The organism is Dapis hubbardiae BLCC-M172, from assembly GCF_050016015.1.
Taxonomy (GTDB): domain Bacteria; phylum Cyanobacteriota; class Cyanobacteriia; order Cyanobacteriales; family Microcoleaceae; genus Trichodesmium.
The window spans coordinates 1-44,715 of sequence record NZ_JBNHEQ010000131.1 but is presented as its reverse complement, the minus strand read 5'-3'; the positions used below and the strand labels follow the sequence as shown (position 1 = coordinate 44,715).

At 41.9% G+C, this 44,715-nt stretch carries 23 protein-coding genes and 2 pseudogenes; 15 read left to right on the top strand and 10 right to left on the bottom strand.

Features of this window, described 5'->3' with window-relative positions; all coding sequences use genetic code 11:
- Positions 1-1,035 precede the first annotated feature (1,035 nt).
- Together ACP6PK_RS11920 and ACP6PK_RS11915 are read left to right on the top strand one after the other, a co-directional pair.
- Complete coding sequence (locus ACP6PK_RS11920) at positions 1,036-1,218, top strand: hypothetical protein (protein ID WP_426559779.1); 183 nt, start codon at positions 1,036-1,038, stop codon at positions 1,216-1,218.
- Between the two features lie 12 nt (positions 1,219-1,230).
- Positions 1,231-1,536 (top strand): annotated as a pseudogene (locus tag ACP6PK_RS11915) (helix-turn-helix domain-containing protein); the annotation flags it as partial.
- A gap of 518 nt (positions 1,537-2,054) precedes the next feature.
- Here ACP6PK_RS11915 and ACP6PK_RS11910 read toward each other — a convergent pair.
- The 8 genes from ACP6PK_RS11910 to ACP6PK_RS11875 all read right to left on the bottom strand — a co-directional run bounded on the left by ACP6PK_RS11910 (position 2,055) and on the right by ACP6PK_RS11875 (position 9,940).
- Positions 2,055-2,693 carry an LON peptidase substrate-binding domain-containing protein gene (locus tag ACP6PK_RS11910; protein ID WP_426559778.1) on the bottom strand — a complete coding sequence of 213 codons (639 nt, stop codon included), beginning with the start codon at positions 2,691-2,693 and terminating at the stop codon, positions 2,055-2,057.
- Positions 2,694-2,913: 220 nt separating this feature from the next.
- On the bottom strand, positions 2,914-3,231 hold the full coding sequence (gene rpsJ / locus ACP6PK_RS11905; protein ID WP_426541825.1) for a 30S ribosomal protein S10: 318 nt from the start codon (positions 3,229-3,231) through the stop codon (positions 2,914-2,916).
- A 166-nt stretch (positions 3,232-3,397) separates the two neighbouring features.
- On the bottom strand, positions 3,398-4,627 hold the full coding sequence (gene tuf, locus ACP6PK_RS11900; protein ID WP_426559777.1) for an elongation factor Tu: 1,230 nt from the start codon (positions 4,625-4,627) through the stop codon (positions 3,398-3,400).
- A gap of 382 nt (positions 4,628-5,009) precedes the next feature.
- Entirely contained in the window at positions 5,010-7,085 is a 2,076-nt protein-coding gene (gene fusA, locus ACP6PK_RS11895) for an elongation factor G (protein ID WP_426559776.1), read from the bottom strand.
- Between the two features lie 342 nt (positions 7,086-7,427).
- Positions 7,428-7,898, bottom strand: a complete 471-nt coding sequence (gene rpsG, locus ACP6PK_RS11890) for a 30S ribosomal protein S7 (protein WP_293094683.1) — start codon at positions 7,896-7,898, stop codon at positions 7,428-7,430.
- A 390-nt stretch (positions 7,899-8,288) separates the two neighbouring features.
- Entirely contained in the window at positions 8,289-8,663 is a 375-nt protein-coding gene (gene rpsL / locus ACP6PK_RS11885) for a 30S ribosomal protein S12 (RefSeq protein WP_094676223.1), read from the bottom strand.
- A gap of 513 nt (positions 8,664-9,176) precedes the next feature.
- A complete protein-coding gene (locus ACP6PK_RS11880) occupies positions 9,177-9,500 on the bottom strand; it encodes a HesB/IscA family protein (RefSeq protein WP_426559775.1) in 324 nt (107 codons plus the stop codon).
- 29 nt (positions 9,501-9,529) lie between these two features.
- Positions 9,530-9,940, bottom strand: a complete 411-nt coding sequence (locus ACP6PK_RS11875) for a phosphomannose isomerase type II C-terminal cupin domain (protein ID WP_426559774.1) — start codon at positions 9,938-9,940, stop codon at positions 9,530-9,532.
- A gap of 1,528 nt (positions 9,941-11,468) precedes the next feature.
- On the opposite strand from ACP6PK_RS11875, the gene gltB reads away from it, so the two are divergent.
- The 6 genes and pseudogenes from gltB (at position 11,469) to ACP6PK_RS11845 (ending at position 28,657) form a co-directional block, all read left to right on the top strand.
- Positions 11,469-16,133: a glutamate synthase large subunit gene (gene gltB, locus ACP6PK_RS11870; RefSeq protein ID WP_426559773.1), complete on the top strand. Its 4,665-nt coding sequence runs from the start codon at positions 11,469-11,471 to the stop codon at positions 16,131-16,133.
- A gap of 445 nt (positions 16,134-16,578) precedes the next feature.
- Complete coding sequence (locus ACP6PK_RS11865) at positions 16,579-17,223, top strand: class I SAM-dependent DNA methyltransferase (RefSeq protein WP_094678852.1); 645 nt, start codon at positions 16,579-16,581, stop codon at positions 17,221-17,223.
- 6 nt (positions 17,224-17,229) lie between these two features.
- Positions 17,230-24,915 (top strand): amino acid adenylation domain-containing protein, encoded by a 7,686-nt coding sequence (locus ACP6PK_RS11860; RefSeq protein ID WP_426559772.1) that lies wholly within the window; start codon positions 17,230-17,232, stop codon positions 24,913-24,915.
- Positions 24,852-26,123, top strand: coding sequence for a condensation domain-containing protein (locus tag ACP6PK_RS11855; protein ID WP_426559780.1), 1,272 nt, complete (start codon positions 24,852-24,854; stop codon positions 26,121-26,123). Before ACP6PK_RS11860 ends, ACP6PK_RS11855 begins: the two co-directional genes overlap by 64 nt.
- A gap of 470 nt (positions 26,124-26,593) precedes the next feature.
- Positions 26,594-26,849: pseudogene (locus tag ACP6PK_RS11850) on the top strand (homocysteine S-methyltransferase family protein); the annotation flags it as partial.
- 716 nt (positions 26,850-27,565) lie between these two features.
- The gene (locus ACP6PK_RS11845; protein ID WP_094678858.1) at positions 27,566-28,657 is read left to right on the top strand and encodes a glycerol dehydrogenase; all 1,092 of its coding nucleotides are present in this window, start codon (positions 27,566-27,568) and stop codon (positions 28,655-28,657) included.
- A gap of 418 nt (positions 28,658-29,075) precedes the next feature.
- Here the strand turns inward: ACP6PK_RS11845 and ACP6PK_RS11840 are convergent, their stop codons facing one another.
- Positions 29,076-30,668: an amidase gene (locus ACP6PK_RS11840; RefSeq protein WP_094678191.1), complete on the bottom strand. Its 1,593-nt coding sequence runs from the start codon at positions 30,666-30,668 to the stop codon at positions 29,076-29,078.
- Between the two features lie 687 nt (positions 30,669-31,355).
- Between ACP6PK_RS11840 and ACP6PK_RS11835 the strand changes: the two genes are divergently transcribed.
- The 6 genes from ACP6PK_RS11835 to hisI all read left to right on the top strand — a co-directional run bounded on the left by ACP6PK_RS11835 (position 31,356) and on the right by hisI (position 38,894).
- On the top strand, positions 31,356-31,520 hold the full coding sequence (locus ACP6PK_RS11835; RefSeq protein WP_426559771.1) for a hypothetical protein: 165 nt from the start codon (positions 31,356-31,358) through the stop codon (positions 31,518-31,520).
- A 163-nt stretch (positions 31,521-31,683) separates the two neighbouring features.
- The gene (metH, locus tag ACP6PK_RS11830) at positions 31,684-35,346 is read left to right on the top strand and encodes a methionine synthase (protein WP_426559770.1); all 3,663 of its coding nucleotides are present in this window, start codon (positions 31,684-31,686) and stop codon (positions 35,344-35,346) included.
- 345 nt (positions 35,347-35,691) lie between these two features.
- Positions 35,692-36,162, top strand: a complete 471-nt coding sequence (locus ACP6PK_RS11825) for a hypothetical protein (protein ID WP_426559769.1) — start codon at positions 35,692-35,694, stop codon at positions 36,160-36,162.
- 290 nt (positions 36,163-36,452) lie between these two features.
- Complete coding sequence (locus tag ACP6PK_RS11820) at positions 36,453-37,610, top strand: alpha-hydroxy acid oxidase (RefSeq protein WP_426559768.1); 1,158 nt, start codon at positions 36,453-36,455, stop codon at positions 37,608-37,610.
- Positions 37,611-37,924: 314 nt separating this feature from the next.
- Positions 37,925-38,245, top strand: a complete 321-nt coding sequence (locus ACP6PK_RS11815) for a hypothetical protein (RefSeq protein ID WP_426559767.1) — start codon at positions 37,925-37,927, stop codon at positions 38,243-38,245.
- Between the two features lie 163 nt (positions 38,246-38,408).
- The gene (hisI, locus tag ACP6PK_RS11810; RefSeq protein ID WP_094678183.1) at positions 38,409-38,894 is read left to right on the top strand and encodes a phosphoribosyl-AMP cyclohydrolase; all 486 of its coding nucleotides are present in this window, start codon (positions 38,409-38,411) and stop codon (positions 38,892-38,894) included.
- Between the two features lie 674 nt (positions 38,895-39,568).
- Here the strand turns inward: hisI and ACP6PK_RS11805 are convergent.
- The gene (locus tag ACP6PK_RS11805; RefSeq protein WP_426559766.1) at positions 39,569-42,592 is read right to left on the bottom strand and encodes a DUF4347 domain-containing protein; all 3,024 of its coding nucleotides are present in this window, start codon (positions 42,590-42,592) and stop codon (positions 39,569-39,571) included.
- 527 nt (positions 42,593-43,119) lie between these two features.
- Here ACP6PK_RS11805 and ACP6PK_RS11800 point away from each other — a divergent pair.
- A complete protein-coding gene (locus tag ACP6PK_RS11800; RefSeq protein ID WP_426559765.1) occupies positions 43,120-44,670 on the top strand; it encodes a phytoene desaturase family protein in 1,551 nt (516 codons plus the stop codon).
- Positions 44,671-44,715 lie beyond the last annotated feature (45 nt).

Here is a 44,715-nt window from a genome sequence, read left to right as displayed (position 1 = left end):
CTATTCCCTATTCCCTATTCCCTATTCCCTATTCCCTATTCCCTATTCCCTATTACCTGTTACCTGTTACCTCAAACTTAAAATTTTGTACCTCATAACAACGAGAAGCGCTGTATGATAGTAACTGAGCAATTGCAGAACAATTGCTAGGAATTTTTTAAGAAGAAAAAGACAATTTAGGTAGTAGGAATTGACATCTCCAGGGGTTGAAACACCCTGGATTCCGTGCTTAACCCACTGCAAATGGGACGGGACGTTTAAAGTGCGGAAGTAAATTCCGCACGCAGCCCCTCATAAATCCACATTTGCTTCAAGCCTGTCAACAGACTTCTAAACTCCTCGGCGTAGACAAAAATCTAGCTGTGAGGTTACTTTTTTTAGTTAGCTTTCACGAGTGGTTTTACTCACGCTGGTTGGAGCAATAAATCGCTGCTTTACCTGCCTGCTTGCTTTTCTAAGGGAATGCTGCGCAAGCCGTCGTAGGAAATTAGTTCCCCGTCTCCTGTCCGCCGGAATTTCACCGTACTAGCGCTCTTGTCATGGCGACAAACCTTGTTCTTACTTGCTATCTCTTAGTATACCAGACTTTTACGCCGCTTTATTACCCGCGCGTCGTTATTCAACCATCCGTTAAAACAGGCTGGCTAACTTTCTCCCGACATTTTTCAGGTTTATGATTCACTTCCTACTACCTAAATTTTGATCTACCATTCTATTAAGCACCTACACAGAATTGATTACCTACTCTAATTATCTGTAAGCCTTGCAGTAAAAAGGTTTCAAATTTGGAAAATGTGTAATTAATTTTGTGTCCCTGCTTATTTCCAATGTTTGTTTAGTGGAATTTATTATTAGAAATAATGGGCGTTGGTGATTTTGCCTATGATTTATCTTAAAATGGCGATTGGCTAACTCCTAATTGAAAAGCATTTTATATTTTACAAACTTGGATTTCATAGCTTGAATAACCAACGCCAAATAATAGAGTTGTTGGGAAATAAGGTAGAATGAGCAAAGAATAAATTGGCCAGAAGAATGCTAAACGTTGAACGAGCCCTAAAACAAGACAGGTTACTAAGAGCATTAACAGGATTAAATCGTAAAGCATTTGAATCCTTGTTGAAGTCTTTTCACCAAATATATCAGCACACATTACTGGAGAAACCTCGTCAACGCTCTGTTGGAGGAGGCCGTAAGGCTCGTTTACGCACTCCTTAGGACAAATTATTCTATATTCTCTTCTACTTTAAATGTTACCCAACCTTTGATTTGGCTAGTATATTGTTTGATATAGACCGCAGCCAGGCACATCATTGGGCTCATCGTTTACAGCCTATATTAGAAACAGCCTTGGGAGAAAAAAAGGCACTACCAGAACGCAAAATCAATAGTGTCCAAGCATTTATAGAGCGTTTCCCTGGAGTAGAACGAGTGGTAATGGATGGCACAGAACGGCCAGTAAAACGGCCTACTAACTCAGAAACACAAAAACTGAATTATTCGGGAAAAAAAAGCGTCATACCCGTAAACATCTAGCCGCAGTAAACCAAAACAAACAAGTGCTGGTATTAAGCCAAGCAAGAGAAGGAAAGTTACATGACAAGAAATTCCGTATAGGAAGAAAAGTTGATAGGAAATATACCTGCGGAGATACCAATTGAAGTAGATACTGGCTTCCAAGGTATTCAACACCAGTATAAAAATATCCGCATACCTCATAAAAAACCAAAGGGGGGAGAATTAACTCAACAGCCGCATACCGAAAATCGGACATTGAGTCAATAAGCGAGTGATATGTGAAAACGCATATCAAGGGTGTTAAGCGCTATGGGGCTGTCAATCTAGATTTACCGTAATCATAAGCATGATTTTGATGACAAATTAATGTTAACAGCAACTGGACTATGGAACTTGTACCTGATAGCAGCATAAATAATAAAATCACGCTCCCAAAATTAATTAGTTTAAGTTTTCATTTTTCACTCTAAGTTATTTCCCAACAACTCTAATATTCCATAAACATAATGTTTTGAACTTACAAAACTACTAACTTATTATTTTAAAGTATCTTTAAGAACAGTTCTCGCGGCAAGATGATTGCGGGTAGAGCTGAGAATTTCTACTTCTCTTTCTAGTCTAGCAGCAGTATCTTGCATCTCCAAAAGAGCTTGCTGTTCAGTTGCCACACCATAAAGATTGCTAGCTACCCAATACGATAATTCTTTTGGTAAATTAGGAACATCTTCCGGTAGCTCTATTCTCTGATCCATCAGTTTTCCAGAAAGATGAACCACATCTCTAAGTAATAACTCAACTTGATTTGCTAACTCTCCAAGCTCGTTTTCTGAAGGGTCATCTTCTATCCATTCAACTAAACCAACTAAATAAGGTTTTTCTCTCACTGTATCTAAAACTCTAAATCTTTGCTCACCTATAGTTAAAACCTTCATTCGATCGTCAGGTAAGCGTTGATAATCCTCAATTTTAGCGCAGCATCCAGTTGCCACAACTTGATCTTGAGCAGAATCCCACATTAAAACTCCAAATTTCTTATCGCTTTCTAGAATTGTGTTCATCATAATTCTATAGCGAAATTCAAAGATATGTAGTGGTAGAGGTCTACCTGGAAATAATACTACTTCTGGTAGTGGAAATAGGGGAAGTTCTCGAACAGCTACAGAAGAGGATGACATTTTCCTAGTATTAATAGATTTTTGGTACTTATTCTTCTTATACTTTAGCGGATTTTTCTATACTTGGATATCTATATACTTATATTTTTGAGAATTTTGACATAAAAATTGGGCATTGCTAAATAAATGTATGATTTCAGAAGTATACATTAGACAATAACTTCAGGCCATGGGCATGATTAAGAATTCTCAAAACTTACTTGCTCATGGCTTAATTTCTCTATAGCTTCACCTCAATATCTACACCTGCTGGTAAATCAAGTTTCATCAAAGCATCAATTGTTTTTGAGGAAGGTTGATAGATATCTATAATTCTACGATGAGTCCTTGTTTCAAAATGTTCTCGTGAATCTTTATCAACGTGGGGCGATCGCAACAGACAGTAAATGCGTCGTTTTGTGGGCAAAGGTATTGGCCCAATTGCTGTAGCTCCGGTTCTATTTGCTGTATCTACAATTTTGTCACAAGATGTATCCAGTAAACGGCGGTCAAATGCCTTCAGACGAATACGAATTTTTTGCTGTTGAATTGTGGCCATTTATCTTTAATTTTCTAGGTTCAGATTTTTAAGTTTTCAATTATCAATTGCTAGTTTTATTGACTGGCAACAGACTATAAAAATTAACTTTCATTAATAAGTAGCAGAAAAGCAAATACCAATTATAGATGAGCTTTTCTGCCACTTAATCTCTCAGGAAGTTGTTCTACTCTACAATCTTAGAAACAACACCAGCACCAATAGTCCTACCACCTTCACGAATTGCAAAACGCATACCTTGTTCTATAGCAACTGGGTTGATTAGTAGAACTGTCATTTTGATCCGGTCACCAGGCATTACCATTTCTGCTGCACTACCATCATCAGCAGTAAAAGACTCAATAGCACCAGTCACATCTGTTGTCCGGATGTAGAATTGAGGACGATAATTTGGGAAGAAAGGTGTATGACGGCCTCCCTCCTCTTTTTTCAGAACATATACCTCTGATTCAAATTTCTTGTGAGGAGTAATAGAACCTGGTTTAGCTAAAACCATACCACGTTGGATATCAGCTTTCTGCATACCACGCAGTAGTAATCCTACATTATCACCAGCCATTCCTTCATCCAGAATTTTCTGGAACATTTCCACACCTGTAACAGTTGTACTACGAGTATCTTTAATTCCCACCAATTCAACTGTTTCGCCCACTTTGACTTTACCACGTTCAATCCGGCCTGTAGCCACAGTACCACGACCAGTAATAGAGAATACATCTTCTACCGCCATTAGGAAAGGCTTATCAACATCACGTTCTGGTGTAGGAATATACCCATCCACTTCATCCATCAGAGCCAGAATTTTATCCACCCACTCATTTTCACCCTTTGCTATATTTGGACTAGCTGTTAGTGCTTCTACTGCTTGTAATGCCGAACCTGCAACTATAGGGATATTATCACCATCAAAATCATAGTCACTCAATAGTTCTCGAACTTCCAATTCTACCAATTCTAATAGTTCTTCGTCATCTACCATATCTTGCTTATTGAGGAAAACTACTATATTAGGAACCCCTACCTGTTTTGCTAACAGAATATGCTCGCGAGTTTGGGGCATTGGGCCATCAGCAGCCGAAACCACCAAAACTGCGCCGTCCATTTGAGCAGCACCTGTAATCATATTTTTTACATAGTCGGCGTGGCCAGGGCAATCAACGTGTGCATAGTGACGCCCTTCTGTTTCATACTCTACATGAGCCGTATTAATTGTGATACCCCGTGCTTTCTCTTCTGGAGCTGCATCAATATCCGCATAATTCCTTGCCTTAGCCTTTCCTTGTGCTGCTAGACTCATTGTAATTGCAGCAGTCAAGGTTGTTTTACCATGGTCAACGTGGCCAATAGTTCCAATATTGACGTGAGGCTTATTTCTTTCAAATTTTGCGCGTGCCATTAATTACTTGTTCCTTTTTTCCGTTGTTAATTCCGCTTCGCTCAAATTACGAAACGGATGCACTGATTAATAATAGATAAATTTTCAAAACTCTGCCTATCCCCTCACCAATGGATAATTGATAATTAATCCCCAGAGGTTTAAAGCCTCTCCTTTTAAGGAGAAAAAAGAAATAAGATATCCTTATATTTATCCTATGGTTTTAATCAGAGGTAATTATCGATTATCAATTAATGAACTAATCTTTATTAGCTTTTGTTTTAGACAATTGCCTACTTTTTGGGTAAATTGCAAGTTTTTATCTAGTTATCAGTGACTTTATTTTCACATTATCCAACCCAAAGCTAGTATTTTAACTTAAAAAACACAATTTCCCAAACTACTAAGCATATCCTCTGCTTTTAGCAATGATAGTCTCAGCTACGTTACGGGGCACTTCCTCATAATTACTAAATTCCATCGAAAAAATACCACGACCTTGAGTTTTTGACCTCATATCAGTAGCATAACCAAACATTTCTGCTAAAGGAACCTTTGCCGTTACTTTAGCCATACCTGTTTCCATACCTTGACCCTCTATTTGTCCTCTTCGAGAATTCAGGTCTCCAATAATATTACCGATAAAATCTTCAGGTACTTCTACCTCTACTTTCATCATAGGCTCTAATAACACAGGTGAAGCCTTAGTAACACCTTCTTTAATTGCCATAGAACCAGCAATTTTAAAAGCCATTTCTGAAGAATCCACATCATGGTAAGATCCATCTACCAGAGTAGCCTTAACATCTATTAATGGATAACCAGCTAAGATTCCTGCTTCACAAGCTTCTTTCATTCCTTGCTCTGCTGGACTAATAAACTCTTTAGGAATTGTACCTCCAACAATTTTGGAGACAAACTCAAAGCCACTACCAAGCTCTCCAGGCGCTAATTCCACGACAACATGGCCATACTGACCTTTGCCACCGCTTTGCCGGATAAATTTACCCTCGGCCTGAACCTCTCCGCGAATAGTTTCTCGGTAAGCTACCTGTGGTTGACCCACATTAGCTTCCACCTTATATTCTCGAAGCATCCTATCTACCAATATTTCCAAATGCAGTTCGCCCATACCAGCAATCACCGTTTGATTGGTTTCTGGATCGACACTCACCCGGAATGTAGGGTCTTCATCAGAAAGAGCCTGAAGAGCCTGAGACAATTTTTCCATATCTTGTTTGGTTTTCGGTTCCACAGCCACAGATATAACTGGCTCAGGAACATAAAGAGACTCTAAGATAATTGGATGGTCTTTATCACAAACTGTATCTCCTGTCAAGGTATGTTTCATACCTACAACTGCCCCCAGATCTCCTGCCTGCAGTTCATCTACATCTATTTTTTCATCAGCTTTGAGAACAATTAGACGAGAAATTCTTTCTTTCTTACCTTTAGTAGAATTTAAAATATAACTACCTTTAGCAAGAACTCCAGAATATACCCGGAGAAAAGTGAGACGACCATAAGGATCTGACATAATTTTGAATGCCAGAGATGCTAGGGGTGCATCATCATCTGCTGGCCTCACATCTAATTCCCCATTTGGCAATGTACCTTGAATGGGTGGAACTTCTTTAGGGGCAGGTAAATAATCTACTACTGCATCTAATAAAAGCTGAACACCTTTGTTTTTGAAAGCAGAACCACATAGCATAGGTACAATTGTACCTGCAATAGTACCTTGACGGAGAGCTTTACTAATTTCCTCTGCTGTAAGTTCTTCACCTTCAAGATACTTTTCTGTCAAAGCATCATCAGTTTCTGCCACTGACTCAACTAACTTGAGACGATATTCTTGAGCTAACTCTTCTACTTCTGCTGGAATCTCAGTTTCTTGAATATCTGTGCCCAGGTCATTGGTATAAATAAAAGCCTTCATTCTCACCAAATCTACAATTCCCCTAAATTCATTTTCACTACCAATAGGAATTTGAATAGGAACTGCATTAGCGTGGAGGCGATCGCGAATTTGCTCATATACCTTAAAGAAATTAGCCCCTGTCCTGTCCATTTTGTTAACAAAGGCCATACGAGGCACTTTGTAACGGTCAGCTTGTCGCCAAACCGTTTCTGATTGAGGCTGTACTCCGCCAACAGAACAAAAAACAGCTATTATACCATCCAGAACCCTCATAGAGCGTTCCACTTCTATTGTGAAATCCACATGGCCTGGAGTATCAATAATATTAATTTGATGGTCTAACCACTTGGTACTAATAGCAGCCGCAGTAATAGTAATTCCACGTTCTCGCTCTTGAGCCATCCAGTCGGTAACTGCGGTGCCATCGTGAACCTCTCCCATTTTATGTACAATGCCAGAATAAAATAGGATTCTCTCTGTTGTTGTTGTTTTACCAGCATCAATATGAGCTGCAATGCCAATATTTCGCACCCGCTCCAGTGGCATAGTTCTTCCCACAGTTACCTCCTTTCCTTAATTGATAATTGATAATGGATAATTGATAATTAGAAGGTATCTATAAAATAAATTTAAGGCATCTCAAAGTTTAGGTTTTCCTCGTTTAGAGCGAATCACAGCAGCTCACTATTAAGCTGAACCATTAATTTGCATCTCACCCACCCTACACCAGGATTTAATATTTTATTTTATAGATACTTTACTTAGGGTTTGCTGATTAAATCTCAACCCTTTACCTGCCCTTTACCCATAGGTCTTGAAGCCCTTTTTGTCAGGGTTAGGAGCGTAATGAATAATAAATAATCAATAAAAACTATCTCTAATTATCCATTATCCATTGAATTAGTAACGATAGTGAGCAAAGGCTTTATTAGCTTCTGCCATTCTGTGAGTTTCTTCTCGCTTGCGAATAGCACTACCCGTTTCGTTAGCTGCATCCATCAATTCATTGGCCAATTTCATAGCCATTGTTTTTCCACCTCTGGATCTAGAATATTGCACTAACCAACGCAAAGCCAGGGTAGTTCCCCTATCAGAGCGTACTTCCATTGGTACTTGGTAAGTAGCACCACCTACACGACGGGCCTTAACCTCTACTAAGGGAGTTACATTCCGGACTGCCTTTTCAAATAGTTCTAGTGGATCTGAATCTGTCCTTTCTTCAATGGCTTTAAAGGCATCGTACACGATATTAAAAGCTACAGACTTTTTACCGTGACGCATTATGCGCCGGACAATCATACTCACTAACCGACTATTATATTTTGGGTCTGGAGGAACGGGACGTCTTTGAACAACTCTACGACGAGACATAATATTATGACAACCAATAAATTGTAAAATGAATAATCGACTTTTGACACTCTCGCCGCTCTTGCTTTCACGCAATTCGGGAGATTCTTGCTTCTACTCCTCTTAACTAGACAATAGTTATTACCAATGGATAATGATAATTGATAATTAAGCCCGAAAGGTTTAAAGCCTTCTATTTCAATAGAAAAAAGTGCTAGAAGATTTCCTGATCTTAAATTCCGTTAGGGTTTTAACCACCAGGTAATTATCCATTATCAATTAATTAATAACTATGTCGCCGTCAGACCGAATCCACAAGCATTTTAGTTTAGGGTCTACTGACTGTCTGGTAGCAGACGGCTCTAAATTCTCTATTTGTTACTAATTTCTTGAATTTTGAATTTTAATAATTTAGCCTTTAGGCTTTTTCGCCCCATATTTAGAACGACTTTGTTTACGGTCTTTGACTCCCGCGGTATCTAAAGTTCCACGAATAATGTGATATCTCACACCAGGTAAATCCTTAACCCTACCACCCCTAATCATAACTACAGAGTGTTCCTGTAGGTTATGACCAATACCAGGGATATAAGCGGTCACTTCAAAACCAGAAGTTAGACGTACCCTAGCTACCTTGCGGAGAGCTGAGTTAGGCTTTTTTGGTGTAGTAGTATACACTCTTGTGCATACTCCACGACGTTGAGGGCAACTTTTCAGTGCCGGGGATTTAGTTTTCTTCTCTGTTTCTTGACGAGCTGAACGAATCAGTTGTTGAATTGTGGGCATTAGTTACAGTTATTCTTGATAATTTTTTTTATACTCTCGCTACAAAAGTAGAATAATTCGAGGTAGAGTTTACTTAATAAATTTTTTCCCCATACTCTCATAGCAGTATCTGCAAATTTAGGCAAGCTACTCTTAAGATTATCTTCAGTTTTTTAACCGAATATATTCTATTTAGTTTCAATGGAAAGTTACACTAGATTCCAGCTTGGTGAGGTACACCCATAACAGAAAAGATACCTGAACTACAAATATTTAATTTTTAATATTTGTACGTCATATACGATCTAATCTTCTGTATATTTGCCTAATAGCTAATATTGAGATAATTAATCAAATAATTAATTTGATTAGGAATAATTTACCGTTGCACCAAATAAATCTGTGGTGCAACGGTCTACTTTTGAGGAAGTTTTGGAAAATTAAGGAACATTTTTTTTGGCTTTATTCCTAGTTATTCCAAATAACTTTACAAACAATCTTTTATATTAAGTTATTTAGATGCTTTTGTCAACATCAAACAGAAAAAGAATTACCACAACCACAAACAACTTTAGCGTTAGGATTGTTAAATCGGAACCCTCCACCCATAAGATCCTCAGAATAATCCAAGGTTAATCCATTCAGATAGTTCAGTTGTTGAGAATCAACTACAACTTTAATTTGGCCATGGTCATAAACTTGATCGTTACTAGCTTCTTGTGTATCAAATTCCATGATGTAACATAAACTACAGCAACCACCAGGTTTAACTTTTAGACGAAATAAAGCATTTGGTTGATTTTGTTTGGACTGAAGACGAATAATTTCTTGGACTGCTGCTTCACTCAAGTTAATCATTGAGAAAATTTTTGGGCTTACGAGTTTAATTAAGACTTTGCTCGAGCATAATCATCTTGAAAACGAACAATGTCATCCTCTCCAAGATACTCTCCATTTTGTACCTCAATCAATATTAGAGGAATAACTCCTGGATTCTCCAAGCGATGAGAAGTACACTGAGGCACATAAGTAGATTGATTATTTTCTAGAATTTCCTCTTTGTCCCCACAGGTAACCTTAGCAGTTCCTGAAACAACAACCCAATGTTCACTACGGTGGTAGTGCATTTGTAGGCTGAGTCGATGTCCTGGTTTTACTTCTATACGCTTAATTTTGTATCCAGTTCCTTCTTCTAAAGTAGTAAATGACCCCCAAGGACGTTCTGTAGTAGTAGTTCCTTGTAAGTCAGAAGGTATAGCTAAATTAGTAGCTTGAGGTGCTTCTTTAAGTTGTACCATTGTTTGACGCTCTCCAAAAGAAAACAATAATGTTAAATTGGTCTCCTTAACCCACGGACTATTAACTATCTAGTATAAAGATAGGTATTATTATTGGTCCGATAAAATTATATACTGATACACAAATATTTTATTTATGGGTTTGAGTTAAATTAGATACCATATCAACCATAGCAAAGTTACCCCTATTACTGTCACCCCCCATTAAAGCTTTTTCCATATCTCTATCAAATCTTCATATACCCAATCCATGAATCTATGTAGAAAATACTAGAAAAAATCAAAAATCATTTATAGTTGCTAGATTTCCGATAAATATTATTGAGAGCTTCAAAATATCGTGGACAGAATATCAACTCTGGTATCAGAACTAACTCCATGCTTAGTAGATTTTACCGAATTATTAATTATTAATTGTTAATTAAATAATTGTGGTTTAAAGCCTCCCCTTGGATAGGGGAAAAAAAGTGCTCTTGAATTTCCCAATCTTCAATTCCCGTAAGGTTTTAACGGCTAGGTAATTATCAATTATCCATTATCAATTATCAATTAATGAATGTCACCCTGGAGAAGGCCCCTCTGCCAGTAGTGAGATTTAACTGAAAAAATTAAAAAATATATAAGCCCAGTTGATAGAAGAAACACTGGACTATAATTAAATAAAACAATTCCAACTACACATAAAATAATTGGCATTATGTGAGGTTGAGACTAAAAGTAGTTGAAAAAGATTGCACTTATAGATTTAATTTGAATCAAAAAACAATAAATTAAAGTGTCCCTCGTGTTTTGTCATAAATCTTGAGTAGAGCGTAGGGTATTTTTTGTATCACAATTATTTTCTGGCAATCATTAAGATAATTTATGAAGTAGTAAAAACAATAGTTTTGCAGGTTTTCTTGGGGAAGTTGTATGGAAGGTCTGTGCTTCTACATAGCCTGCTATTTTTGTCAAGTATTCTCTATATATTTATATATTTTGAAAGACAATGAGGAAAGTAGGAATAAGCATTCAGCGGTCAGCTATTAGCTATCAGTTATTGATGAGAAGAGGAGTTCAATAATTAATAATTAATAATTATTAATTATTAAGGTTTGCTCAAAAAGTCTTTTAGTAGGGAGAAGGAGTCAGGAGTCAGGAGGAATTGGGAATTTAGATGAGGTAGGAAGAAGAATTATCCCTTGGTTTTTCTGCAAGATCGTCAACCCAAAATCCTAACTTTTTGCAGCTCTAGAGAACGAAAACCTTGTACTTTTTCAAGACCTAAAAATGCCGAAACCTTTCTCTATAAAGACTTTGATATTTAATCGACAAACCCTAATTATCTATTATTAATTGCTCATAGCTTACTGCTGACCGCTGATAGCTGAGTCCTTAAAGTATCAACCTTCAAACAACATTAAAATTTCAGTCTATTGTTCAAATTGTTATGTACTTTTTTAAGCAAGTAACAAAACAATTTAGATGAAAACTTCTATATAAAGGGTGACACCCTCTTTAAAGTTATGATGTTATGGGTAAATTAAACATGAATCAATCTCACACAAGTCTAACAGCAAACAAAGAAACTTTTCAGGGCCAAAGATGGCTAGTAGAAGAACGAGATGCCTGTGGAGTAGGTTTTATTGCTCATCCGTCAGGGAAAAAAAGCCACGAAATTATATCGAAAGCTTTACCCGCTCTAACTTGCTTAGAGCATCGTGGTGGTTGTAGTGCAGACCAAGATTCAGGGGATGGGGCAGGTTTAATGACTCAAATTCCTTGGGAGTTGCTGTCTGAAAACTTAGAATTAAACCCTACTAATTGTGGGGTAGGAATGATATTTTTGCCTCAAACAGAAAAGAAAGCAGCAATAGCACGCCAGGCAATTGAAAAAACAATAACTACAGAAGGTCTGACCGTGGTTGGTTGGCGAGTTGTACCAGTTAAACCAGAAGTATTAGGAGTACAGGCACGAGCAAACCAACCACAGATTGAACAAATTATTGTCAGTTCAGACAAATTGCAAGGGGATGACTTAGAGCGATCGCTCTATTTATTGCGTCGTAATATTGGTTGTGCTTTAGAAGACGAAGGTTTTATTTGGGGGATAGATGCTTATATTTGCTCCTTCTCTTGTCGCACTATTGTATATAAAGGTATGGTGCGCTCCGCAGTGCTAGGAGAATTTTACACAGACCTGAAAAATCCAGCTTATAAGAGTTCTTTTGCTGTTTACCACCGACGCTTCAGCACTAATACGATGCCTCGATGGCCTCTTGCCCAACCGATGCGTTTGCTTGGTCACAATGGAGAAATTAATACTCTGTTGGGAAATATTAATTGGATGAAAGCGCGGGAAGCTAGTCTAAGTTCCTCTATTTGGGGGTCACGACTAGATGAGTTAAAACCTTTTGTTGATGCTAAAAGTAGTGATTCAGCAAATCTAGATAACGTGATGGAATTAATTACCCGTTCCGGACGTTCCCCACTAGAAACATTGATGATCATGGTGCCGGAAGCATACAGAAATCAACCAGACCTAGTAAACCATCCAGAAATAGTCGATTTCTACGAATATTATAGCGGTTTGCAAGAATCTTGGGATGGTCCGGCATTATTGGCATTTAGCGACGGTAAACAAGTAGGAGCAGCTCTAGACCGAAATGGTTTGCGACCAGCACGTTACTGTATTACCAATGACGACCTAATTATCGTAGCATCTGAAGCAGGAGTAGTTGAGATACCAGAAACAGAAATAGTTGAGAAAGGTCGTCTCGGTCCTGGACAAATGATTGCTGTAGACTTAAGCACTAACGAAATTCTCAAAAATTGGGAAATTAAAAAACGTATTAGTTCCCAACTACCCTATGGAGAATGGTTAAAACACAGAAAGCAGATAGCAAAGCAACCATTTACCACCAACACTCAACTAGAATCACAAACCCTACTCCAACTACAAACAGCTTTTGGCTATAGTTTGGAAGACCTGGATATGGTGATTAGTGATATGGCAAATTTGGGTAAAGAACCAACATTTTGCATGGGTGATGACATTCCCCTAGCTGTGCTTTCTCAACGTCCTCATTTGCTATACGACTACTTGAAACAAAGGTTCGCTCAAGTGACAAACCCTCCCATCGACCCTCTGCGGGAAGGAATGGTAATGTCACTGAATATGCTTCTCGGTAAGCGTGGCAACTTATTAGAAATTAGTGCGGAAAATGCACGGTTATTAAAAGTAGAATCACCCGTATTAAACGAGGCAGAATTACAAGAAATTCGGGACTCAGAATTTGCCACAGAAACTCTTTCTACTCTATTTGCCGTAGCTAATGGACCAGAAGGACTGCAAACAGCGGTAAATAATTTGTGTCAACAGGCAGCAACAGCAGTTCAGAATGGTAAGGAAATTATTATTCTATCTGACAAATGTGATGGTGGAATAAGTTCAGAATTTGCTTATATTCCGCCTCTGCTAGCTGTGGGTGCCGTTCACCATCACCTGATTAAACACCAGTTACGGATGAAAGCATCTTTGGTGGTAGAAACAGCTCAGTGTTGGAGTACCCATCATTTCGCTTGTTTAATTGGTTATGGAGCTAGTGCAGTCTATCCTTATTTAGCATTAGAGTCCGTCCGTGCTTGGTGGTCTAGCTCCACAGTTCAAAACCAAATGGAACGGGGTAAAATCACAAAAATCACCATCGAAGAAGCTCAGAAACATTATCGTAAAGCAATAGAAGCAGGACTATTGAAAATTCTCTCGAAAATGGGAATTTCCTTACTGTCTTCTTATCAGGGAGCGCAGATTTTTGAAGCTATTGGTATTGGTGGAGATTTATTAGAACTAGCTTTCCGAGGAACTACTTCTCGAATAGGTGGTTTAACTGTGGCAGAATTAGCGCAAGAGGTGATTTCTTTCCACAGTCGAGCATTCCCAGAACTAAATATTAAAAAGCTAGAAAATTATGGGTTTGTGCAATATCGCCCCAGTGGGGAATATCACATGAACAGTCCCGAAATGGCGAAAGCACTCCATAAAGCAGTTGCTACCTTTAATAATGCCAGTGGCACAGGCATCTTGCCTGTGACAAATGGCAATGGGAAACACCCAGAAACAACAGAGTATGACCACTACGAAGTTTACAAGAAATCTTTGCAAGAGCGACCAGTAACAGCTTTGCGAGATTTGTTAGATTTTAATAGCTATTCTCCTTCCATACCTCTAGAAGAAGTCGAACCCGCAGCAGAAATAATGAAACGTTTCTGTACTGGTGGAATGTCTCTCGGTTCATTGTCACGGGAAGCACATGAAACTTTGGCGATCGCTATGAACCGGATAGGAGGTAAGTCTAATTCTGGTGAAGGTGGCGAAGACCCCACAAGGTTTAAGGTATTGGATGATGTTAATGGTCAAGGTTTGTCTACTTTGTTACCTCATCTCAAGGGATTACAAAATGGTGACACCGCTTCTTCTGCTATTAAACAGGTTGCTTCGGGTCGGTTTGGGGTGACTCCAGAATATCTGATGAATGCCAAACAGATAGAAATTAAAGTTGCTCAAGGTGCAAAACCAGGTGAAGGCGGTCAGTTGCCTGGTAAAAAAGTCAGCAACTACATTGCTACACTCCGTCGTTCTAAAGCAGGAGTTACCTTGATTTCACCCCCTCCTCACCATGACATTTATTCTATTGAGGATTTGGCACAGTTAATTTTTGACCTCCACCAAATTAATCCTAATGCTGGTGTTTCTGTGAAGTTGGTAGCAGAAATTGGTATCGGTACTATTGCTGCTGGTGTAGCTAAAGCTAATGCAGACGTCATTCAGATATCCGGTCACGATGGCGGTACTGGTGCTTCTCCTCTCAGTTCAATTAAACACGCTGGTAGTCCTTGGGAATTAGGTTTGACTGAAGTACATCGGGTATTGATGGAAAATCAACTACGCGATCGCGTTACTCTGCGGGTAGACGGTGGTCTGAAAACTGGTTGGGATGTAATCATGGCAGCATTAATGGGAGCCGAAGAATTTGGCTTTGGTTCCATTGCGATGATTGCTGAAGGTTGTATCATGGCAAGAATTTGTCATACTAATAGTTGCCCAGTTGGTGTGGCAACTCAGCAGGAGAAGTTGCGTCAGAAATTTACAGGCGTACCAGAAAACGTAGTCAATTTCTTCTGGTTTGTTGCTGAGGAAGTACGCACTATTTTGGCACGGTTGGGTTATCGTTCCCTCAGTGAAATATTAGGTCGTGCAGACTTGTTGAAAGCACGAGAGAATGTACAGTTAACTAAAACAGAAAGTTTGAATTTAGACTGCTTGATCAAGTTGCCAGATACTCGCACTAACAGAGATTGGTTAAACCATCAAACAGTTCATAGCAACGGTCCTGTTTTAGATGATGTGCTGTTAGAAGACCGAGAAATTCAAACAGCAATTCGCAACCAGGGCAGTGTTTCCAAGACAATAAAAGTAGTTAATACTGACCGGACTGTAGGAGCAAGGTTGGCGGGAGCGATAGCCTCTCGTTATGGGAATACTGGTTTTGAGGGGTTGATTAATCTCACATTTAATGGTAGTGCTGGTCAGAGTTTTGGTGCTTTTAATTTACCAGGAATGACTTTAACATTACAAGGTGAAGCCAATGATTATGTTGGCAAGGGAATGCACGGTGGAGAAATTATTATTAAGCCACCTGTAGAAGCAGGTTACAACCCGGCGGAAAATGTGATTGTTGGCAATACCTGTTTATATGGTGCCACTGGTGGTATTCTGTTTGCTAATGGTCAAGCAGGGGAACGTTTTGCTGTCCGAAATTCTATGGGTAAGGCAGTTATTGAAGGTGCTGGCGACCATGCTTGTGAGTATATGACTGGTGGCGTTATTGTTTGCTTAGGTAAAGCAGGTCGTAATGTTGGTGCTGGTATGACTGGAGGAATTGGTTATTTCTTGGATGAGGATGGTGATTTTCCTGTGAGGGTGAATAATGAAATCGTTTCTATTCAGCGGGTGTCTACACCAGCAGGTGAAGCGCAGTTGCAAGAGTTGATTTCATTGCACGCTGAAAAGACTGGTAGTGAGAAAGCTAAGGCTATTTTGGCTAATTGGTCTGAATATTTGCCGAAGTTTTATCAAGTTGTGCCTCCTTCTGAAGCTGATAGTCCGGTAGCAAGTGTTGATGCTGAAAAGCAGGTTGCGGTTAAGGTTTAGGAATTTAGAATTCAGAAACATTTGCAGATGATTAAATAATTTTGGGGGCGATCACTCTCCATCGCCCCTTTTCAGTTATCAGTTATCAGGTCTCTGTCAAAAGGTGAAAAATTAAGATTGCGTCAAATTTTAGGGGGAGGCTGGACATTAGTAGCGATCGCTGAAGTTTTACCATCATTCTCTGATATGGCTTTAGAGCTGCATATTATATCATGTCTGGTAGCATCGGTCTTATAATATAAGAAAGAAGAAAGAAGAAAGAAGAAGGAAGAAGGCTGAAATTTCCTGAAGACATAACCCTCTCGTTTACACAAACCATACCAACGGACATGATATTATTGCTGAAGCTAATAACAATTGAGCACAAAAAGATACATGAATCATGATGTGAATTTCAAGGTATTTGTGATATATTAATTTTTCAAAATTAACAATTGATCAAACTATGAGTCAAGATCCTCAGAGTATTAGTTCTAATTGGGCACATACCCCTCCTGTTAATGCCTCGAAAGTCGAGGCAGATTATGACTTTTTAGCCGATGATTACGACGATCTAATTAAGGAATGGGGTTACGATGGCCCTCGCATTGGTGCTGAGTTAGCCAAGCAGTTTTTCTCCCTTGAAGACTCAATTCTAGATGCTGGTTGTGGTAGTGGCCTGACTGGAGAATCTCTGTACAATCGGGGGTTTACTAATATTACAGGGGTTGACATCTCCCAAAAATTACTGGATAAGGCGACTCAACGCCAGGTATATCGCGAACTGGTGAAAGCCAACCTGCAACAACAACTTTCATGGCCAGACAACACCTTCGATGCGACCTACTCTATTGGAGTTCTGACCTATTTTCCAGATAATTTCCCTTTGCTGGAATTTTGCCGTGTAACTCGCCCCGGGGGATGGGTACTCTTTTCACAACGGGTCGATTTATTTGAAGAAGGAGGCCACGGAAGAGCATATAATTCTATGGAATCTCAAGGATTATGGCAGCAAAAATACATTTCTCAGCCAACGGCTTACCTTCCTGGACATTCAGAATATGCCCAGAACATTCTTGTCTATTATCTTGCTTATCAAGTTACTAAATAACTCTTTATGTATAAATCTGCATCTACCTTGAATGAAACTAATATTCCTTGTCTTTCTGGCTCATTTCTCCCTGAGAAAAATAATAGCACTTCACAACTAATCGATCGCCAAGCCGAACTTACACCCCAGGCTATAGCTTTATGCCAGGGTGAGGCTCGATTAACCTATTCTGAATTGAGAGTCCGCTCGAATCAACTGGCCCATTTTTTGCAATCTAGAGGATTGGGGCGGGGTAAATTTGTGGGGATTTGCATAGATCGCAGTTTGGAAATGGCGATCGGATTGCTGGGTATTATGAAGTCTGGAGCGACTTATGTTCCTCTCGACCCAAGTTTTCCCACAGAACGTTTGAAGTTTATGGTAAATGATGCTGGGATTCAGTATATTTTATCAACTACAAAATTGACTTCTGAGATTTCACCACTTAATGTGGAAGTTATAGAGTTAGATAAATTATTAAATGAACAACTAGCGACACTGCCAACTGAGTCGCCAGAGGTAACGTTTTTACCAGAAGCTCCGGTTTATCTGATCTATACTTCTGGCTCCACAGGAAATCCCAAGGGAGTCACTATTCCCCATAGCGCTTTGGTGAATTTTTTACTGTCCATGCAGATTTCACCAGGGATTAAAGCTAGCGATCGCCTACTTGCCGTTACTACTATTTCTTTTGATATATCTGGTTTAGAACTTTATCTTCCCTTGATTACTGGTGCGAGTATTCGCTTACTAACGCGCCAGGAAGCTCGGAATGGTAAAATTCTGAATCAACTCACTGAAAGTGGTGAGATTACAATTATGCAGGCAACACCGACAACCTGGCAAATGATGCTCAATGTCGGTTGGCAAGGAAATCCTAACCTGAAAGTCTTGGTTGGAGGAGAAGCATTTCCACCAGCGTTAGCTAAACGAATGCTTGACAAATGTGGGGAAATCTGGAATATGTATGGTCCAACTGAAACCACTATTTGGTCAAGCCTCGCTAGGATTACAGACGCCCAAATTTCAATTGGCAGCCCCATTCACAACACTCGCATCTACATTCTCGATAATAACGAGATTGGTATTGGAGGCAAAGGTTTAGCCTTGGGTTATAAAGACCGCCCTCAGTTGAATGCGGAAAAATTTGTGGATTCCGAAATTGCTGGGGAGCGCATTTATCGCACTGGTGATATGGGTCGCATTGATGAGTCTGGAAAATTACATTTCCTGGGTCGCATCGATCATCAAGTGAAGGTGAATGGATTTCGCATTGAAACTGGTGAAATAGAAGCTCACATTGAGGAATATGAAGGGGTACAACAATCCCTAGTTACGGTGAAATCCTATAGCTCAGATGACTCTAGGTTGGTTGCTTATGTAGTTCCTAAATTAAACGCTACACCAGATATGGTCGGACTTTGGGAACAGGTTTGGACGAATGCACACAGCGATGAATCGGAAGTTTACGATCCTACTTTTAACTATAGTGGCTACAACAATAGCTTCACTGGTAAACCGATGCCAGAAGTGGAAATGCGGGAATGGGGTGAAAATACCCTGAAGCGCATTAAATCCCTGAATCCTACTCAGGTATTAGAAGTTGGCTGTGGAACAGGTATTCTACTTTTTGGTCTGGCTGAAAACATTAAACGTTATGTGGGAACTGATATTTCTCCGGCAGCATTATCCTTTATCCGAAAACAGATAAATGATAATTCGGAGTTATCCTCCAAGATAGAGTTACATCATCGACCAGCTCACAAGCTACCGAATCTGGATTCTGGAAGTTTTGATGTCATAATCATCAATTCAGTGGTGCAATATTTTCCCAGTATTGATTACCTGGAAAGTGTCATTAAACAGTTAATCCCGTTGCTTTCTGCTGATGGCTCTATTTTTATTGGGGATGTTCGTAATCTTCTGTTGTTGAATCACTTCCACAAAAAACTGTTGTCAACGACGACATCGGAAACGGTGAGCGAGCAGCAAATTCAACAGTCTATGAGCAAGGAAGAAGAGCTAGTAATTAACCCGGAATGGTTTTTAGCTTTGAAAAAGGCAATTCCTGCTATTTCCGAAGTTCAGATAATTCCCAAAGCGGGTCACTTTGAAAACGAGTTCACCAGCTACCGCTATGATGTGGTTATTTCAAGAAATTCTCGTTCAAATCTGGCTGTTGAGTGGAGCCATTGGAGGCAAGATGACTGGACGAAAACTCGCCTAACACAAATACTTCAGGAGCAAAAAACGGTAGCTTTGGCAGGGGTTCAAAATTCCCCGATTGTTCCAGATCGTGCCATTAAACCAGCAGACTGTTTCGAGCTAGCTGAAAAATACAACTATCAAGTTTACGTCAGTTGGGCAAATAGCGATGAAACTGGTGTATTTGATGTAGTTTTTCTCAAGGATAACCAGGCAATGCCGATTTTTCCAGAGTCAAACTCATTATCTTCGGTCAAGAAAATGGCTAATTGTCCGATACTACTCAGTTTGTCGCGGCAACTAGAGCCTCGCTTGCGGAACCACCTGCGGGAATTTTTACCCGACTATATGATTCCCAAGGCGTTTGTATTTCTAGACTCGTTTCCGCAAACTCTCAATGGCAAGATAGATCGCAAGCAACTTCCCGAACCAAATATCAAACGGCCTGTACTCACCAACCGTTTTCAAGCAGCCAATACAGATGAAGAACGTATTCTCGTGGAGATTTGGGCGGAAACCCTACAAATAGAAGAAGTAGGAATTACAGACAACTTCTTTGAGTTAGGGGGAACTTCCATTCTTTTAACCCTACTTCATGGCAAAATTCAAGATCGGTTTGCAGACTCTAATATTATCGATCGCGTCGATCTTTTTGAATACCCAACGATTCAAACTCAAGCCAGATATTTACGAAATCAAACAAATTCAAATATCTCTGAGGAAACGAATCAAAAGTTGCCTACAGAAAACCAGCGAGCTTCCCAAAAGCAATTTGCCAACACTCAGGTAGCGGAAACAGATATTGCTATCATTGGAGTTAGCTGCCGATTTCCTGGCGCAGATAATCCAGAAACATTTTGGCAAAACTTGCAGACAGGGGTCGAGTCGATTACATTCTTTACCTATGAAGAGTTACTCGCAAATGGTGTCGATCGACAATTATTACAGAATTCAAAATACATCAAAGCTAACCCGATCCTGAAAGATATCCAGAATTTTGATGCCAGTTTCTTTGGGATTCCCCCATTTGAAGCCGAGATAACAGACCCACAACAACGTCTCTTCTTAGAATGTGCTTGGGAAGCCCTAGAAAGTGCTGGCACTATTCCTACCCAAACCACAGCCAACATTGGTTTATTTGCAGGAGCCGGAATCAGCTCTTACTTGCATCAGGTCTTATCCCAGAGAGGCGACTTCTTTTCATCAGTGGAGAACTTTCAAGTCATGCTGGGCAACGATAAAGATTATCTGCCAACCAGAGTCTCCTACCGATTAAACCTGACAGGCCCTAGTATAAACGTTCAAACCGCCTGTTCGACATCCCTGGTTGCCCTGCACCTAGCTTGCCAAAGTATCCGCAACGGTGATTGCGATGTAGCCTTAGTTGGTGGAACTTCCATCGTTCATCCCTATGATGTTGGTTATATGTTCCAGGAAGGGATGATTTTCTCTCCAGATGGGCATTGTCGCCCCTTTGATGCCAAAGCCAAGGGAACTACTTTTGGCAGTGGGGTCGGCGCAGTCGTTCTCAAACGTTTGAGTCAGGCATTGGAAGATGGCGACCCAATTCGCGCCGTAGTCAAAGGTTCGGCGATTAATAATGATGGTGCTGAGAAAGTTGGATTTACTGCGCCCTCAGTACAAGGGCAAGCTGATGTCATAGCTGATGCCATCAAAGTTGCTGGAGTTTCACCAGATTCTATTTCCTATGTGGAAGCCCACGGCACAGCAACAGAGTTGGGAGACCCAATTGAAATTCGAGCGCTTACCCAGGCATTCCGGAATCAGAGCGATCGCCGTGGTTATTGTGCCATCGGCTCGGTAAAGAGCAATATTGGACACCTGATTTCAGCCGCTGGCGTTGCCGGATTAATAAAAACAGTTCTGGCTTTGGAAAAACAACAAATTCCACCGAGTCTCCACTTCCAATCTCCCAACCCGGCAATTGATTTTGAACAGAGTCCTTTCTTTGTCAATACTAAACTTAGTCCTTGGGTGGCTAATGGCAAACCTCGTATTGCGGGCATTTCTGCCTTTGGTATTGGGGGAACAAATGCTCACGCGATTGTAGCCGAAGCACCAACGGTTGAGACGCAAACTCGACCCAGTAGCAGACCTAGAGTATTATTAACTCTTTCCGGTAAATCCGAGGATGCTCTTCTCGAACTTGCTGCTAAATATACTGACTTTTTGCAAGAGAATCCAAATATATCCCTACCTGATGCTGGGTACACCACCCATGTAGGCAGGAAACACTTTAACGTTAGAGCTGCCTATGTGGGAGGCGATAGCAACGAGATGATTCGGGAGCTGAAGCGCAAGCCCATGGAAATCTCTAGCACTCCTGCTTCTAGCGAACTGGCATTCCTGTTTACGGGGCAAGGTTCGCAGTTTGCTGGTATGGGCAGGAAGTTGTATGAAACAGAGCCTATATTTAAGGATGTAATCAAGCGTTGTGAAACAGCATTTTTAGGTCATCGCGGATGCTCTCTGCTGGATATTATGTTCGCAAAAGATGGAGACACCTCGATTAACAGAACTGAGTTTGCTCAACCAGCACTCTATGCTCTAGAATGTGGAATAGCTGCATTATTTTTGTCTTGGGGGATTCAGCCTAGCATGGCGATTGGTCATAGCATAGGTGAATTTGTTGCTGCCTGGGTAGCAGGGGTTTTCGAGTTAGAAGAAGGGTTGATGCTGGTTGCTGAACGGGGACGCCTGATGCAAGAACTTCCAGAGTCAGGCAGCATGATTAGCATTTTCGCAACCCAGGATGTGGTTATGGGTTATATAGAAGATTACACAGATGTTTCCATTGCTGCAATCAATGGGCAAAAAGCTGTGGTAATTTCAGGTAAACAGGAATCCTTAAAACACATTATCCAGCGTCTAGAAACAGAGAATGTCAGCTATAGAGAATTAGTGGTTTCCCACGGGTTTCATTCTTCACTGATGGAACCAATGTTGGATAAATTTGAACGATTTGCCTCCCAGTTTGACTTCCATCCACCCCAAATCCCCTTCGTTTCTAACTTGACGGGGGATATTTTGGATACAGATCGAGTCTTAGATGCCACCTATTGGAGAGATCATATTCGAGGCACTGTTCGCTTTTACGATGGATTAAAAACTATTGTAGATTCTGGACTAGCTCTCTTTCTAGAAATTGGTCCGAAACCAATCCTCTGTGGTTTAGGAAAACGGGAGTTTCCAGAACTAACCTGGATTCCCACTTTAGAAGGCTCGGAAAAAGGTTATGGCGATATTTTAGACAGCCTTGGTTGCCTCTATACCAAAGGCATTTCCATAGATTGGAATGCTTTTCATACCCATGAAAACCGATTGAAAATTCCCTTGCCTACTTACGCTTTTCAACGTCAACGTTACTGGCCAAAAACAACTATGATTTCCACAGAATATTCTCACAAAACTGCACCATCTGCGATTTCCAATCGGATCGGGCAGGAAATAACTGAAATGGTCGCAACCATGATGCGCATGGATAGCAATGCTCTCGACCGTGAAACATCATTCCTCGCACTAGGGTTAGATTCCCTCACCTTGCTGAATCTTATTACCCGCATTGAAAAAGATTATGGGATTACCCTAGCCATCCATCAATTCTTGGATGAGTTGACTAACCTGCAACAACTTATTGACTTTTTGAGCGAGAAAGTTCCAGAAAAAGCTATTACTGTAACGAATGCAGCCCCATCAACCAATGGAACCGTTGTTCCTCAGCCACCTGCTAACAAGCCCGAAATCGCTGTTGTACATGAAACCAATAATATAGTTCCGCAACCAACGGTTTATCCTACATCTGCTCAAAACGGAAATCATACAGCCCTAGAGCGCATTATTGAGCAACAACTACTGGTGATGGCAAAACAATTAGAAACCATTCAGGGAAAACCAAGTGTAGTTCAAACTCCCGTAGTTTTCTCCCCTCAACAACAGCAACCCCTGGTGAAAGCAATAGAGCCACCCAAGCCAGTAGAAACTTCTAAACAAACACCAACGGGAAAAAACGGATCGGCCCCCGCTCCATTCTCATTTTGGGGTGCAAAAGGCAACGCTGGTAAGCCACCAACAGCCGAACAACAGGCATTCATCGATAATTTAGTACAAGCCTATTCCCAGCGCACGAAGGGATCGAAGGAAAATGCTGCTGCCTATCGCGATTACCTAGCCGATCGTCGCTCAATTCGCGGTCTTCGCCCTAAACTGAAAGAGATATTCTACCCAATTGTTGCAGAGCGTGCCAAAGGTGCTTACATTTGGGATATTGATGGTAATGAATACATCGATATTACCATGGGCTTTGGGGTTCATCTACTGGGTCATAATCCCGATTTCATCGTGAATCCGGTTCGCCATACCCTAGACAATGGCGTGCAAATGGGTCCGCAAACACCATTAGCGGGAGAAGTTGCCAAACTATTTTCTGAGGTAACGGGTAAAGAAAGGGTGACTTTCTGTAATTCTGGCACCGAAGCTGTGATGACCGCCGTACGAATTGCTCGTGCTGCTTCTGGCAAACATAAAATTGTGAAATTTAAGGGAGCTTATCATGGTCACTTTGACGGCACCTTAGCTATTCCGGCAGAAACCGATGGAACACCTTATGGTCAACCCATGTTTCCAGGAACGTCACCCAACATGGTGAAAGATGTCATTGTGCTAGATTATGGTAAACCAGAGAGTCTAGAGGTGATTCGACAATATCGACATGAGCTGGCAGCAGTGCTGGTTGAGCCTGTTCAAAGCCGACTATTAAGCCTTGCACCCAAAGAGTTTTTGCATGAGCTGCGTGCCCTAACCCAATCAGAAGACATTACCCTAATCTTTGATGAAGTGATTATGGGATTCCGAGCTGCACCGGGGGGTGCTCAGGAATATTTTGGTGTTGAAGCCGATATTGCCACCTATGGAAAAGCGGTTGGTGGTGGAATGCCAATTGGGGTTGTAGCTGGAAAAGCCAGGTATATGGATTGCATTGACGGGGGTACTTGGAAATATGGAGACCAATCTTATCCCCAAACCGAACCTACTTATTTCGCAGGTACTTTTTGTAAACACCCTCTGGCAATGTCAGCAGCAAAAGGGGTTCTTCTGCATCTGAAGGAGCAAGGTGGAGCGTTACAAGCCAAATTGAATGACTCTGCAGCTCGACTTGCGCAAGCCTTGAATGACTATTTTCAAACCGAGGGGCTAATGCTGCGGGCTGACCAGTTTGCATCGATTTTCAGAATTGAATTCCAGAGTATGTTTAGCGAACTTTATCTTCCTATCGAAATGGACCTCTTGTTTTACCTATTGAACCATAAAGGGGTTTATGTTTGGGAAGGTCGCGTTTGTTTTGTCTCCGCAGCCCACACCGATCGGGATATCGACCGCATTATTGCCGTAGTTAAAGAAAGCGTTGAAGAGCTGCGTTCAGTTGGATATTTTCCATCACAAACCTCGGCAAAATCAGTCGCTCAAAAAAAAAACGCACTTATCTCCTAACGGAAGAACAGCAACGTCTAGTTAAAATTGCCCAAGATAAACGTGGTTCGACTGCCTATAATGAGTCAATTACGTTTGAGTTGAAGGGAAGACTAGCGATAGATCGTTTACGGAATGCCATACAAACTGTCATCCATCGGCACGATGCTTTGAGAACATCCATCGCTGCCGATGGATTACATCAAATAGTGACGCCAGTCCTGGATATTGAAATTCCTTTGCTAGATTATTCATCTGAAGATGCTCCAGATGAAGCTTTAGATCGATGGCTGTTAGCAGAAAGCCAACAAACATTCGATCTTTATCGAGGACCTCTAATTCGGGCAACAATTATCAAACTTTCTCCAGAGAGATACGCATTCAATATCTGTACTCATCATTTAATTTCCGATGGGTGGTCTCTGGTCGCGATCTTGGAGGAAATTAGTAAGATTTATTCCGGTTGTCTAGATATTCCGCAAATTCAACAATTCACAGACTATTTGCAATGGTATAACCAAGACACCCAAAGCGATGCTTTCAAGACATCGGAACTATTTTGGAGCGAACATCTCAGAACGGTATCCCCTTTACGTTTACCTCTGGATTACCCCGATCCAGAACAACGAACCTACAACGGTGCCCGGATTAGTACAAAGATACCATCCGACTTAACTCTTGCTCTGAAACAACGTTCGATGGCCTGGAATGCAACCTTGTTTCACACACTTCTGGGGGCTTATGTTCACCAAATAACCAAGTTTTGCCAGACAAATGCGATCGCGATCGGAATTTCTGTGAGTGGCCGTCCAACCCATCTGGCCGAACATTTAGTGGGCTACTGTTCCCATTTCATTCCCATCTACCAGAAAATAGATAAAAAGTCAACCTGGAGTCAACAAGTACAACAAACTAAAGCTGCTCTTAGCCAAGCATTCAAGCATCAAAATCTGCCCTTAGCCCGAATATTGGCCAAAATGCCCCAGGAACAACAGGAAAACCTCATACAAGTTACGTTTAACCTGGATATGGCTATGGCCATTGATTTAGTGGGTCTGCAAACTCAGATTATTCCTCAGCCAGTAACTTCTGCACGATATGCAATGGGCCTGAATGTTATCCCTGAACTCGATAGTCTTCATTTTGATTTGGATTACAACACAGATTACTTTAAGGCAGAAACAATGCAAGAATTTCTGGGGAATTTACAGCGCTTTTCATTTCAGTAGACCAAAAAGTAGGTATTCGTAGGGTGTGTTAGCGCTAGCGTAACGCACCAAAGCTCTATATATATATAGTGCCTTTGCGTAAGTCCTGATTATAAGGAAGAAGAAAGAGCGAAGAAGTAAGAAGTTAAGAAGTAACCTCTAATGATGTAGGGGCGATGGATAGCGATCGCCCCTTTTCAGTTATCAGTTATCAGGTCTCTAAAAATTAGGCAAAAATTCTGGAAAATTCTACATCGAAAAAAATTACAGATCATTCCACAGAAGTAGCAGAAAATTTGAGAAATGTTTGGGATAATGTCTGGAATATTTTTGAACCTGATAATTCTTGGAAGGATGACCAGAGTAAACGCGCTTTAATTAAACAAAAGCTTGTTTATTTTTCTCCACAGCACTCTGAGGATGTAGAGCATATAGACAAGGTTATCAAGGCTCTCACTAGAGGAGTAAGTCTAGTACAAGCAGCAACATCTATGCTAAGTATTGAAACTCCGAAACCTCAGTTGAAAACTTCATTCCTCCAACGGCTCCAGAGTCGAGAGCGTCCAGTGATAATCTTTGATGGCGCAATGGGAACTAACATCCAATCCCAAAACTTGACCACCGAGGACTTTGGTGGAGCGAAATATGAAGGTTGTAATGAATATCTAGTCATCACCAAGCCAGAAGGCAGTGGCCAAAGTCCATCGTGATTTTCTGGCAGCGGGAGCGGATGTTGTCGAGACCGACAGGCCATGCTGGGGATTTGAGGGCACTTCCTCTTTCGGAGTTACTGGAAAAAATGCAAGTCGCCATCACTCACAAATCTCTTTTATAACTGTTTATTTGCTCTAGAGCAATGTCCCAATTTCAAGCGATCGCCTACTCCAAATGACTCATGGGCCAAAGGTTCATCTCCCTTGGATTTGATGTTTTTCATCGATTTTAAGAGTTGTAAATCTGTGCCGTATTTGCTAATTGAGATTTGTCGGCTCAATGGCTCAGTCCAGTGGCAGTTTAGGGATTTCACTAAGAAGCAAGCGATCTCCTGTCCGTCCGCTGCGACGCCGAGTTAGGCAGTGCCAAGGTGATTGCTGGGTTTCATGGTTCAACCCAGCTTACGGGCAACTCGTTTACACTGCCCTCTCACAGAAATTCACAGAAATTCACAGAATCTCTCTAAAGATTGTTCTATAATAGAGAATAGAAAATATTGAGGGAAGCTGTCAACACTGGAATTTGGCATTTTCCTTGCCTGGGTTCTATTATTCGATCGTTTGTTGGCAAACGCAAGTCTGCATCATCGCAGCGAGTCCCCAGCGAGTTGAGGAGTATGTTAAGGGAGATAAGTGGATCGTGAAATAACCTGGGATAGGGAGGGCAAGGGACTCGGTAGAGATTTTCCTCTGTCCCTCTTGAGTTGATGTCGCCCTCACTCTACTGTTCGTTTAGAACGAGGAGTTATCATGATTACCACCGCCATATTCCCAGGCCGCTACGTTCAAGGCAATGATGCCATCCACCTGTTGGGAGAAGAATTGAGCCGTTTGGGCCAGAAAGCCCTCGTAATGATGGGACCCGTAATCTTTCCCAAATTGCAACCAATTGTTGAAAAGTTCACCCAAGGAAAAATAGAAGTCTATCTAGAACGATTTGGGGGCGAATGTTGCGATCCTGAAATCGAACATATGGTAGCTTTAGGTAAAGCCCAGAACGTTGATATGATCGTTGGTATTGGGGGCGGAAAAACCATCGATACCGCCAAAGCAACTGCCCATCACTTACAACTTCCTGCTGCTATTGTTCCCACCATTGCTTCTACGGATGCTCCCTGTAGCGCCTTGGCTGTCATTTACACCCCCGAAGGCGTTTGGGAACGTTATTTAATATTACCACGCAATCCCGATCTGGTGTTAGTGGATACCAATATTATCGCCCGCGCCCCGGTTCGGTTCCTGGTAGCTGGAATGGGAGATGCTCTGGCAACTTGGTTTGAAGCTGAAGATTGTCAAATCAAACGGGCTAAAAATATGACTGGCCGCATGGGACCTATGACAGCTTTTAACTTGGCTCATTTGTGTTACGAGACGCTGCTTGAATATGGAGTTCACGCGAAAATCGCCTGCGAACAAGATGTGGTGACTCCCGCATTAGAACGGATTGTGGAAGCGAATACGTTGTTGAGTGGACTCGGGTTTGAAAGTGGCGGACTCGCTGCTGCTCACGCCATCCATAATGGGTTTACGATTCTAGAGGAAACCAAGAAATTCTGGCACGGCGAAAAAGTAGCGTTCGGGCTACTTGCTATGTTGATTCTCACTGATCGCCCCAGCCAAGTCATAGATCGTGTGTTTGGCTTTTGTGAGTCAGTGGGCCTCCCTACCACCCTCGCCGATATCGGACTTGATGGCATCAGTGACGATCGCCTGTTGTTAGCAGCTCAGCGGGCTTGTGGTGTGGGTGAAACCATTTATAACGAACCCTGCGAAATTACTCCCGAAAGTGTCCTGGCAGCACTGTGTACAGCAGATGCGGAAGGGCGACGGAGACATGCCTAAATCAGGTAATGTACCGTTTTAGGCACATTACCTGATTTAGGGGTTTTGGTGCGTTCATCAGATTTTGAAGTGTTGGTTTTATGTTGGGGTTGTGACCGATGAACGCACCCTACGCGCTTCTATTATTTGCTCTAGAGAAATGTCCCAATTTCAAGCGATCGCCTACTCCAAATGACTCATAGGCCCAAGGTTCATCTCCCTTGGGTTTTATGTTTTTCGTGGATTTTAAGGGTTGTAATCTATGCCGTATTTGCTAGGTGAGATTTGTCAGCTCAACGGTAAGACTCACCGGCTGCAGATAACTTATCGCCTCAAGTAGATATTTCAAGTAGCAGTCCGGTGCAGTCTAGGGTTAGACGTATATTGGGTGCTCAACCTTATAAATCATAAGCTTAGTCCTTGCTGTTACCGTAATAATTTACACAGGAATGTACTTGACAGAATATGGTGCCCAATGCTCTTTCCAAGGTCTTGCCTCTTCTAGTTCATAGGCCAGTTCATACAGCATCTTGTCATTGCCAATGGCCGCTTGAAACATAGTACCAATCGGCAAACCTGACTCATCATCCCAATTTAAAGGTACTGACATAGCTGGATTACCAGCCACGTTAGTGGGAGCCGTATAGGCCAGACGATTTTGTAGGAACTCTAGAGTTGAGTCATTGACTCTGTCGTTTGGTGTTAGTGCGTCTCCCTCGACAAATATAACAGGCATGACTGGCGACATCAAAATATCGATCGATTCAAAAGTCTCAATATAAAAGCCTGGAACTTTAGCGAGATAGGCTTGCCCTTGGGCTTCTTGCTCATCTGTAATGGAAGCGCCGTATTCAATTAGGGAAGCGGTAAATGGATCTAGGAGACCTGACTCGGCGGCTGCTCTACCACTGAGGATTTCTGTAGATTCAGCCACAGTCCCGAATTGTCGTAAAAATGCACCATTATAGTTTGTAAAAAACTCCACCTCATTCACGGGGAAAGTGACCTCAACGACCTCATGCCCCAAATCTTGCAGCAACCGTACAACATTTTCTTGGGCTTTACGAACAGGCTCTTCAACGACCAGCCCCCCACGAATTGAGGCAGCATAACCAATCTTCAATCGTCGGGTTGAGGGACCAGTCACCAGCCCCACAGGTTCAAATACTTGGCTAGACTTGTCTTCAGTGTCATTGAAAAGGGCGGCACTATCACGCACTGTTCGACTCAAAGCCTGGTTTGTTTTGAACGGATTATGCCCACCATCGGATTCACCAGAGAGCATACGTTCTCGGCTAGGTTTCATGCCAAAAACGCCATTGGCACAGGCGGGCAATCGGTTGGAGCCACCGCCATCAGTTCCGTGAACTAAAGGCAAAATTCCTGCTGCCACAGCAGCCCCTGCTCCTCCACTAGACCCCAGTGTGGACTTAGATAAATCCCAGGGGTTGCGACTCAAGCCAAAGGCACTATTATTCGTGACAATACCCAACTGGGCAAACTCTGGAACATTGGTCATGCCTACAATATTCATGCCTGCGGCTTCGACCCCGTCAATGTATCTCACATTTCTGACTGGGACATTTGTCAGTTGCAGTCGTGAGCCATCGGTACGACGGACTCCCCCGACATCAATCATATCTTTGATTAAAATTGGCACACCAGCAAACGTGCTGTTGAGAGGAATTTGATCAGCTTTTTCCAAAGCCCTTTCGAAGGTAGGAGTAGTCAAGACATTGATAATTGGCTCCATCGCTTCAATACGACGAATAACTACTTCAACTAACTCTCTAGCCGTAATCTCTCGTGCTTTGATCAGTTGGGCTAAACCAAGTGCATCGTAATCTATCAATTCGTCGGATTCCCTCATGCGAGCAAGTGCTTCAGGCGGAATAGGGAATAGTTGGTTGGCGAGAGTATTTGTTCCTGGTCGAGTTGTTTTGGCTTGACCTAACTTACCTAAAGCGAGGGTGCTAGTTAGTCCTACAGCCATACTACTCGTCAGAAATGCACGTCGATTTAATTGAACCATTAAATTTCTCTCCACGATTCCGATGCTTCACTGAAGTTGAAGCAATAAATAGCTTAAGTATCTCCTCTAGAAATAGTCAAGCACAATAGAAGTTCTATGATCAACTGGAGCATATCTTAGCTTGGAGATGCCCAAAATATGGCTAACTATTGCTTATTATGCTTGCTCCTATCTAAGTCAGTCTAACCATTCCAATTAGGGGTATTAGGCTGATCTTGATCGCGATAACAGCCCTGTGAATGACGTTAGGCTAAATAAAGTCTTGATAACACCCCACAATAGAGTGTTATGCAGATCGTAGTCAGTCTATTTTTCCAATTTGGCATATTACACAGAGCCAAATCTTGATAATATCCCAAATTAGGGGTTTATCACGATCTTACTCTGCATATTAGCCCTGTCAGCGGATGTTATGCGGCTTTCTTCATCAAATCTTCATTATCGCCATAGTCCTTCAAATCTGGACTGAATCGATGTTTTGAATGGTCTGAGTCGGTTGATTAATCCAGCAATGGGACTGTTTCGCCTACCACCTGAAACTGCATCGCCTGTCATTCTGGCATCAGTTCGCAAATACGGCCTACTGCTTTTGCTGAACCCAATACGGTCAGCCTGTTGTCTCCGGTGCAAATCCTCACAGGCGTTGATCTGGCTGGGGTACTGTTCCCCTGTCTGGTGACAGCACTGATGATCGCTTGCGAACAGTCTTTCAAGTTTGCCCTGATGTTGATGGGGAGGCAGGCGATCGCTACAATCTTTTTTTCTCTATTACTTGCTTGGGCAGGAATATTGATTAAAAGGTCAAAAAAAGGCCCAAAAGTAGTTGATGGTGATGGCCCTAATCCAACATGACGACAATTGTAAATAAATAAAAAGTATTTTTATGTTATCTTAATTATAAGAATAATTATCATTCTCATACACAATTATCCTCCTCAACCTTCCAAGCTGAATAGCTTTGGGGTTAAAAGTATGCAGGATAAGTCCGAGGCCAGCTATAACCATTACATCTTTTATGCTAAGTATTGAAACTCCCAAACCTCAGTTGAAAACTTCATTTCTCGAACGGCTCCAAAATCCGGATCGTCCAGTGATAATCTTTGATGGCGCAATGGGAACGAACATCCAATCCCAAAACTTGACCGCCGAGGACTTTGGTGGAGCCAAATATGAAGGTTGTAATGAATATTTAGTCATCACCAAGCCAGAAGCAGTGGCCAAAGTCCATCGTGATTTTCTCGCAGCGGGGGCGGATGTTGTCGAGACCGATAGCTTTGGCTCAAGTCCCTTAGTCCTCGCAGAGTACGATCTAGGCGATCGCGCCTACGAACTAAGTAGAAAGGCGGCAGAGTTGGCTCGCCGTTGTGCGGATGAGTTTACCACTCCCGAAAAACCAAGATTTGTCGCAGGTTCCATCGGTCCTGGAACCAAACTACCCACCCTCGGTCATATTACATACGATGAATTGAGATCGAGCTTCATGGTGCAAGCAGAAGGTCTCTATGACGGGGGAGCCGATCTGTTCATCGTGGAAACCTGTCAAGATGTTCTGCAAATTAAGGCGGCATTGAGTGCCTTTGAGGCGGTGTTTGCCAAAAAAGGTGCGCGCCTCCCCTTAATGGTGTCCGTGACTATGGAAATTCAGGGAACCATGTTGGTGGGGACAGATATATCTGGGGTACTGGCAATTCTGGAACCCTTCCCCATTGATATTTTGGGGCTAAATTGTGCGACGGGTCCCAATTTGATGACTTCTCATATTAAGTATCTGTCAGAAAATTCGCCGTTCCCCATTTCCTGTATCCCGAATGCGGGGCTACCAGAAAATATTGGCGGTCAGGCAGTTTATAAAATGACCCCCCAAGAATATACAACTGCCATGACAGGGTTCATTGCCGAACATGGGGTTCAGATTGTCGGGGGTTGCTGCGGTACCCGCCCAGCACATATTCAAGCCTTAGCCGAGGCTGTGGAACACACCCAACTAAAAGAGCGTTCGGTGCGAAAAAATGCCGTGGGTGAGATTCGATCGCCCCTCTCCTATACGCCAGCAGCAGCTTCCATTTATTCCGCCCAAACTTATGAGCAGGATAATTCTTTTTTAATCGTTGGGGAGCGATTAAATGCCAGTGGTTCTAAGAAAGTCCGCAAGCTGTTGAATGAAGATGATTGGGATGGGTTATTGGCGATCGCTAAATCCCAGGTCAAAGAAGGGGCGCATATGCTGGACGTAAACGTGGATTACGTCGGGCGTGATGGAGAGAGGGATATGCGAGAACTGGTTTCGCGACTGGTGACTAATACGACCCTTCCACTGATGCTCGACTCCACCGAGTGGACAAAAATGGAAGCAGGTCTCAAGGTTGCAGGGGGCAAATGTTTGCTCAATTCCACCAACTATGAAGATGGGGAAGAGCGATTTTTTAAAGTGTTGGAACTGGCAAAAGAATATGGTGCAGGAGTTGTCATCGGCTGTATCGATGAAGAGGGAATGGCTCGAACCGCCCAGAAAAAATTCGAGATTGCCCAACGCGCTTATCAGGATGCGCTCAACTTTGGGATTCCACCCCATGAAATTTTCTATGACACCTTAGCCCTACCGATTTCAACTGGGATTGAGGAGGATCGGGAAAATGCCAAAGCAACGATCGAATCAATTCGACTGATTCGGGAAAATCTTCCCGGTGTTCACTTTATGCTGGGGGTCTCTAATATTTCTTTTGGCTTGAGTCCAGCCACTCGCATCACCTTAAATTCCGTCTTCCTGAATGAAGCGATGAAAGCTGGGATGGATGGTTCGATTGTCTCCGCTGCCAAGATTTTGCCGTTATCGAAGATTGACGAAGAACATCAACAGATATGTCGCGATTTGATTTATGACAATCGCAAATTTGAAGGGGATATTTGCACCTACGATCCGTTGACGAAACTGACGGAAATTTTTGCGGGGGTGAGTGCAAAGGATGCTAGATCGAGTGCTTCCTTAGCAGATTTGCCCATCGACGAACGCTTGAAGCAACATATTATTGATGGCGAGCGCATTGGATTGGATGATGCGTTAAAGGCGGGTTTAGATGCAGGTCATAAAGCACTAGAGATTATCAATACTTTCTTGTTGGATGGGATGAAGGTTGTGGGCGAACTGTTTGGCTCTGGTCAAATGCAATTGCCCTTCGTATTGCAGTCAGCCGAAACCATGAAATCTGCAGTGGCTTTCCTCGAACCCTACATGGAAAAAATCGAAGGAGAAGACGAAGATCGCGGTAAAGGGAAATTCCTGATTGCTACCGTTAAAGGCGATGTCCATGATATCGGGAAGAATCTAGTGGATATCATCTTGACCAATAATGGCTACAAGGTGGTCAATCTGGGAATTAAACAAGCCATTGAGGCAATCGTCGAAGCTTATGAGCAGCATCAGCCTGATTGTATTGCCATGAGTGGCTTGTTGGTGAAGTCTACAGCATTTATGAAAGAAAATCTGGCAGCATTTAATGCTAAAGGGATTACAGTTCCAGTGATTTTGGGCGGTGCAGCACTAACACCAAAATTTGTGTATGGAGATTGTCAAGATACTTACAACGGGCAGGTTATTTACGGTAAAGATGCTTTTGCCGATTTGACCTTTATGGATCGGCTGATGCCGGCAAAAGAACAGGAATGCTGGGTGGATACCGAAGGCTTTACAGGGGAATTTGCTCAGTTTAACCAAAAGGGACGCAAAGCGATTGAAGATTTAGATCGAGAAGTCAATGGTGATGGGCAGAAATCCGATGGCGATGGGAAGAAATCCGATGAACCCACTATCATTGATACCAAACGCTCGGAAGATGTGGCGATTGATATCGAACGTCCTACGCCGCCTTTCTGGGGGACGAAAATTCTTCGGAGTAACGATCTAGATTTAGAAGAACTGTTCTGGTACATAGATTTGCAGGCACTGTTCGCTGGTCAATGGCAATTCCGTAAACCGAAAGGTCAATCTCGCGAGGAATATGATTGGTTCCTGGCATCGAAGGTTCATCCGATCTTGGAAGAATGGAAGCAAAAAATTCGCACAGAAAAATGGTTGGAGCCAACTCTAGTTTATGGCTATTTTCCCTGTGTAGCTATTGACAATTCCGTTCATGTTTACGATCCTAGTGTAATCGAGCAGGGGTTAACACCGAAAACAGCAACCCCTTTTGTCACTTGGACATTCCCCCGTCAGAAATCCGGGCGTCGGCTGTGCATTGCTGATTTCATCCGCCCAGTTGAACAGAATCAATTTGATGTCTTGCCTATGCAGGCAGTCACTATGGGAGAAATCGCCACCGAGAAAGCACAGGAACTTTATCGAGACAACAAGTACACCGATTATCTCTATTTCCACGGGATGGCGGTGCAGTTAGCGGAAGCTTTGGCAGAATGGAGTCATGCCAGGATTCGGCTGGAATTAGGCTATGGAGATTTAGAGCCAGATAACATTCGCGATGTATTAGCGCAGAGGTATCAGGGTTCTCGGTATAGTTTTGGCTATCCAGCTTGTCCGACGGTGATGGATCAAGTGCCACAGTTGCAATTATTGGGATGCGAGCGCATTGGGTTATTGATCGATGAGAGCGAACAGCTTTATCCAGAGCAATCGACCACTGCTTTTGTCACCTATCATCCTGTCGCTAGATATTTTAGTGCGTAAGAGCGATCAGCAATGGGGTCGCGCTGAAATCCAGGCGATCTCTAACTTTTCTTGATAATTGCTAGTTTCTGTAGGATGTGTTAGCGATAGCGTAACGCATCAAAACCTGAATATGCGGTGCGTTAGGCAGAGCCGTAACGCACCCTACTAGACTGACACGCCTAAAAATGTAGGTTGTGTTGTAGCTTGCTTCCGCGTAGCGGTACGACAGTGAAACCCAACAAAACCTTGCTAATGTTGGGTTTCGTCCCTCAATCCAACCTACACTTATTGCACCATTTAAGGTGTGTCAGTCCACTACAAGCTAAATTCCAACTGGATTTGCTTTCAAAATAGAGGTCTCTAATGAGTCAAACAAACGATGGATCGAATTGGCATCAAGATTTTATTGCCAGTAATTTGCTGGTTATTGGCTATAATGCTTGGGCTGGTCATCTCAGTCAGAAGCGCGGTGCGATAGTTTGTAGCACAAATTCTCCAACATTGGGGGTTAGCGGAGAATCATTCCAAACCCATTTTGTCGGACGTTCTCGCCTGGCGCCGTTCCTGAATGCCTGGTTAGCGGCTCCTGACACTGCAATTTTGCCCCATGACTTTATGATTGCTCACATCTTGGAAGTTGTCGATAATTATGATCCCACCACAGAGGTTGTACTATTGCTGGAGTCTTTCGAGCAGGCGATGTTCTTTTACTTGAAAAACCTACCCATCACACCACCTCAATGCTACGAGCAAGTATGTAAGACTTGGGATGAATTCCAGCCAGGAGTTAGTGCTGGGCAAGATGAACAACTTCCAACAATCTGTCAGAACTGAGAACTCAATAAACTGGTGATTTTGGAATGGTTCATTCCCTAGACATTGGCGATGAAGGTTTAATGCTTCTCAAAATGGAATATAGCAATCCTAAATAGATTGTCAAAAATTAAAAAGTACACAGAAATTAGAAATTCTCTTTTTCTGTATACTTTTCCCTTTTTCCTATTCCGTAATATTTGCCATTGCTTATTCCCCATTCCCTCAAGCGACTAATTATTTGACACGACTAAAATAGGATTGATATAGTATGGAGTGCCTAGTAAACATAAATCTCACTGAGGTATTTTATGGGATTGAATGACTGTCACAATTTTCACGATTTCCGAAAATTAGCGAAACGCCGACTACCACGAGCGATTTTTGATTACATCGATGGAGCTGCCGATGATGAACAGAGCTATCGGCGCAACACTGAAGCCTATGGAGACTGCGATCTGATTCCGAACGTGCTTGTCGGTGTGGAAAATGTGGATATGTCAGTTGAGGTGATGGGGCAAAAACTAGATATGCCTATCTACTGTGCCCCGACAGCATTGCAACGCCTTTTTCATTACGAAGGAGAGCGTGCGGTTGCGAGGGCGGCGGCAGAATATGGCACAATGTTTGGGGTGTCTTCACTGGCGACTGTCACGGTTGAAGAAATCTCCAAGATTGCAAACACGCCGAAGATGTTTCAGTTCTACTTCCATAAAGATCGCGGCTTGAATGATGCGTTGATTGAACGCGCACGAGCAGCAGACTTTAATGTGTTGGCATTGACCGTCGATACCATTACTGGTGGTAATCGCGAACGGGATTTGCGTACCGGATTTACTTCGCCACCCAAATTAACACTTGACTCCTTAATGAGTTTTGCGACTCACCCAGCATGGGCTTGGAACTTTTTGACAAAAGAAAAGTTCGATATGCCACATTTGTCTGGCTATGTCTCGCAGGGAACGAATTTAGCAGTCTCTGTTGGCGATTACTTCTCAACGATGCTAGATCAATCCATGAATTGGAATGATGCTGAAAAACTCTGCTCGCAGTGGAACGGGCAGTTTGCACTGAAAGGGATAATGAGTGTGGAAGATGCCAAGCGTGCTGTTGATATTGGTTGTACGGGTATTATGGTTTCTAACCACGGTGGCCGTCAGCTTGATGGTTGTCGCAGCCCCTTCGATCAACTCGCAGAAATTTGTGATGCTGTTGGGGATAAAATTGATGTCATTTGCGAAGGTGGTATTCAGCGCGGTACTCATGTGCTTAAGGCCCTATCTGTTGGAGCTAAAGCCTGTTCAGGTGGGCGATTCTATCTTTTTGCATTGGCCGCTGCTGGGCAAGCAGGAGTTGAGCGTGTTTTAGGTAATATGCGCACTGAGATTGAGCGTGATATGAAATTGATGGGAGTCACCAAGCTCGATCAATTGAGTAGAGATAATCTACGCTTTCATCACTCACGATGAAGTTGCGTAGGGTGGGCAAGGTCTAATGAAAGAATTGAGAATTTTCCTCCTTATGCTTGCTCACCCTACAAATCTACCGAGAAAGAACTGTATTCTCAACAAATTTCTCATAGCTTGCACTTAAGTACAGGACAAAAAACGGAGGAAGTCGAGAAAAGCGGGAAACTGGTGGTCAAGATTGGTGAAAATGGAGCGTAGATAGTCAAATCCCAAGCGAAACAGACTTTTGCCTCGCCTTTTGAGCGATCGCCGAGAAAGCTATCGGCTGAAAGTTAACTATACTACCTATGTAAATATTTGAAGATTACACCTGTATGCTAGAATTAACTACTCTTAAACAAACAGCCCTAGATTATCTTTTGTCCAATCTGGAAGTATCTCCAGAACATTGTCACTTGTTTGAGGTTGTAGGTGCAACCTGTTTTGATAATAATGAGTGGATGATTAATATTAGTATTGTCGGTTTGATCGGTAAATATTGGAGTGTTTTTGTCGATGGCAACACGGGAAAAATTTCACCAGACTGGGAGTTTAATACAGATTGCGAATACTTAAATGAACCCCATCAATATTCCCATCTACCCGACTATTTGAATCAACTACTCGATCGCCTTACGGTCAAAATTCTTAGATAGATTAACTACTTTTTTTATATATAGGACTTACGCACGCGAAACCCGGTTTCTAGGATAAATCCTTGTTTTGAGCAATAGACGTCTAGGAGAAACCGGGTTTGTGGGTTCTTCTGCGTAAATCCTGATATAATAATGATTGTCAAAATTACAAAATTTAGCTAACATGAATCCCCTATTTACCACTCGCACTTCCGTAGAACAGGTTGAAGAAGGTTTGTTACTTGCGCCCAAATTTGATGTCAATGGTTTGATTCCAGTTGTCACCACAGATGCCAACACGGGTGAAGTGCTGATGCACGCTTATATGAATGAAGAGGCGTTAGTTAAAACCATTGAAACAGGTGAAGCTCACTATTACAGTCGCAGTCGTCAGCAGCTATGGCATAAAGGTCAATCTAGTGGACTGGTGCAAAAAGTACAGCAGTTAGCTATTGATGACGATCAAGATTGTCTGTGGATGCAGGTTAAAGTAGCTGGTTCGGGAGCTAGTTGTCATGTGGGTTATCGTTCTTGTTTTTATCGCTGTATTCCTACGGGAAAAAGTGCAAGTGAATCCCAGCAACCAATTCAGTTAACATTTACCGAAACGGAGAAAACTTTTGACCCGAAAACAGTGTATGGTGATGCTCCCAACCCAACACAATTGTAAATTTACTTCAACCGTTTATAGCGGTTTTCATTTTAATGAACCACAGTAGGGACGTTTTGCGGAGCATTCCGGAACGGAAAAAGCATTTTTGTTATCCAACGTCCCTACAAGATTTTGGTTATGGCGATGTGTTTCATCCATGCAAAGAAACCCGGTTTCTACAATAAATCGTTGTTTTGAGCAATAGACGTCTACGAGAAACCGGGTTTATGGGTTATCCTGCGTAAGTCCTGTAATTATTCGGTAAAGATTGAAACAAAAAGGAAAAATGAATGGGAACGGCTCTTTTTAACTTCCCTTCGGGGAAGTCAAAGCTCTCCGGTGGGGGAGCGTCATAAAGGAAAGCCAGGGCAAAGATTCGGATACCTTCATAAGCTAAACGTTCATATGCCGCAAGACATGCTAGGTACATTTTGTTAGTATCAATGTCAACACAGGGGTCCGACATCACCTCTGTCACGCGCAGCGGTCAGGGTTTCCCAGACTGAAGAATCCCGCGTTGTCCCGTAAGGGCAACGTCGGGAGTATGTCAAGCATCTCTAGCATTCTTTTTTCAAAGTTATATAGCGCTACGGGCTAGGGAATAGGGAATAGTAAACTGTCAAAGGGTTTTTCCTATAGGGAAATGCTCCGCAAACAGGATTTAGAAATGTCCGCGCCCTGAATGCGTAGTGCTATATTAAGAGAAAATCTTGAGCTTGCAAGTTGGCTTGATTTTCTAAAGTTGCAAACAGACCACCATCACCGAAACCGCTAGTTGTACCATCAGGGTTATAGAAAAGTTGACCATTGGCAGAATTATAAACTACTTTAGCGCTGCTAATATCTGCTGCTGCATCACTATCAACAATGGCAAATTCTCCTGCAACACTGAAACCATCCCCAACTAGACTACTCAAACTGCTAAAGGTAGTTTTATCTAGAACTATTTTGTCTGACTCAGCACTATTGAAGTCTCTAATAATATCTGAACCAATATCAGTCAAGTTAAATTGACTGCTAATATCAAAGATAAAGCGATCGCTATTACTACCACCTGTTAAAGTATCTTTACCCTGTTCGCCATTGAGAATATCTAGACCATCCCCACCGTTAAGAATGTCATTTCCTGTACCACCTGTAAGAGTATCATTACCCAACCAACCAGTCAGGGAGTCATTACCTGCATTGCCGTTGATAATATCGTTGCCTTTGCCACCACCAACTTTATCTTGACCATCACCGCCATTAAGTTCGTCATCACCTGCGTGACCTCGGAGCAAGTCGTCCCCACTATCACCGTTGATTAGGTCGTTCCCTATACCTCCTTTGAGACTATCTGCGTGATTGCCACCGTTGATAATATCGTTGCCTTTGCCACCACCAACTGTATCTTGACCATCACCACCATTGAGTTCGTCATTACCTGCCTGACCGTGGATAAAGTCGTCCCCACTATCACCGTTGAGTTGATCGTTACCCGCACCTCCACCTATTGTATCACTACCACTACCACCGTTCAAAGTATTATTGCCACCCAAGCCATGTATAAGATCATCATCTGATGTACCGTTGAGTAAGTTATCTGAGTTATCACCAGTTATAGAGGATGTAGGGATAAACTCAACAGCACCAATATCAGTAATGCTGCTACCATTATTATCACCATCCACAGGGCGAGTATTGCCTAACTGGTCTGTGAGCGGTGCATTAGTATCAACTCCTGCATCAATGGCAGCACTACCATCTTCCAAGGGATGAACCAAGAAACCGTCAACTTCTTGCAACTCTCCCAAGTTAGGATCGCCAATTACAATATTCGCCGTCACTAATTTGTTATCGCTATCTACTGCGGGAAATTGTAAGTTACCTCCCCTGTCAGTTAATTGATAGTGTGTTTGTTGGCTAATGCCATATACATTACCAGCAGTATTGCGATCAAATATCGTATTTCTGACTTCAATATCAGGAGCTACACTCTCTATAGTGTGAATAGCACCTGAAATATTTGCTGCATAATTGTTAGTAATTGTCGTAGGTGCTAAGGTAGCGATCGCTCCTCCTAGTCCCACCGTACCATCTGGACTTTCTGTTCTGTTCTCGGAAAAGGTACTGTTGACAATATTGACTCTGATTAAATCTGGTTGTTGTTGGACCCACAAACCTCCACCCTGGGACTCGGCAGTATTGCCCGCAAAAGTAGTATTGGTAATTTGATGCTGCACCGGAGTGGTACGGCCAGCGCTACTGTTCCCTGTACCCAGTCTGATCCCCCCACCATGAGCAAAATTATCGTCGTTAAAAATTACAGAATTATTGAGAACCTGAGTATCTTCAACTACTACATTATCCCCCGGATAAGTATACAAGAACGCTGCACCACCAGCACCGGCACCTTTGTTATGTTCAAACAAACTATCGCGGATGATAATGCTGCCGTTATCGCCCCCGAAACTGGCAGAAACTCCATCGGTATATATTGCACCCCCCAAGCCTTTTTTACCAGTTGGTGTGAATGCTCCAGCAGTGGTGTCGTTATTGATAAATATCGAATTTTCTATTGTCAAAGCAGTGGAAGGAGTATTGATAGCACCACCGTTAATTCCTTTGTTATTCGTAAACTCACTATCTTCAACTGTTAGAACAGCAAAGCCATTTGTAGAAATTGCACCGCCACCTCTTTCACTTTCTCCGGCAGTAGCATCGTTGTTGTCAAACTTACTGTTAATAATTGTCGTATTACTCTGATGCTCTGCCCAAATAGCACCGCCTCCTTCTCCAGAGGTTACGTTATTTTCAAAGGTGCTGTTTTCTACGGTTAGCGTACTTTGAAAGCCAGTCTTGATTCCGGCTCCGTTTCCTGCTGCCCCTGGTTCGGTGGTTCTGCCATTGGCAATTGTCAGATTTTTAATAGCAACATCTGTATAATGACCTGTGTGGAAAACTCGATGGGTATCATTCCCACTAATAGTTAAACCTGGCGCATCTACTGCATCAATTATTATGTCTTCCTTGATGTCTAATTGACTGGAAGTAAGGGTTATTGTCTGGTTAGCTAAATTGGTATCAAATACAATGGTGTCTCCATCTTTGGCAGTAGCGATCGCTTGTCTTAAAGACCCTGCTCCACTATCATTATTATTGGTAACTGTAATAATGGCTAAAGTACCATTATAACTAGCCATTGTTTCTGGTTTTAATACTTTAGGAGCTTTAATTTTTCCGGTAGTAAATTCTAATTTCCAATCTCCAGGATAAGCACCTGTAGGGTTAACTGAAGCAGCAATATTTGCCTTGGTTAATTGTTGTAGTTGGTTGACAAAAGCTTGACCTATTCCGGCTGCGACATTACAACCATAAAGTAAGATATCTGCTGTTGTTTTTAGTGCTGCTCGCCATTTTTTAATCTGATTTTTATAAAGTTTAATAGTATGTGTATTGAGAAATATGTCTCCTAGTTTTATACTGCCGGGGCTACCATGGGAAAATATATGAATAGCATCTAATTTTTTGTGAGAGTTTATATATTTTTCCAGGGTCGCCGTAATAACTTCTATTCCGTCTTGATTTTGGGGAATAATAACTATATCTATTCCTTGATAAATTCCTGAAATTAATAATTTATAATCCTCAATTTGTGAATCAAGAAAAACAAGATTTTGGGATAAAAAATTAGGGATTTCTAATTTATGATTAATGTGATGATCTGCAGTTAACATTGTTCTTACTCCTAGAGGGTGTTTATTGGTAGATACACCTTTGGAGTTAGATAGTTAGCCTGATTAGTTATTCTCTCAGCAAAAAGTAATAATTGTTACTCTTTAATCTCTTGCTTGTTGGACAATAAAGTATGATTTGCCAGCCCTTTACTACTAAGAATAATTCATAATAGTCAAAAATGTCACCCGTAGTTTTACTGAACTTTTTTGGTATTTGTTATAATACTAATTAATGGATAATTGATAATTACCTCTTATTTATAGAAAATCATAGATTTTTGCAGATCATCGTAGGTTTCTAAGAATGGATAAGAATTTAACTTCTGATATGATGTCCGGATAATAAGTAATAAAAAAGTTTTGTTTGTAGTAGGGATTTAGCTGTAAGATACATATTTCATGGGCTAAATCCCTAATACAAGCCTTAACTATAACTATTTAACTGGACATGATATGATTTCTAACTTTGTTAACTTTGCTGCTATCCTTTTAGATAAATTGTTAAATTAACTAATTAACTAAATAAAATGTCTCAAACAGATGTAATTGTAATTGGTAGTGGAATTGGGGGTTTAACTTGTGCTGCTTTACTAGCACACTATGGTTTTGATGTGATAGTTTGCGAAAGTCATTCTATTCCTGGAGGTGCTGCTCATAGTTTTGAGCGTCAGGGATTTAAGTTTGATTCTGGACCATCTTTACATTCTGGTCTTTCCTACCGCCCTTCTACTAACCCACTAGCACAAGTTTTGGATGCTATCGGCGAGTCAGTACCCTGCGTAACTTATGACACTTGGGGTTGTTGTTTGCCAGAGGGCAAATTTGATACATCAGTGGGTGGAGACCAATTTTGTGATGTTCTCCAAAGGTTGAGAGGTGAGGGTGCTGTAGCAGAATGGCGTAAACTCCAAGAAGTTATGGCTCCACTAGCAGAAGCAGCGATCGCTATTCCTCCTGCTTCTCTCCGTTTTGACTTAGGAGCAATAATGACAATGGGGCAGTTTCTACCTAGTATGGCAAAACACATTTTTAACGTTGCTCAGTTAACGGGGGCGTTTTCCCAAATTATTGAAGGGGTTGTCACAGATCCTTTTATCCGAAATTGGCTTGATTTACTTTGTTTCTTACTTTCAGGTTTGCCTGCAAATGGTACAAGTGCTGCTGAAGTTGCATTTATGTTTGCCGAATGGTATCGACCGGGAGTTGTACTTGACTATCCTATTGGTGGAAGTGGAGCAATAGTTGATGCTTTGGTGAGAGGGTTACAACGTCACGGCGGTCAATTGATGTTAAATGGTCATGTGGAAGAGGTGATAGTTAAAGGTGGGCGTGCTGTTGGGGTGTTGTTGCGCAATGGAGAAGAAATTCGCGCAAAGGAGGCAGTTATATCAAATGCTTCTGTTTGGGATACTTTGAAGTTACTGCCAGAGGGTGTGGTGTCAACATCCTTTCGGGAAGAACGACAAGCAACACCAGAATGTAATAGTTTCATGCACTTACATTTGGGTATTGATGCCACAGATATTAAACCCGATCTGGCGTGTCACCATATTATTGTCAATAATTGGGATAAAATAGATGCACCCCAAAATGTTGTATTAGTATCTATTCCTTCGTTAATAGATTCTACTGTTGCACCCCCAGGAAAGCACGTTATTCATGTTTATACTCCAGGAAATGAACCATATCAATTATGGCAGGGTATGGATAGAAAAAGCCAGGAATATGCTTGGGCAAAGGAACAGAGAGCGGCAGTCATGTGGCAAGGGTTAGAGCGAATAATACCTGATGTGCGTTCCCGTTGTGAATTGACATTGGTGGGGACTCCCGTAACTCACGAACGCTTTCTTCGGCGTCACCGGGGGTCTTATGGTCCAGCAATTCGTGCTGGGGAGGGGTTGTTTCCTGGACCGAATACGCCATTGCCGGGGTTATTATGTTGTGGTGATTCTACTTTTCCAGGTATTGGTTTGCCAGCAGTGGCAGTAAGTGGGATGATAGCAGCAAATACTCTTGCTCCTGTGTCAAAACACAGGGAAATGTTGGAAAGAACAGTTATATCAAGTCCGGTTCATTAATTGATAATTGATAATTGATAATTGATAATTACCTCTGGTTAAAAC

Bases quoted from the DNA above. Each gene is read 5' to 3' on its own strand.
- ACP6PK_RS11920 (WP_426559779.1), top strand. From the start codon at position 1,036: ATGCTAAACGTTGAACGAGCCCTAAAACAAGACAGGTTACTAAGAGCA.
- ACP6PK_RS11910 (WP_426559778.1), bottom strand. From the start codon at position 2,693: ATGTCATCCTCTTCTGTAGCTGTTCGAGAACTTCCCCTATTTCCACTA.
- rpsJ (WP_426541825.1), bottom strand. From the start codon at position 3,231: ATGGCCACAATTCAACAGCAAAAAATTCGTATTCGTCTGAAGGCATTT.
- tuf (WP_426559777.1), bottom strand. From the start codon at position 4,627: ATGGCACGCGCAAAATTTGAAAGAAATAAGCCTCACGTCAATATTGGA.
- rpsG (WP_293094683.1), bottom strand. From the start codon at position 7,898: ATGTCTCGTCGTAGAGTTGTTCAAAGACGTCCCGTTCCTCCAGACCCA.
- rpsL (WP_094676223.1), bottom strand. From the start codon at position 8,663: ATGCCCACAATTCAACAACTGATTCGTTCAGCTCGTCAAGAAACAGAG.
- ACP6PK_RS11880 (WP_426559775.1), bottom strand. From the start codon at position 9,500: ATGATTAACTTGAGTGAAGCAGCAGTCCAAGAAATTATTCGTCTTCAG.
- ACP6PK_RS11875 (WP_426559774.1), bottom strand. From the start codon at position 9,940: ATGGTACAACTTAAAGAAGCACCTCAAGCTACTAATTTAGCTATACCT.
- gltB (WP_426559773.1), top strand. From the start codon at position 11,469: ATGAATCAATCTCACACAAGTCTAACAGCAAACAAAGAAACTTTTCAG.
- ACP6PK_RS11865 (WP_094678852.1), top strand. From the start codon at position 16,579: ATGAGTCAAGATCCTCAGAGTATTAGTTCTAATTGGGCACATACCCCT.
- ACP6PK_RS11860 (WP_426559772.1), top strand. From the start codon at position 17,230: ATGTATAAATCTGCATCTACCTTGAATGAAACTAATATTCCTTGTCTT.
- ACP6PK_RS11845 (WP_094678858.1), top strand. From the start codon at position 27,566: ATGATTACCACCGCCATATTCCCAGGCCGCTACGTTCAAGGCAATGAT.
- ACP6PK_RS11840 (WP_094678191.1), bottom strand. From the start codon at position 30,668: ATGGTTCAATTAAATCGACGTGCATTTCTGACGAGTAGTATGGCTGTA.
- ACP6PK_RS11835 (WP_426559771.1), top strand. From the start codon at position 31,356: ATGATCGCTTGCGAACAGTCTTTCAAGTTTGCCCTGATGTTGATGGGG.
- metH (WP_426559770.1), top strand. From the start codon at position 31,684: ATGCTAAGTATTGAAACTCCCAAACCTCAGTTGAAAACTTCATTTCTC.
- ACP6PK_RS11825 (WP_426559769.1), top strand. From the start codon at position 35,692: ATGAGTCAAACAAACGATGGATCGAATTGGCATCAAGATTTTATTGCC.
- ACP6PK_RS11820 (WP_426559768.1), top strand. From the start codon at position 36,453: ATGGGATTGAATGACTGTCACAATTTTCACGATTTCCGAAAATTAGCG.
- ACP6PK_RS11815 (WP_426559767.1), top strand. From the start codon at position 37,925: ATGCTAGAATTAACTACTCTTAAACAAACAGCCCTAGATTATCTTTTG.
- hisI (WP_094678183.1), top strand. From the start codon at position 38,409: ATGAATCCCCTATTTACCACTCGCACTTCCGTAGAACAGGTTGAAGAA.
- ACP6PK_RS11805 (WP_426559766.1), bottom strand. From the start codon at position 42,592: ATGTTAACTGCAGATCATCACATTAATCATAAATTAGAAATCCCTAAT.
- ACP6PK_RS11800 (WP_426559765.1), top strand. From the start codon at position 43,120: ATGTCTCAAACAGATGTAATTGTAATTGGTAGTGGAATTGGGGGTTTA.